The sequence below is a fragment of the Arcicella lustrica genome, assembly GCF_034930985.1.
GTDB lineage: Bacteria > Bacteroidota > Bacteroidia > Cytophagales > Spirosomataceae > Arcicella > Arcicella lustrica.
Genome location: NZ_JAYGIM010000003.1, coordinates 1 through 57,671 on the forward strand (window position 1 = coordinate 1; position 57,671 = coordinate 57,671).

Genomic DNA, 57,671 nt, shown 5'->3' on the forward strand with positions numbered 1-57,671 from the left:
TTTATAATTTTTACGTGTTACAATGAGTCATTGTAACACTACTTTATAATTTTTACATGTTACAATGGGTCATTGTAATACTACTTTATAATTTTTACGTGTTACAATGAGTCATTGTAACACTACTTTATAATTTTTACATGTTACAATGGGTCATTGTAATACTACTTTATAATTTTTACGTGTTACAATGAGTCATTGTAATACGACATAAAAGTTAAAACCGTTTACTAAAAAATAAACGAAACAAACCAAGCTGTTTTTTACGCTATAAAAGACTCAAAAACAGCCTATAACAAGATTTTAAGAGCCTTTTTTACCGCTTAATAAAAATGCAGAAAAATTTTATTGAGGAATTTTGATTGTTTGATGGGAATGGGGAAATTGGGGGAAGGTTTTATCAAAAGTCATTTTACAAAATTCAAATAGACCTTGTTTAAAATACTTTTTAGAGAAAACACATCCATGATAATAAGAAATGAAAAAACTACTTCAAATTCTACAAGTCGGTATTGCTCTATTACTTATTCTTGCTCTATTCTTTTGGGCAGGCTTATATGGAACAGGTCATAAAATTCCTGTAGAAACAGACATTATGGCTTTAAAATATATAAGCGTACTCACCTTGTTATATATCATTTTAAAATATATTCGTCGAAGAATTAATAGATAATTTTGAATTATCTAATGGCTTATGTATTTCCACAGCACGGATTTGTAATCCGTAAAAAAACGTCTGTTAATATATCCTTACTTATCACAGGGTTTAGTGTATAGAGGTTGAAAGATACAACAGACTTGTAGAGAGCGTTTTTAATGGCGGATTTGAACACTTTTTTAGCTTTATTCCAAGACAATCACCAATTCTTATAGAACTGATTAATATTCAGCAGACAAAATTAGATTTTGGGAAATAAAATTAAAAACTATGAAAAGGAATATTTTTTTCATGTCGATAGGTGTATTATTATTATCCCTATCTCAGATTTATAGCCAAACTGCTTCTAAAGGAGTTATTTGGCTCCCTCAGAATTATCTTGATAGCATGAATGTTTGTGAAACGGAAAAAGAAGCGTATAATCGTTTCTTAAACCCAGTTCAAGCATTGTTATTAGAGAAAGGAAAATATAAAATTTTACTTTTCGAGCAAGAATACTTCCCAATTCCTTTAAAACGTGTTAGTAAAAATCAATATTTAATCACGGATACAAATGTTAATGTTGATATGACTTTAGGTTTTGATGAAAAGCTAAAAGATAAAAAGACTGAGCTAATTTTTAACTCAGATACATCAATAGATATACTGTTTTATGACAAAGCCCAAGTTACTCGTAAAGTACACATGGTAAAGTATCATCGTTTAATACATCAGTATGACCCTTTAGCTATATTCTACGAACGGAAACTAAAAGGTAAATACACTTTATTAGATGCCAATCATAAGAAAATTGATAGTTGGGCTATTGGTGACAATTTTACACTTAAATCAACATTGTTTGAAAACCTCAAATTGATTCATTTACCCGGCGGATGTAACAGTTGTATAGCTCTACCCATTTTTCGTTTAATAACCAAGAAGGGCATTGTAGAGGAAGTAAAATTGGCATATTCAAAAGATGCTATCTATTGCTATATGGAAAAAAATAGAAATAGGACTTTACGTTATATACTCACTAAGTTGTTGTAATAAATGTAAGTTGTCCTGCTATTGGCATTGTCTGCTCTGCCGAAATTATTGCTTTAAATATTGTTCCAATAAAATTTATAAATATTATGCGTAAGGATTTAGAGATTACAGAAAAAGGGATTCTGATTAGAATATCAAAAAGGTATAAAGAGAATATGTCGGCAGAGTATCTCTATGAGTCAACAAGAGGAGTTTGGAAGTTAGGGAATGGAAGGTATGAGAACGCTGATTATGCCTTTGCTATTGCCAATGGCTTTATTTTAGAGGTTTACAAAATAGACTCGTGGCATCCAGCAGGAACAACTCAATATGCTACTCGTGATGATGTATATATAGAAGGTCGTAAAGAGTTTTTAGGAACCTTAGCAGAAGAAAGTATAAGAGCAAAATACATAGGAAAAAGTGTTCAAGAGTATTTCAAACAAGGTAACTCAAATCCAATCAATTATATAAATATTTGATGCTTTGCCGAAGTTCGTGTCTCCACGAACTTCTTTTTTGATAAATAATCACAGTCAACAAATAGTCGTCCGTGAAGACACGGACAACGGCTGAGAAAATATGCACATATTTCAACATTTAGTTGGTCAAACTATTAAAGATATAAAGCGAAGAGACAAAGAAGTTGATTATGATTTCTATATGCCTGTTGGGCTTCATTTCATTACTAATAAAGAAGAAAATGAATTAGGGCTTTATATTGGAGTATTAAATGATGGTGCTTCAACTGACATTACAATTATCAATACTGATGACCTTTTGGATAGAAACGGTGCAGATTTTTCAGTAGAAACTTTTTTAAACAAGCTAAAGCCTAATGATGAGTTAATTCCGTTTATTGGTGAAAAAATTTTAAAGATTCGATTAGCTAAATTTATTATCTCAGAAATACGAGGAGAAACATTTAATATTGTAAATGGGACTTATGCAGGTGTTGAACTTATTACAACTAATAATAAATTTACTTTTTACAACAACAATGGAGGATGTTTATCAATAAATGAAGAAGTACAAATACCACTTTCAGAAAGATGGATATGGAATGAATAACCCTAGCGGTTCTAGGTATAGCCGAAGTTCGTATCTCCACGAACTTCTTTTTTGATAAATAATTAAAACACCATCATAATCAACAAATAGTTGTCCGTGAAGACACGGACAACGGCTAAAATCCTTATAGGTTTAATTAAAAATGCTTCATAATACCTAAATAAAGATAATCCTTATGAAAGAAAACAGAAAATTCGAAGAATTGACCTTAGAAGAGCTAAAAGCAAAACAAAAAAAGTTTAAGGCTTTTGTGGGCATTCTCAGTATAATAACGCTCATTACAACATTTGGGCTAATATACTTTGCTATAAAAAGTAACAAGTATAATTTGCTTATACTTTGTGGTAGTTTTTCATTTGCTCTTTTTATCTGTTCTTATATCTTAAAGCAGATTGAAACGGAAATAAAATCACGAGATTTAAAATAGGTTTTTGGGAGAAGGTTGTGTCTTTTAAAAATTGTTTTCACGGATAAATAAAAGGTAACCGCAAGGGTTACCACTACAATTTGCTTTGATTCATTTTTATCTCTGGATTTACCTCATAAAATGTAGCGGCAATCCTTTACGGTTGCCGAAAATGAACACAATATTTTTACACTTAATCCTATGCCAAACAAAAAATCAAGACATTCTATTCGATACAAAAACCACGATTATTCTGCAGGTGGCTCATATTTTATCACGATTTGTTCAATCAATCGTGAAAATATTTTTGGCAAAATTGTAAACCAACAAATGAATCTATCATACTTAGGCTCAATTATTGAAAAGGAATGGTTAAATATTCCAAATCGTTTTTCTTACGTTGCGATAGATACTTTTCAAATTATGCCAAATCATCTTCATGCAATTATTCATATAGAAAGAAATAAGATTAATGAAGATGAAGCTATTCTAAAATTCCCTAAACATACTCTTTTGGGAAATATCATTGGGAGCTTTAAATCTTTAGTCTTCTACAACTTTTATAAATATTTAAAAGACAATCATTTAATACAACAACAGTCTGCAAAAGTTTGGCAAAGAAATTATTGGGAACATATTATTCGTTTTGAAAATGAATTACATAAGTGCCAACAATACATCATCACAAATCCCCAAAGATGGAGTGAAGACGCTGACAACTTAGAAAAGTTATTGTTAAGAATGGAAGAAAAGAAGAGTCCTTAATATTTATTCAAAGTTTATCTTATCTCCACGAACTTCTTTTTTGATAAACAATCAACAAATAGTTGTCCGTGAAGACACGGACAATGAACGGCTGATAATAAAATCAAACGAATGTAAAGTCGTTCTACAAATCATTTAATTTTCAAGAATAGGGTAAAAAAAGGCATTTTTAGCCTTATGTTTACAATACTCTCAAATGAAATGATTTATGAAATATTATCTATTCTTAGCTTGCTCCCTCCTATTTTCTATTCAGGTTACTGCCCAGATAAAACCTGTTGTCAAAAACTTACATTATCAACCTTTTCAGGGAAATGGATTTGTTTGTGTTAATCCAAAACAAAAATTCAATCGAGCTTTGTATGGTGGCAATTCTGCTTTCAGAGTAGAAGCTGGCGATTTCCCAGAGTTTGCTTTGTATTTGCCCGGCATGGGTGGAAACTGTAAAATCGGTTTATTGAATGGCACAAAAAGTAAATGGCTATCGGAAGCACAGAAAATCCAAACAATATATCAAGATGGAGCAATGCACTACAAAATTCAAGATGAATTACTAGGTGATGCCATGTTGATATTGAAAGTAACAGCTACTTACACACACGAAGCCATGCTGATTGAATATCATTATGAAGGAAATGAGCCCAAACAAACCCAAATATTAACTTTGTTTGGTGGCATTACTGCAAAGAAGTTTTCAAGAGATGGCGATATTGGTGCCGACCCAGAAAGCAATTTCTATCTAAAAGCTGAAAATTGTAGCAATAATAAAATCAAGCTCTCGAAAAATACTTTTCAAATTCAATATCAGCCTAAAGATTCTACGCAAGTTGTTTCAGGACTTTTTCCTAGCAATTATACTTTAGCAATTACAGAGGCTAATGCTCAACAATCGCCTTTGTCTGTAAAAAACTTTGCTGATAAAATCACTAATCCATGCTTGATGAGTATCGGCGATTTACAAAAGACGGAGCAATTTATCTTGATTCAAAAAGGAAATAGTACTGATATTACTTATACAGAAATCCCTTCTTTTAAAAAGCAAAATGAAGTATTGCGTCAGAAAATCGTCAATACGATTCAAATTAAAACGCCTGATACTTTATTGAATCCGATGGGACAAGCATTAAGTTTGGCTGCCGATGCCATTTGGGATAGTCCAACTTATATGCACGGAGCTGTTGCTTGGCGAATGCGTTTGCCTGCTTGGCGTGGTCCTTATATTGCTGATGTACTTGGGCAACATGATAGAGCAAAAACACATTTCACTGCTTATTCAAAATCTCAGGTTGGTGATGATTTTCCTTTAATACACTCTTTTCCAGATACTGCGATGCACTTGGCTCGTCAAATTGAGAAAATTGGGAAAGGTATTTTTACAGAAGGATATATCTGTAGAAATCCGAATGGAGATATTCGTGCGCATCATTATGATATGAATTTGGTTTATATCGACCAACTCTTAAATCACTTTAATTGGACTGGCGACACTACTTATCTTCGTGAAATGTGGCCGATAATTGAAAAGCATTTGGCTTGGGAAAAACATAATTTTGATGCTGATAACGACGGACTTTACGATGCTTATTGCTGTATTTGGGCAAGTGATGCTTTGCAATATAGTGGTGGTGGCGTTACGCATTCTACGGCTTATAATTATCGGGCTTTTCGTTCAGCGGCTTTCTTGGCTAAATTATTAGGCAAAAATGCCAAACCTTATGAAAAAGAAGCCAACAAGATTTATAAAGCGTTGCAAGAAAAATTATGGTTGGAAGAAACTGGTTGTTTTGCTGAATATAAAGATGCTTTGGGCTTACAATTAACGCATCCTTCGGCAGGGCTTTGGACAATCTATCATGCTATCGACGCACAAGCGGCTTCGCCCAAGCAACAATATCTGATGACAAAATATGTTGAAAATAACATTCCGCATATTCCTTACAGCATTCCAGCACTCAAACAAGATTTTTATCAGCTTAGTACCACCAATTGGCAACCTTATACTTGGAGTATTAATAATGTAGCTTTGGGCGAAAACTTGCATACTTCTTTAGCTTGTTGGCAAGCAGGCAATAAAAATTTAGCTTATGAAATTTGGCGAAATACCCTCATCGAAAGTCTTTATACTTCTGCTTCTCCGGGTGGATTTGAACAATTATCGAGTTTAGATGCCATCAGAGGAGAATTGTATAGAGATTTTGCCGATGGAATCGGTATGGCTGGAAGAAGTTTGGTAGAAGGTTTATTTGGAATCAGACCACAACTATTAGAAAGTAAAATACTTATCCAACCGGGTTTTCCCAATGAATGGGCTTATGCCAATCTTAAAACAAGCGACATTGAGTTTAATTTCAAGAAAAATACAAAGCTTTATGAGTACGAAATAAAAACCTTTTGGACGAAAAATACTGAAATCATCCTAAGTATTCCAGCAGAGTACACAAAAGTAAAATCGGTTTTGGTGAATGGTAAACCAACAAAATTTACTTGGAAAACTAACGGGAATGATGAACCAATCCTTGAAATTAATACACAAAAAGGAAAAAATTTTTTGGTGAAAGTGTTATTTGAAGGAAATAAAATCAACCCTAAAACAAATAATCTAGTAAAAGAAAAAGTTGAAATTGTCCATCAAAAACAACAAAATCTTACTGAAAATCAAGTATATAAAACCATTGATTTAAGCAGTACTTTCAACGATAAAGTTACCCATATTTTTAAAAACAAGTATTTATCACCACGACCGCAAAGTGCTACTTTACAATTACCGATTCAAGGAATTGGTAATTGGTGTTACCCTTTGGTGGAAGCCAATATTGATGATTCTGGACTTCGTCAAAAAGCAAAGCAACAAAATGGTCTTATTCATTATCAACAAATTCCATTTGCTACTCCTGTTGATAGCAACAACGCAAATATTGCTTTTGCTAGTAAATGGGATAATTTTCCAGATACTTTGTTGATTCTTTCCAAGGAAAAGATACAAGGTAAAAATATGCACCTGTTAATGGCTGGAACAACTAACCCAATGCAAAGCCAAATGGTGAATGGAAAAATTGTGATTCGATATGAAAGTGGTGAGCAAACTACTTTTGAATTGCATAATCCAAACAATTGGTGGCCAATCGAGCAAGATTATTTTTATGATGGAAAAGCATTTCAATACTCTCAGTCAGCACGCCCAACACGATTGTTATTAAAATCAGGAGAATTTGTGAAAGAACCCGCCAAACATACAAGTATCAAAGGCTTTAGCAATATGGCAATTGATGGCGGTGCAGCTAATGTGTATCAATTCCCTATTCTTTCAAAACCAATCAAATCCATTCAAGTAATTTCACTTTGTAATGATGTTATTATTGGTTTGATGGCGGTTACTGTTCAAGAATAATTGAGCTACAGATTGGAGATAATGTTTTTTCATTATCTCCAATCTTTCATTTCTTCCTCAATATCTTCTATCAGAAAATGTTCAATCGGTACTTTTGCTCCTTTTAATAAGTAAATACTTGTTTGATATTCTCTGGCAAAAGGATTTTCAACTTTCCCTCTTAAAGCAACCGATTGAAAGAGCGGTCTTTCTTTTTCACGATTTTTATCGTCATCATCCCAATACTGTATCAAAATAATATTTTTGATTGATGTTTTACCAAGTGGCGGAAACCAATTGATATAGTCAGCGTTTACCGTAACAGCATTAATATGTTTAAAAGCTGAATAATAATTGATAGCGCCCGCTTGTCCGTAATTATCACAAAGCACTAGTGTATGTTCTTTATCGTCAATTTTTGCATAAACGCTATCTACTTTTTGGGCTAATTCTTTCCAACCCAACATATCAGCAAAGTCTTGCGGAATGGTATGGTCTTTTCCATCTTCCCATCTTAACAAATCAAACTTTTTGTATAACTCAGTTCTCTGTTGTATTTCTTTTGGATTATAATTCGGAAAAGCAATTCTCATCATCGGTAAAAAAAGAACGATTATCAATAAAATCGTTACAGGACGAAGGTAAATTGTCCAACTTTCTTTTAATATATTTTCCAGATAAACCGAACCGAAAGCTATTAAAATAGGATACAAACCAATGGCATAATAGCTTTTTGCTTGTAAATACACGAAAATAGAAAGAGAAAACACAAAAGCCCAAAAGAAGAAACGATATTCTTTAAAAGCTTTGTATCTAAAAAATGAAATGAACGAAGCGATTAATACAAAGAAAGACGATAAGAAAAATAGTATTTGTTCTTTCAGAAAATCTGCTCTTTTTACATTCACTAATTGATACTTTTTGAGTAATGCCATGTGATGAATCACAGGAAAATTGTTTTCGTATTGCCAAATTAGATTCGGAAGTATCAATAAAAATGTTCCAAGAATAGTCAAATACAAATGTGGATTTTTAAATACTTTTCGCTGTGGGCTTATCAGCAAAGCTGGTAATAATCCTGCTAATAAAAAGACGATATTATACTTATTCAAAAAGCCAAAAGCGAAAGTAATTCCTGCTATCCACAACCATTTATTTTGTTGTGTTTTGAAGTATTTCAAGATGGTGAAATATAGGAATGTCCAACACAATATATCTAAAGAATTGGGTTGAAAAAGGGTATTAATTCGTAAAATTACAGAAAGCGTAATAGCTGTTGCCCCTAAAATCAACGCAAAAATTCCTCCATTGAGTTCTTCAATAGCTTTCCAAACGATAATCATGGTTAATACCCCAAAAAGTGTTGGGAAAAACTTCACCCAAAATATATCATTCCCTAACAAGAGTATAATATAAGAAAACCAAGAAGTAACGGGCGGAACAGACAAATATCCCCAAGCTAAATGACGAGCTTGGTCGAGATGTAAATATTCGTCTCGATGTAAATCGTAGCCTGAATCTATGAGGGTTGACTGTAAAACAAACTTAAATATGATGAAGCAACAGAGTATCAAAGATTTCTTGAACATAGTCTTTTTAAAAGAGAGGTTATCATTTTTAGAGCAATATATCGAATCTTGTTCATAATGAAAATTGAAGTGGCAATCTTCGTCATAGTTTCTTGAATATTTTATCTATTTTTACAAAAACTGATTTTGAGACTTTAGAAACGTTGTATGAAAAATAAAATGGAAGACTTAATCTGTATCGCTTTTTAAATCCTTTTTTTCCTTTTAACAGGCAAATTAATTCACCTACTAAAAGGAAAATTAAAAAGTTTAAACAGCTTCATAATTACAATTCTTTTAATCATTCACAACTTGCTAAATCACTAATTAAGTAAAAAACATGACCTCAAAAACACAACAAACGACCAACGAAATCAAGAATTTTGTCTTGAGTTCTTACTTCGGTGATGGGCTCAGGATTACTTTTGGTGCTTTGGTACCTAGTTTAATTTTATCTCAGTTTGGTTTATTACAAACAGGCATTACGGTTTCTTTGGGTGCTTTATGTGCAAGTATTGCCGATACACCCGGCCCAATTACGCATCGCCGAAATGCGATGTTGGTTACAACCTTAGTGGTGTCTATCGTTTCTTTGTTAACTGGCTTTGCTAATGCTTCTGTTTATCTTCTTGGTATTTTAATCCTTGCCTTCAGTTTTCTGTTTTCAATGCTTTACGTGTACGGCAACCGTATTGCTTCAATTGGTACGGCAGCTTTACTGGTAATGACCTTGGGAATCGGTGATATTCGCTCTTTTTCTGAAATTTTACTCTATACACTTTATATCATTGCAGGTGGTTTATGGTATTCTGCACTCAGTATTTCTTTGTATAAAATCATGCCTTACCGTTTAGCACAACAGTCTTTGGGCGATTGTGTGATTGAAGTTGCTCATTTCATGAGAATCAAAGCGGGTTTTTATAAAGAAGGAATGGATTACGATGAAAACTATAAAAAACTACTGGAATGCCAAGTATTAGTCAATGAAAAACAAAATGCTGTACGTGATTTACTCTTTAAAAGTAGGGAAATCGTTCGAGAATCAACACAACAAGGACGTTTCTTAGTCATTGTTTTTGTAGATGTGATGGATTTGTTTGAACAAATCATGTCAACTTTTTATAGTTATCAGACTTTACATAAACAATTTGATGAAATAGGCATTTTAAAACAATTTGAAACAGTTTTATTACATCTATCCGACCAACTTGAAGAAGTTGGCTATGCTTTGAAGGCAGATACAAAACCTCAGCTTTCGTTAAGATTACCTCGTGAGATTAGAGATTTAAAACTTGAAATTGAAGCCTTAGAAAGAGGAGAATATGGCAATGAATTCAAAGAAAGTGGCGTACAAGCGTTGAAGAATATTGAAGTAAATGTTGAAAATATCTTTCATAGAATCAAGAAGATTAACGGACATTTTAAAGACAGAAAAGCCAGAAAATTGACCAAAAGTCAGACACAATCTGCTTATTTTATCTCTCACGAAGAATATGAATTCAGTTTATTCAGAGAGAATCTTGCTTTAAAATCAGAGATTTTCCGCCATGCCATCAGAGTATCGGTTGTGATGTTAATTGGGTTTATCATTGCACAATCATATAATTTCTTGCACAGCAACTGGATTTTGTTGACCATCATGGTGATTATGAAGCCAGCTTTCAGTTTAACCAAAGAAAGAAATTATCACCGTTTGATTGGAACAATTATCGGGGCAATCGTCGGCATGAGTATTCTCTCTTGGGTGGAAGACGGCAAAGCTCTTTTTGCTATTTTATTGATTTGTATGTTGGGAGCATACAGTTTCCAACGGAAAAATTATGTAGTCAGTGTATTGTTTATGACGCCCTTTATTTTGATACTCTATGATTTTTTAGGAATGGGAAGTAGAGCCATTTTTATTGAAAGAGTATATGATACCATTATTGGCGGAAGCATTGCTTTTATTGCCAGTCATGTTTTTTTACCAAGTTGGGAACATCAAAAACTCAAAACAGTTTTGGTTGAAATGATAGAAGTAAACTTGGCATACTATCACCAAGTTTCTACTTACTATTTCGGACAACAATATGATAAGATTCCCTATAAAATTATCAGAAAAGAAGTATATGTTCGCAGTGCCAATTTAGCTTCTGCATTTCAAAGAATGTTCTCTGAACCTAAAAGTAAACAACTGAGCATCAAAGAAATCCATAAGTTTTCGGTATTAAATCATTTGATGTCTTCTTATGTAGCAACATTGGCATTGTATGTTATGGAACACAGAGAAGATATTCCTGCGATTGAAGGTTTGAAAGAAATTGCTTCCAACAGCGAAAAGCTTTTGAATGAAGCCATGATGACCTTGATTAAAGATGAGAGTATTGCAGGAAATGATTTAAAAATACTTCCACTCAAACATGTTTTTAAAGAGGATGACGACGCCCTTCTTATCGCTGAACAATTCATCGACCTTCAAAAAGTAGCCTTTGACATCTACAAAATCTCAGAGAAGATTAAGGTTTAATCAATATCTACTGTTGACAAAATGTCTTACTATTTCATGAATTTAGGCATTCAATTTTTCTTTCTTAAAGCCCTTTAACACAAATATTTTCAAGGGTGAAAATATATTTTTCTACCTTACAAAATAGTTTTTCAAGGGTGAAAATATATTTTTCTACCCTACAAAATAGTTTTTCAAGGGTGAAAATATATTTTTCTACCCTACAAAATAGTTTTTCAAGGGTGAAAATGTTTTTTTCTACCTTACAAAATAGTTTTTCAGGGGTGAAAATGTTTTTTTCTACCCTACAAATATTTTTTTCAGGGGTGAAAATGTTTTTTTCTACCCTACAAATATTTTTTTCAGGGGTGAAAATATATTTTTCTACCCTACAAATATTTTTTTCAAGGGTGAAAATATGTTTTTCTACCCTACAAAATAGTTTTTCAGGGATGAAAAATAGTAGAAAACAGGTAAGTAATATTCATTTAAGCTTACAGAGTTTTAATGAAGGTAAATTGCTACTTCAAATCAATTTCAGGGCGAGTTTCATAAGCTGAACCAATTTCGCAGAGCCTATCCATTATTTCAGCAAAAAGCTTGAACAGTATTTTTAATTGTGCTAAATCTTTGATGATACCCACAACTTCTAAATATAATTCATCAACTCCTTCAGGAAAATGTTGTCCAAAATAGCCTTCATCGTCTTTAACTTTTACTTGAAATTGAGATAAACTAGACAATGCCAGAAAATCATTTTTGATGTCTTCATCCTTGAACAAAGCTTTTATTTTATCAGGATTCTTACTTTTTAATACAAAAGTATCGTCAAAGATTTTGTCTTCTATTTCAATATCTTCCATACCAAAGTACTTGCCTATTGTTGCAAAAAAACCTTCTTTGAAAATCTCAAACCTAAAATCATCTTTGTTTACATAAGCACAACGCATTCTGGTATAAGGTATCGTGCTTTTGCCTGTAGAACGATGAAAGACATCCAGTACGATTGTCCAATTTTTATGTTCCAGTACTACTTTAGAATCATCTACCAGAAAACTCTTTTTGATGATCAATTGTGCATTGATTTCTTGTTCTAATTGCACCCAGATTTCTTCCTTACTTGGCCCGAAAATATTTCTTAATAATCCCATTTTATGTTGTATTTGGTGGAAATGAAACATGAATTATTCCAAATTTTCACTTAAAGTAGTAAGCTATTAGACCATTTCAAAGGTTTTATAGTGATTATTGTCTTGTTCTTACTTTTCTTTTCTTGATAAAAGAAAAGTAACAAAAGAAAATCAAGAATTCCTAAACTCGCTCCGCTCAAACAGTAGGAATTCATTGTACATCAATCATAAAAAAACGGTCGAAATTAGTTTTCCGACCGCTTTTCTGTGACATTAAAATTTGAAATATCACCTGATATATAAATATCATAAACCGAATAATTAAGCTTCTTGAGGATATTTTAGTCCAATCTGACTTCTGATTTCGCACATCAATTCCATCAATTCTAAACTAAATTGTAAAGGAAGTCTATCGTTTTCAATTCTTCCTTCTGTTAAACAACGTTGTACATCAATAGCTTCATAGCTGTATCCATAACCATTTCTTTCTGTTTGAAATACCTGAGACTCTTCGCCAGCTAATTTCAAAGTAAAGCTAAAGGTTTCATGGAAACGACCAGTAATAGAAATCTTTCCTTTAGTACCGTAAATAATACAAGTAGTATCTGTTTCAGCTGCTAAAGTTGAAAATAAAGAAGCTGTAGCACCATTCGGGAAAGCCAAAGCCACCGAACAATTCATATCAACACCCGTTGGTGCAAAAGTAGCCACTGCCTTTACTTCAGAAGGTTTGCCCAACAATAATTTACTGATGAATAAAGGATAAATACCAATATCATACAAAGAACCACCCGTAAGTGCTGGATTAAACAGACGAGCATTTTCATCATAATGTGCCAAGAAACCAAAATCTGCCACAATATGCTTGATTTCACCAATTGTACCCGCTTTGATAATTTCTTCAACTTGATTGATGGCAGGATGAAATCTTGACCAGATAGCTTCCATCAAGAAAAGATTTTTCTCTTGAGATTTTGCAATCATCTCTTGAACCATTTGTGTATTGATGGCAAAAGCTTTTTCACACAAAACGGGTACTCCTGCTTCCAAACACATTAAAGTATTTTCATGATGTTGTGCATGAGGTGTGGCGATGTAAACTATATCAATTAAACCACTTTTTAGCATTTCTTCATAACTACCAAAAGCATAAGGAGTATTGAATTTTGCACCAAAAGCTTTGGCTTTGTCTAAATCACGAGAAGCGACAGCATGCAAAGTAGCATTAAGCACATAAGTGACTAAATCATCCGCAAATTTCTCGGCTATTTTTCCGCAACCGATAATTCCCCAACGAAAAGTATAATTTTGAGCAACTGAATCCATTGAATAATAGTATTAAAAGGTTTGATTGATAATGATGTTGATTAGAAAGGTAATTGTTGTTTAACTAACAAAAAATAAAGTCTTTGAATGATTAAATTTCAAAGACTTTAAGGCAATAACTATTTATTTTTTCATGACTTCTATCAAAGCTTCAACTTGTTCAACATTCACTGCTGCAAAGTTGGCAATGCGTAATTGTGAAGCTTTAAAGTCGCCATAACCTGAACCTAAGACTAAATTAGCATCTGCTTGTACTTGTTTGATAATATCTGCCGCCGACCTTCCAACTACATTTACTACCACAACAGTCTGCGAACGATGTTCAGGATTTTTTACGAAAATATCTAAGTAATCAGATTTTTCAGCAAAGCTATAGAGTAATTTAGCTTTCTTTTCAGTCTCTTTTCTGATGGTTTCGATACCGATTTTATTCATGTCTTCGGCGACTTTACCTAACACATAAATCGCCATAACGTTTGGTGTCTCTGGTGTTTCGAATTTCTCGAAATTTTTGAATAAAGAAGGCAAATTATGATAAGTACCGATTTGATTTTCGTGCGTTTTCATACGGTTAGCTTTTTCCAACATTGCTGGATTGGCAATCCAACAGCCTAAACCTGCTGGCATCCCGAATGATTTTTGTACAGAAAAAAAAGCAGTATCAATGGTATTGAAATCTAAATCTGGATATGGCGCTGAAGAAACCATATCTACTGCCAAAAATTTATCTTTATTGGCACGCTTCAATTTATGAATCTCAGCGGGACGCATTTGCACACCCGAAGAAGTTTCGTTAGCAGTAGTACAAATTAATTCTGCATATTCAGGAACGGTGATTTCTGCATAATCAAAGCCTTCACCGAAAGGTTTTTCGTACTTATGAGCGTACTTATTTAATTCTTTCGAGAAATCGAAAAACTTCTTTGAAAACGAACCATTTACCAAGTGAAAGCTTTCGTGTTCAACTGTATTTTGAATAATACGTTCCCAAATTTCAGTAGCAGAACCTGTAAAGAAAATTCCGTTTGATTCAGGAATGTTCATCAAAATACGCAATTGCTCAACAGTATGCTGATAAATACTACGAAACTGAGCAGAACGATGTGAGATTGAGCCTAATTGAAGCTCAAAAGCATCTCTATAATGTTGTTCTACAGTAGGAAATAATTCGGCCGGGCCGGGGGTGAAGTATGTTTTACGCATGTATGGTTAAATCGTTAATCTTGTTCAGTAAATTATTGACATCAGCAAATTGCTTTCTTAACTCATTAATATCAAGTTGCTCTATTAAAAGATATGAATTCTTTAATTTCCCGTATTTGACTTTCTTTATCTTTCCTCCTTTTTCATATTGAAAATATTCTTGTAAGAGTGAATTTAGTACTTTATCTGGTTGGTCAATACTTTGTGGTACTAGTCCTTTTAAAAGTATATTTTCAGAAATAGGCGAATCAATTATTTTATCATAAGAAACAAAGGTTTTTTCTATTGCATCAGGTTGAGACAAAATCCAACTTTCCATTGTTTGAATCATAAAAAACACTAAATTTCTGTATTCTTCCAATCTGTATTGGGCAATTCTTGTATCTCTTTGGCTTTCATCTCCATCTAAATCTAAAAGAGCTAAAGTATCCGAGCTTAATCCATTATTAGCTTTAATTGCTTTTAAAACACTAGTAAAAGAGCCTTTTGTATCAATTTCAATACTTATTTTATCAGTATTGTCTAAACCTGCAGATAATAATTGGTGAAAACTCTCACGAAGTTTTTCACTATTATCAAAAGTATCGGCACTGGCATTACTATGAGGATGAACGCCACCTTCTAATAAAATGCTTACTTCTACCATCGTTTTCCTCCAATTTGCCCTCTTAACCACATTTGTCCAGCTAAAAATTCACCTTCCCAATCTGGAAAATCTTCTTCTGAAACCTTCTTCACAATCGTTTCATTCGCTTCATTTTTCTCAAAAATCATCAAATCTTCTAATTCAAAAGCATTTAATAATAATGGCGAATGTGTAGCAATAATCATTTGTGTGCCGTTTTCTGCGGCATACTTAATGCCTCTGGCAATACCATTAATCATATCAGGATGCAAACCCATTTCTGGTTCATCAATACAAACAACTTTTCCTCTTTTAGGATTATAAAAAATGGATAAATACAATATATATCTTAAAGTACCATCTGAAATATGTTCAATAGTAATGGCTCTATCTAAGTTTCTCTCTTTTAAAGAAAGTAAACTCTTCCCTGCAACAGGAGTAGAAAAACCAAGCTCTCTAAAATTAGGGTTGACATTTTTGAACTCTTCCATAATTTTATCATAGGCTTTCACTGCATTTCCGTTGAGAGAACTTAACAATGAAGTAAGATTTTTCCCATCTGCAAATAACTTATCCTCAGAATAATACGGAGAAAGCCTCCTTATTGTACTGTCAAAAGTTGTATCAAAATAATTGTAAATATCAATTTGTTCTATTGCTTTCTTTAAAGTATAAATCGGGAAATATCTATCTGGATCATTAATTTGTTTAAATACAGATTCATTTGGTTTAAAAAGTTCAATTCTCTGAATTTTCACTTCATTATCTCCTTTTTCAGAAATTACGCCATAAGTTCCTCTATCAACCTTTAAGTATGTGAACGGAGCTAAACCCTTTTTTTTACTTTTATTATAAATCCACTCAGAAAGAGAATATCCAGCTATTCCTTTCTTATGAATTTTTACTTGGTACACTGGATTGGCTGGGAAAAGAAAATATCCATGAAATGACTTTTTTAAAAAATCCTTATCAAATTCATAAGAAATGGTTATCTCTTCTGCATCTGGGTTTATAAAATTCATTACTCCACTAAAACCTCCCCATTTTTCTGAAAATAACTTCTCAAAGTCACCTAATACTATTTCATAAAGCAAACTAATCGCCTTAATGAAATTTGATTTCCCTGTTCCGTTAATTCCTACAAGAACATTAGTATCAGCATTTAATTCGATTGTTTGTTCAGAGCCAAAGCTAAAGAAATTTTGAATCGTTATTTTCTTAATCATGCTTTATTGATGGGTATAAATAGTTTGTGCCACTTTACGTGGCACAAATATAAGCTGTTTTCAGAATCTTAATACAACATTCTAAACTTAATCGTATTATCAATTCCTTTTAATTCTTCAATGATTTCGTCGGCATATTCTTTTGAAATATCTGTAATTACATAACCGATTTCGGTAGTGGTTTTCAAATATTGTCCTTGAATATTGACGTTGTATTTGGCAAAAATGTTATTGATTTTCGCCAAAATTCCCGGTACGTTTTGGTGAATATGCAATAAACGGTGTGCATTTTCTAAAGCTGGCAATTGTAATTCTGGGAAGTTTACAGAACCGTAAGTACTTCCGTTATTCATGAATTGTAATAATTTACTTGGTACAAATTCACCGATATTAGCCTGAGCTTCTTCTGTTGAACCGCCCACATGTGGTGTCAAAATTACTCTTGGTAAACCACGTAATTCATTAATAAATGCTTCGTCGTTCGTTTTTGGCTCATAAGGGAAAACGTCAACTGCTGCTCCCCAAACTTTTCCAGATTTCAAGGCATTCACCAACGCTGGAATTTCAACTACATGTCCACGAGAAAGGTTAATGAAAATTACGTTGTCTTTCATCATTTCAAATTCTTTCTCACCAATAATATTCGCATTTGTTTTACGACCATCTACGTGCATTGAAATAAAATCTGAAATATTTAAAAGCTCTTCTAAAGTCTTACATTTTTTAGCATTTCCTAAAGCTAATTTATCTACTGCATCATAGAAATACACTTGCATACCCATTGCTTCTGCAATCACAGAAAGTTGCGTACCAATACTTCCGTAACCTACCAAACCTAGTTTTTTACCTCTGATTTCGTAAGAGTTTTTAGCTGATTTGTCCCAAACTCCTTCGTGCATTTTATTTGATTTCGTCAACAAATCACGAGTAAGGATAATCATTTCGCCAATTGCCATTTCAACAACTGAACGAGTATTTGAATATGGAGCATTGAAAACGGCGATACCACGGCGCTCGCATTCATCTAAATTGATTTGGTTTGTTCCAATACAGAAAGCCCCAACCGTCATCAAACGACTAGCATTTGGGTGTTCTAATACTCTTTTGGTTAAGTTTGTTTTAGAACGTAAACCTAAAATTGAAACGCCTTTGATTTTCTCGATTAATTCATCTTCATCCAAAGCACCTTTCAATAATTCTACTTGAAAACCTTCTAATTTGAAAGCCTCAACAGCTTTCGGGTGAACGTTTTCTAATAAAAGTACTTTGATTTTAGATTTTGGGTAAGATTGAGAGCGAGTCAAACCATTGATGTATAAAAACTCATCAAAAGAAGCTACTACTTCATCCGCTTTATCAGTTACTTTTTGACGTTCGACGTTTTCTGTAAAAGCGAAAAATTTAGATGCTAAACCAGCTTCACGCATTTCATAATCTGTGTAGCCATCACCAATGGCATAGATTTCACCTTCAAATTTTAATGCTTCAAGCAATTTCACTTTGCCTTTATCTTGCGATAAAAGATTGTTGGTATCATAACCTGTAATGTTTCCATCAGCATCATAAGTGAAAGTATTGGCATATACATTTTCAGCTAAAATACCGATTTGAGAAGCTACTGGAACGATAAAATCTTTGAACCCTGAAGATACAATGTAAATATTAGCAGCATTTTCACGAATGAAAGTTTCGTTTCTAAGGAATGAATTAGAGATTTTTCCTTTTAAAAATTCTATCAAAGTAGCTACATGGTCGCTGTTAGCAGGCAAAAGTTCTACTCTAGCTTTCAAGGACTCTGCAAAACCAATTTCTCCAGCCATGCCTTTATCGGTAATGGCTTTGATTTCTCCTACAATTTTATCTTGGTCTTTATGACCAGTCAAAGCAATTGCAGCTAATTCATCTAATCCTTCAACTTTTGTGAAGGTACTGTCAAAATCAATGACGTAATTTATTTTTTGTTCGACTGTTTTGGTAATCATATTGTCCTTAACTACCGATTTTGGGCAGTTTATCTTGATTGTTTTAAATCTAATTATTACTTATCCACGCTAAAGCTCTTTTTTCAGACCATAAAATTCCTTGGTAATTATCTTGGTAAAATCCACAATGTCCACCATTTTCAGGAGCTTGGAAAAATACTTGTTCTAAAGAATTTACTTTTTCAAAAGGGAAACATGCCTTTGATAAAAAAGGGTCATTCTGAGCATTAATAATTAATGTTGGAATCTGGATTTTGTCCAAGAAGTATAAGGAACTATTACGCTCGTAATAGTCTTCTGCGTCTTGGAAACCATGTAGTTGTGAAGTGTAACAATCATCGAAATCCTTTAAAGTCTTGATTTTCGAGATGTTAGAAGTTTGTATTTGCTCTGGAAAAAGCTTTGCTTTCGCCAGAATTTTCTTTTTCAAGGAATCATTAAATCGTTTGGTGTAAAGCCATCCGATTGTCTGACTACTGCTTGAGAGGTGCAAAGGTACAGAAAATGTAACTGCTTTCTTGATTTTTGAAGACAGATTTTCTGATTGTTCGCCCAAATATTTCAAGGTAAGATTTCCTCCTAAACTAAAACCAACTAAATATATTTGTTGATAATCTTTTGAAATAGCATGTTTTATAACCAAATCAAGGTCGTCTGTAGCGCCACTATGGTAAAATCTAGTAGTTCTATTTAATTCTCCTGAACAACTTCTGAAATTCCAGGCCAAGCAATCAAAACTATTTTTGGTAAAGATTTGGACCATTCCCATCATGTATTGTCTTGAAGAATCGCCTTCTAAACCATGTGATAAAATGACAAGTTTTTTGTTGTCCTTATCAATTTCAGGATTAGCTTTTGCCCAATCCAAATCCAAGAAATCGTTGTCGGGAGTAATAATTCTTTCACGCAGATAGTTTACAGTTTTAATTTTACGAAAAACTGAAGGAAAAATAGTCTGAGAATGACCATTTGGTAGCCAAAAAGGAGCTTGATAATCAGCGTGTTTAATGATTGGCATAAATTTCAAAATTATCCCTTGAAATTACATTGAATCTTTGAAAGGTTTAATAATAATAGCTAAAATAAATATTTATTCATGGAATATTTATAAAATCAACAAAAAATCTCCTTTTCCAAAATTGTTTAAAATCTTGAAAAAGGAGATTCATTGTTATTCTCTATGCAAAAAATTACATCCCAACCTTTGGTAATACTGGCAAACTCTCATTACCATCTTCTCCTACTGCCTGAACAGCAAAAAAGTAATGATCTTTTGAATAAGGTAAATTGATACCATTTTTAGTCGTAAAGATTTTTTTCTGCCAGAACGGCTGATACGTTTCACGAATCAATACATAATAGCCTTTTACTTTGCCAGATTTTGGCGTTTGCCAAAAAAGCGTTGTTGAATTCGTCAAGTTTTTAGTATCAATCGTCAAGTTCTGAACCGTTGCTGGTGCTTTTGCTAAATTAGAAAGTGTTGCTAGATTCATCGCAGTGTTTTTTCTCAAGTATTCAAAATCCATAAATTCTGGAAAATCTCCGTATTGAATTCCTTTTTCTGTACGTAAATCTTGATGCTGATGTTCAAAATTTTCATTCATTTCAGTTACTCTTACCGCCGCAAAACCACGATTCACAAATGGAGTATGGTCGCCTCCACGCAAAAATCTATCATTGCGATAAACCATTACTACTTCTAAATTATCAACATAACGTTCGCCAACTTCTTTGGCATAACGAGCTAATTGTCGAGCTTTTCCATCATTTTCTTGTCCTAAATTGCGGATACTTCCTGCCTTTTTATCCAATTCAAAAGCTGGTAAACCTTCACTAAAAATTCTGACACGAGTATTATCTATAATACGAGTATCATGACTATTATTTGAACCAACAATATCATTATTCATAATGGCTTCGATATTCCACTTTTCATCTAATGCTTTTTGTGCTAAATAATCGGCTCCTAAAAGTCCTTGTTCTTCACCACTTACGACCAAGAAAATAATGGTTGCAGAAAATTTTGCTTTAGCCATTACTCTAGCCAATTCAATCACTGTAGCTGTTCCCGAACCATCATCATTTGCACCAGGCGCATCCGATTCTCTGTTCATCACATTAGAAACTCGGCTATCAATATGTCCAGAAACTAAAAATATCCTATCATCATTTGGGTCAGTACCTTTCAAAATTCCCATGACATTGCCCATATCTTGGTCTTTATCCACACGTTTTCCATCTGGTTTCAAAACCCAAGAATCTATTTTGGCTGTCATTCTACCTTCTGATTGTTTGGCAAATTCTTGAAAACGACTCAATACCCAATTTCTTGCCGCACCAATTCCTCTTTTGGGTTCGGTTGTTGTACTTAGCGTATGACGTGTACCAAAACTTACTAATTTATTGATATGCGATTTTAAACTATCAGCATTTACTTCTGAAACCAATTGTTCGATGATGGGATCACGCTGAATAATTTTCTGTGCAGAGACTTGAAAACCCATTAGCGTGAATAAAATAAAAGTAGCCTTTTTCATATTGATGAAAATTTGATTTTAGTGTTTGATGAAGTTTGAAGTTACAAATTATGCTCGACAAAAATCAATTCCTAGAAAGAGTTTTCGCTGAGAAGATGACTTTTTGGGTGCAAACCTGATACATTAAGTTCATAAAAAAAGCCTCCGCTTGGAGCGAAGGCTTCTGACATCATGAATTAATTGTATTAATACTTGTAAAACGTTTTAATCTTGAACAAGTGTGTATTGCTGGTATAAGTTTTAAAGCTTTTTTCAAACTCTGTCGGATAACCATTGGTATCGTACTTGTATTCAAATTTATATGCAATGTTAGATGGAATACTTCCCGAAAACACTTTGTCTTGCTTAATATTATTGTTTTTTGAGAGATTCGTCAAAAACAAACTGTATAAATTCATTTGTGCATAAGGATTGATATTTGAGTCGTATTCATACTTCCCACTTTCTTCGCCAGAAGTACCCGTTGCGATGTCTTCAATAATATTACCATTTTTATACTTGATGGTATAATTCATTTTATTGCCATTATCGAAAGAATATTCGGCTAGAATATTTTCTACATCATTTATTATTACATACTTAAAAGTAGCGTTAACGCTTTGTCCGTATTTTGTTTCTTTGATAGTTGCTATTTTTCCATCAGCAGTATAAGTAAGTACTGAAGTACCAAAAGATTTATTTTCAGCATCAAAATATGCTACTTTATTCAGCAAACCAGCTTCATAACTATAAACAATTTTGAAAGAAAATTTCAAGTCATTCGTCGAGTTTTCTGCTTGAAAATAGTCTATTTGTTTCACCAAACCGTTTTCGTTATATAAATAATTTACTTTAGAATAAGGTTTTGTTACTCCGCCAGCTTCCATAAAGCTCTCTTCAGCGCTTAATTGTTTTTGATTACTTTTTCCACCGAAACTAATCACATCTCCTTCTTTGATTTGCTCTTTTGTGAAAGTCAATTGTTCGGTAATTCCCCATTTTTGAAATTTAAACAGGAATTTCTGATGAGTTTTCACCAAATACACTTTGTTGTTGTTTGCGCTAATACTTATTTCTTTTTCGTGAGCAATATTGTTTTTATCCCAAGAAATAACCGTGATGTTGGTCGAAGCACTATCGTAAACCATGCTACCTACTTCCATTTTCACGTTGATACTTACCGCAAAAACACTGTCGGATGGAACATTTGTATTCGGATTGGAACTGTCTTCGGGTTTTGAAAGAGCGTCTAGCTCATTTTTTTGACAGGAACTAAAAATCAGGGCAAATGCGAACATTGCCATTAACAGAAATGAAAACTTCTTCATGATAGATTTTGAAAGATTAAGAGGATAAACATTTAAAAGCAATCCATTGGTTAAAAATATTCCTTTCCTGTTCAGTCAAGAACAAGATGATTTCAACTATAGACGATAATCTTTGGGGAAAGGTTGGAAAGGAAGATGTTTTTTTCTCTTGTTAGTCAATCAAAATTGATGAATTATTTTTTGTAAACGTAATAGGCTTCTCGTACAATGTCTTTGATAATAACATCAAGACGATTGGCTTCTGCACCTAATTGTTCGATAAAAGCATTACGCTCTTCTTCTGTAATTTGATAATCTTTATCCAATAAGATTTTGCTAAAGCCTAAAATATTAGCGAGTGGACTTCTTACTAAATGAGATTGTTCCCAAGCAATTTTTTTAAGAATGGATACTTGTTCTTCACTTTTAATTTCAGCTTTTTTCATTTCATCAATATTGGTAGCATTGAAGGTAACACCAATGATTTTTGAATGTGTATCATACACGGGGAAAAATCTAAATTTAAACCAAACCATTTGGTCATTAAGTGCTAGTGCTGTTTCCTTAATTGTGATTTTTCCATTAAGTGCATCATTAAAAGAGATATAAAAATATTCCTGAGTACTTGGCAGAATAAAAGGTTTGAAATCATCCCCCACTTTCAATTTCTTTTTATGAAATGTAGCAATATCTTCCTCTGCCGATTTATTAAAATTGACAATTTTAAGGTCAGGGCTGATGAAAATATTGGTATCAGTAGAACTATCCAAAATGGCTAGCAATTTACTTTCAGAACTTTCCAGTTCGTCAATCGTTTTGAGGAGTTCTTTTTCGATGGGCTGATAAACATAAATTACTTTGGCAGCAATGATAAAAATGGAAAGAATGGCTAACAGGATTTCTATGATAATGACAAACTGTTGTTCTTTCTCCAATTCATTTTCAAGTGTTTTCACGACTTGATTCATTTGATTCAGAAAATCTTCTTGGTTCTGACTGATTGCTCGAAGACTTTTTAAATCAATTTTTAATTTAGTCTTCAGATGTTGATTAATCAAGCCAATTTTTTGAGAAAGCCCCAATAGTACAAGTCTTGCTTGCTCATTTTCGATGGCATGAATCCCTAAAGATTTGTTTCCATTCAATAATGAAAAATGTATTGTTTCCCAATTTTTGTATGTTTTCTCTAGTTGTTTATGAGCTAATTCTTCATTCAGTAATTTTATAAATCCTAAGTTTAACTGCTGGCTTAATACAATTTGTTGAACTGACAGTTTTATAATTTTTATGCTTTCATGCTTTTTATTTAACCAAAATTGAATAAATAGTTGATTAACTGTCAATACCAAAACAGCCAACAATACTCCTACAACGTATTTATTTTTAAGTTTATATTTCATGAATTTTAGTGATGACACTTATGTGTTAGGCTTTTTGGTCGCTAAAAATCATTTATAATTCTTTCTAATTGACAACAAGAATCAAAACTTTGGACAACAAAGTTCTCCAATCAACCTGTTTTTTCAACTATAAATAATACTTAACGCTACAATATCTAAAAAAAATAGCACAAAACTTACTGCCTTGATTCTATTTCTTAAAAGTTTTTATTAAACGGTCATTTAATAAAAAAATCGTTGCAAACATTAAATATTTATTGAGTAAAATCTCTAAAAATTAACATAGGAAAAGATTATATAAAATCGTTATTTGTAAAAGATGGGAAGCAATCTGAGAAGCGAAATAATAGACTGAGCGAAGAAACACAATTTGTAAGATTTACTGCTGATATTACTTAAATTATACCAGCAGTATTACTTTCAAAACTTAAAGGATTTGTTTTAAATGATGGTCGAGATGACGAACATAATCTTTGGCTACGAATTCAAGCGTTACCAAATCTTGCCCCAACATCGGCGTAGTGGCATTACTCCAATTGGTGATGGTTTGGTAATTTTCTTTGGGTAAATTCAACAAAACTCTACAAAAATGCTTATTCAACAATACCCACATTTGTACTAAATCTTTCGTATCATAATGTTGATAATCTGCCGCTTTTACCCATTCGTTTTGTCGGTAAACGATATGGGCATTTTCTTCGTATTGTCCAACTACCATTCTACGAATATTACTTTGTGCAGAATCAATCAAATGCCCCAATACTTCTTTTTTAGACCATTTTTCTGGACTTGCTTTTAATGTTAAATCAATTTCAGAACACTCAGAAAAGTACTTTTCTACAGTAATAATTCTGTTTTGTAATTGTGCAATTACTTCTTCCATTTTATTGATATTCTGGATGTTTGGCAATGAATTTTTTAAGATTCCCCATAGCTCTTTCTCTTACTTGTTTTTTCAAGAATGGCGTCCAACCCAAGAGTTTTCCAATCATTCCTAATGATTGCGATGACCAGCGGTAAAAGCTAAATTTATCTCGATGCGTCAGGATTTTTCCATCTTTAAAAGTAAAAGTAGCGTCGATAATATTATGAACTTTATTACCCGATTGCGAGAAAGTGTACCAAGCTTCCCAGTGTGCTTTACCAGTGGTTTCGTCAGCTTCTACATCTGAATATTCAACGATGGTACTTGCTCCTACACCACAAAGCATTCGCCACATAGCAGGAATTTCTTTGCCTTTCAAGTCAAAAGCTTCGTCTTTAAAAGTAGCTTCTGGATGATAGCATTCTCCCATTGTTTTGAAGTCTTTTACCTTAAAAGCCTCATAAAAAGTATGGATTAATTTTTCGTTTGTGTTCATGGTTTTATACTTGCTTTCGGCTATCGGTCTTGGGGTTTCGGATTTGTGATGTTGGATTTCGGAGAATAGAAATCTTCAAATTTAGAATAAGATGACAGATTGCTGAAATCTTAAATCCGAAATCTGATGACCGAAATCCGACACCCGAAATCCATAAAGCTATACTTTAACTTCCTTCCCAGTTTTAGCCGCTTTAAAGATGGCTTCAATCAATTTCATATCTCTTAAACCTTCTTCACCCGGCGTGATATTTGGTTTGTTTTCAAGAATACTTCCGCAAATACCGTCTAATTCAAGTACTTGATGATAGACGATAGGTAAATCCATCGGCCCTTTTGAAGTTTTGCCTTTCAATGGACCATAGTCATAAGCAGGCGCCATTTCTAAATTGCCATTTTCATAACCCACATACAAGCGTTGCAAACCGCTGTTGTAAGTAGTAGTATGATTAGAAACCGCTCCGCTCGGAAATTTCATTTGCCAGAAAAGCGTTTCTTCAATGCCAGGCAAATAAATATCTGGACGAGTTTTTACCGTTTGTGCCGTTACCGAAATCGGCTCTTCGCCAGTGGCGTAACGAGCGGCATTGAGGGCATAAATTCCAACATCCATCATTGGTCCACCGCCCGAAAGTTTTGGATTTAATCGCCAAGCTTTTAAATCACGCAAAGGAAAACCAAAACTTGCTTCTACAAAAGTAACCTTGCCAAGGTCTTTATCTTTTGCCAAACGCATTACTTCGTTGGTAAATGGTTCATAATGTAAACGATAACCAATGGCTAATTGAACATTGGCAGCTTTGCAAGCGGCAATCATTTCTTCGGCTTCTTTTACCGAAACTGCCATTGGTTTTTCACAAATGACGTGCTTTCCAGCTTTCGCTGCCCGAATCGTAAACTCGTGGTGCATTGAGTTTGGCAAAACCACATAGACTACATCAATGTCAGGATTATCGGCAATTTGGTCAAAATTTTGATAATTATAGATGTTTTTGTCTGGAAGATTGTACTTTTTCTTCCAAGTTTCAGCTTTAGATGGTGTTCCAGTAACGATTCCAACCAAGCGACAATTCGCAGTTTTCTCTAAAGCTGGCGCTAATTGATAAGTAGCATAATAGCCCAAACCAACCAAAGCTACTCCTAATTTTTTCTCAGGAGCAAAAGCCGCATTCGCTTGTAAAGATGAAAGCATAGGAACTGTAAGCGAAGTAGCCGCAAAAGTTTTTAGAAAATCTCTTCTTGTGTTTTTCATAGTTAATCAACAATTAAAAGGGTTTTATTGTAATTTCGATACGATTATGCTTTCAATAATCAGATTTCGGCTGTCAGATTTTAAATTCACAAACAATAAATTCATCCAACAAAAACCATTATGAAAACCTACTTGTTTGCTCTTATTGTACTACTTTTTACTTGTTCATTGTCATCCGACAAGCCAGCTTATTTGTTGTACAACAAGCATTTAAAAGAAACTTCTTATCAAAAAATGCTGAAAGAATTGGCAGAAGCTGATATTGTTTTCTTTGGTGAATTACATGATAATTCTTTAAATCATTGGCTTGAATTACAGGTTACTAAGGATTTATTTAAAGAGAAAAAAGAAAAGCTGGTTTTGGGTGCAGAGATGTTTGAAGCCGATAATCAAACCGTTGTGAATGAGTACTTAAAGGGTTTCATAACTGCCAAACAATTTGAAACCGAAGCAAAAGTATGGCAAAATTATCAAACAGATTATAAGCCTTTATTGGATTTTGCCTTAAAAAATAAATTGAACTTTGTAGCAACCAATATTCCACGTCGTTACGCAAGTATGGTTTCAAAAGGAGGTTTGGACGCACTGAATCAATTATCAGAAGATGCTAAAAAGAACATTGCTCCACTCCCAATTGAAGTTGACTTAGCTTTGCCAGCTTATGCCGAAATGATGAAAATGGGCGGCATGCACGGAGGTGGTGGAACAAGTATTTCTGCGGAGAATATTACCAAAGCCCAAATTATTAAAGATGCCACAATGGCGAATTTTATTTTAAAGAATTGGCAACAAGAACAGTGTTTTTTGCATTATAATGGAAGCTATCACTCAAATAACTTTGAAGGCATCGTTTGGCATTTGAAAAGAAAAAATCCAGCTTTGAAAATTGTAACGATTAACACCATCGAAGCCAGCGATATTGAAAAGCCAAGCGAAAAAGCTAAAAACTCAGCGGATTTCATTTTTGTGATTCCTGATGATATGACGAAAAGCTATTGAATTAATTATGAGTTTTGAATTATGAATTATGAAAAATAGCTTTAATATTTCAGTTAAAAAACAATCACTCATTCACTAATTCACTCAATCACAATTAAAAATAATCGCTAATTCACAACTCACTAACTCACAAATAAAAAAATCAATCACTAAATCACAATTCACTAATTCACAATTAAATATGCAAGACATAGAACCATTTTATAATTGGGAGAATTTGTATGTGGCTTCAAAAGACCCACGTTCGCCTTTTTATGAGCGTCTCTATAATACTTCTTATTACGAACATGATATTTATGGATATTTTATTCATCCATTTTGGGATGAATTTGAGTCGGAGACGTTGTACTGTAAAATACTTTTTTGTGATTACGAACAACGATTTGTGATTATTGAAATGTTTGGCGAATGGAATGATACTTTGCATAACGATATTATGTGGTTTAAGCGAAATGTTATCGACCATCTCGTCAATCAAGGAATTAATCAGTTTATTTTGGTGGGCGAAAATGTGTTGAATTTCCACGGAAGTCACGAAGACGATTATTATGCTGAATGGTTTGAAGAAGTAGAAGATGGCTGGATAGCAGCCTGTAATTTTAGAGATTTTGTACAACAAGAATGGACAAAATTTAGACTGGATTATTACTTAAATTTCGGTGGAACTTTAGACGTTGTGAATTGGCGAGTATTAGCTCCACGACAATTTTATGAAGTAATAAAAGCATTAATGACAAGACGATTAAATTAAATATTCCTTACAATGAGCGTAATTTTCACAACCATCAGCAAAGACGAAGAAATCTGGCAATTATTGGATTTACAACAAAAAAACTTACCTAGAAATATTTCGGAAGAAGTAGCTAACGACCAAGGCTTCGTTACGGTGGTTCATAATTTTGATTTACTTTCTCGCATGAATGCGGCTTATCCACAAATTATTGCCAAAGATGGAGATAAAGTAGTTGGCTACGCTTTAGTAATGCCCGAAAGTTTCAGAAATGATGTGCCAGTACTGACAGCGATGTTTACGATGCTGGACGAATTGGAGTACGAAGGGAAATTAGTGAAAGATTATCGCTATTATGCAATGGGACAAATTTGCGTTGCAGAAGGCTATCGTGGACAAGGACTTTTTGATGGACTTTACGCCAAACACAAAACTGAATTATCAGATAAATTTGACCTTTGTATTACCGAAATCGCTAAAAGGAACACACGTTCTTTGGCAGCCCATAAAAGAGTAGGTTTTGAAATTATCCACGAATATTTCGATACAACTCATCCAGAACTTTGGGAAGTTGTACTTTGGGATTTCAGAAAGTAAAAGCTTTTCTATCATTAGAAATGGATAAAAAATACCAACAAAAAATCTGATAATTCAGCAGTTTCTAAGTCTTTTTTATCAATAGGTTAAGTTCATTCCTATTGATAAAAAAGACTTAGAATTTTATTATTGCATCCTACTTTTTACTAAACAATTGTTTCGCTAATGCTAAATCAGATAATTCATCTTCTGGAATCTCTAAAAAATACTTCAATTGCCATTCCTGTGTTTTTTGAGCTTGCTTGCTATTGGCATCATCCCAAGGCGGATACACTCTGATAGCTCTTTTTCCTTCTTTTGTTTCGTCAGAAATTACTCCTTTTTCATAAAGCACAGCTTTCGGAAAGATGAATTGTCCAAAATGATTGTCTTTTCTGGTACTGATGATAAAAAAATCTATCTCGTCATCCAGTCTAAAAGGTTCAATAATTCCCTGCTTATTTCTTTTCCATAAAGTAACAAACTGTCCTGTTTTTGTAGGTGTGATTTTAGCGACTCGATACTTAATGTTTAAATTATCTAACTTAAAATCACAAGCGCCATATTCAGCACTTTCAAGTTCTAAAACAGGTTCTGTACAATTAAAACCACACGGTTCATAAAGTGATTCTTTTGCAAAGAGAAAATCGTTTTTTGCTAACATCAATTTTACTTTTTCACTTTAATATATTTCTCAATAATAACTCTATCCACTCCTAGTTTTTCTACTTTCTCTACTCCTTTTTGAATCAAAGTATCATTTTGGATTTTTACAGTAAAAGTAAATTTATTATTCTCCCAGTTTTTGTCAACAAAGTACTCCAAATTTTCAGTGTAAATACTGTCCACTAAAGTGTATTCACCACCACCTGCTATAAATGGTGCTGTACTCGCTGAATCTTTCTGAGCACTAATATCATGACTCATAAAAGCAAAATGTGTTGGATTGATAATCTTAATCATTTTCACTTTTGAATTAAAAGTCGAAAATGAAGTGTCCTTTTCAATCGTTTCTGCTGAAACCAATTGCCAAGTACCAATAATCGGAAGGCTTTCTTCTTTACTTTTACAAGCAAACATTGCTGAAAACGACAGCATTAACATAAGTTTAGTTTTAAGTTTCATAGTTTATTGTTTTTTAACAAAGGTGAAATTAATCTTTTAAACCTGTAGCTTGTGCTATACAGATTAATGGAAAAGTAAACATTTTACTCTTTTTGTTTGGAAGAAGTAAGAAGAGAAATACCTGATTTTAGATTTAGAAATTGTAGCTATTTTCCTAAATTCTACGAAAATTTACTCCGTGAGAGCACAGGAGAGTTTCGGGCAGGTCTTACACTTTATTTGTATTATAAATTATAAAAGATAAGATAGACTTATTTTAATACAAATAATTCTTTTTTTATTGGATTTTATATATAATTCAAATTTTATAACTCTCAAAATGAATCATCTCAAAGCATCATTATTTGGTACTGTTATCTCACTGTGTTCATTCCAATCCTTTTCTCAAGCTACAACAGACTTTAAATTTGACTTTGGGTCGGGAAAAGTTGCTAAAGGATATACACAAGTTTTGCCAACATCAGTTTACAGCAAAGAAAAAGGCTTTGGTTTTTTACCGAATGCTCAAATCGTTTCAGAAACAAGGAAAGGTAAAAATGCTTTAACCTCAGATTTCTGTACAAGTACTCAACCTTTCTTTTTTACGGTAGATATTCCCGAAGGAAATTACGATGTAAAATTGCTTTTGGGTGATACAAAAGGTACTTCAACCACCACGGTAAAAGTTGAAAACCGTAGATTGATGTTAGAAAAAGTAATTACTGCTGAAGGAGAAATTGTCACGAAAGAATTTACCGTTAACGTAAGAACTCCCAATATCAACGCTAGCGAAAAAGTAAAATTAAAGCCTAGAGAATTTGCTTACTTGCATTGGGATAATCAACTGACTTTTGAATTTAATGATGCTAGTCCAAAAATTTGTGGATTGGAAATCACCAAAGCAAGCGATAAAACGGTTACTGTTTTTTTAGCAGGAAATTCTACCGTAGTTGATCAAGCCATAGAACCTTTCGCTGCTTGGGGACAAATGATTCCTAGATTTTTTAAAGCAAAAAACGTGGTTTTTGCCAATTATGCCGAATCTGGCGAAACAATTAAAAGCTTTGCTGGAGCAAAACGTTTGGATAAAGTAATGAGTCTCATCAAAGCGGGTGATTATTTCTTTATTGAGTTTGCTCACAACGACCAAAAAGCTGGAACAGGGATTGAAGCCAACACAACTTATAAAGAATACTTGAAATCTTATATTCAGCAAACAAAAGAAAAAGGTGCAATTCCCGTTTTGGTGACGTCGATGCTTAGAAGGCATTTCAACGCTGAAGGTAAAATCAATAATTCTTTAGGCGATTTCCCAGAAGCAATGCGACAAGTAGCCAAAGAAGAAAACGTTGCTTTGATAGATTTGAATGCTATGAGCAAAGTACTTTTTGAAACAATGGGACCGCAAAAATCAATGAAAGCTTTTGTTCATTACGATGCCAATACTTTTCCTGAACAAACAAAAGCCATTCACGACGATACACATTTTAGTAATTACGGTGCTTATGAATTGGCAAAATGTATTGTAGAAGGCATTAAACAAGCAAAATTAGGTATCGCCAATGATTTACTGGATGGTTTGCCAAGTTTCGATCCAGCCAATCCAGACGATGAAGCGAGCTTTAATTTTCCACACAGTCCCCTTGTGAATGTTGTTAAACCAGACGGAAACTAAAATGCTAACTCAGACTAAAATGAAATCAAGTATTTATAAAAGTATCATTATGTTGTGTGTGTTATCGTTTCAGGTTTCAGCACAAAGATTAATGGAAAACCTCAACAGAGGTATCATCGCCATCAACCAAGGCGGAGGAAAAGTATTTGTCAGTTGGCGTTTGTTAGGTACAGAACCAGTCGATACAAAATTTAATTTATACAGAACCACTGGAAAAGCTAATCCTATAAAATTAAATAAAGAAGCCTTAACAAAAGGAACCAACTTTGTGGATGAAAAAGTAGATACCACACAAGTAAATACTTATTTTGTAAAAACGGTTTCAGGAAAAACAGAAGGCAAGGCAAGCGAATCTTTTACCTTAACTGCTAATTCATCCGCTAAAAATTACCTTTCTATTCCTTTACAAACACCAGAAAAATATACACCAAATGATGTTTCTGTAGGTGATTTAGATGGTGATGGCGTGTATGAAATCATTGTTCATCAAACTGGTATCGGAAAAGATAATTCTCAAAAAGGTATTACAGATGAACCAATTTTTGAGGCTTATAAACTCGACGGTACTTTATTGTGGAGAATCAATTTGGGCAAAAATATCCGTGAAGGAGCGCATTACACACAATTTATGGTTTATGACCTTGACGGCGACGGTAAAGCAGAATTTGCTTGCAAAACCGCTGATGGCACGACCGATGGCAAAGGCAAAGTAATTGGCGATGCCAAAGCTGATTATAGAAATGCTGATGGAAAAATTTTAGATGGTCCAGAATTCTTTACCATTTTTGATGGTTTGACGGGTGCAGCTTTAGCAACTACCGATTATATTCCTGCAAGAGGTTACCTTGGTGGCTGGGGCGGAAAAGGTGGAAATGGAGGAAATGATAGATCTGGAAATCGTAGCGACCGTTTCTTAGCTTGTGTGGCTTATTTAGATGGAAAATTACCTAGCGTAATTATGTGTAGAGGTTATTATGGTAGAACTGTTTTAGCCGCTTGGGATTGGCGTGGAGGTAAATTGACTTCTCGTTGGGTTTTTGATTCAAAAGATGGAGAGAATCCATTTTCTGGACAAGGTTATCATAATTTAACGGTTGCCGATGTGGATGCTGATGGCAAAGATGAAATTGTGTATGGCTCGATGGTAGTTGATGATAATGGAAAAGGATTATTTACAACAGGTTTACGTCATGGTGATGCTTTACATGTTACTGATTTAGACCCTTCTCGTCCGGGATTAGAAGTATTTGGTGTTCATGAAATTGAAGAAAAAACCGAAGGGCCAGGAGCTGCTTTGTACGATGCCAAAACTGGAGAAATTATCTGGAGAAAAAATGAAGGACAAGATGCTGGTCGTGGAGTAGCAGAAGATATTGACCCAAGTAATGAAGGAGCAGAAATGTGGTGGTCGGGTTCAGGAGGATTGTTTAATGCAAAAGGTGATAGAATTGGGGAAAACCCTAGTTCAACCAATTTTGTAATCTGGTGGGATGGCGATTTAAGTCGTGAATTATTAGATGGAAATCATATCGACAAGTATAAAGTTGGAAGATTGTTCACCGCTGAGAATTGTTCTTCCAATAATGGCTCAAAATCAACTCCAGCATTGAGTGCAGATTTATTTGGCGATTGGCGAGAAGAAGTAATTTTTAAAACAAATGATAAAAAGGAATTACGTATTTTTTCAACAACAATTCCAACTGAACATCGTTTGCCAACATTAATGCACGATCCTCAGTATCGACTTAGTATCGCTTGGCAAAATGTTGGTTACAACCAGCCTCCGCATACAAGTTACTTTTTAGGAACAGGCATGAAAACTCCACCCAAAGCTAATATAATAGTTAAATAATGTAGTGATTGGTAATTGGTGAATAGTGATATTATTCTATGATTTAAAAATGGTTTATGTATTTATAAACAATTTACTTCTTTCGAAAGACCTTACTTTTCTTGTCTTGATACAAGAAAAGTAACCGCAGCGGCGGCCGCAAAAGAAAATCAAGAAATTCCGAAACTCGCTCCGCTCAAACAGCGGAATTTCATAAAAAGCTGACGCAAGAATGAATGTTAAATAATGAATTGTAAATCTTATATTCCTTAAAAAGATTCTAGAGTGAAAATTCTATTCACCAATCACTAATCTCTAATCACTCAAACAAAATGAAAAAAAACATCACAATGGTATTGCTTATCGCTTTGGTAAGTATTGTACAAATTCACGCTCAGGGACTACCAAAGAAGAAAGAGCTTTTAAAAGGATTAACAGCTGCAAATGATTACTTCATGACAAAATGGGCAGACGTTTCAGCACCCATCGTTCGTCCAGATAAAACTCGTCCAAGTAATATTTGGACACGTGGCGTTTATTATGAAGGATTAATGGCACTTTATAGCGTTGATAAACAAAAACGTTATTATGATTATGCCGTTGCTTGGGGCGAAGCACACAAATGGGGTTTACGTAATGGCATCAAAACCCGTAATGCCGATGACCAATGCTGTGGACAAACTTATTTGGATTTGTATTTGATTGACCCAAAACCAGAAAGAATCCGTGACATCAAAGCCTCCATTGATAGCATGGTGAATAGCACTAAGGAAGACGATTGGTCGTGGGTAGATGCCTTACAAATGGCAATGCCTGTATTCGCTCGTTTGGGTGTTATGTACAAAGATGACCGCTATTACGAAAAAATGTATCAGATGTACATGCACACAAAAACCATTCATGGCGATAAAGGTTTGTATAATACAGCAGAAGGCCTTTGGTGGAGAGATAAAGATTTTGACCCGCCTTATAAAACACCCGCTGGCAAAAACTGTTATTGGTCACGTGGGGATGGTTGGGTTGTCGCTGCTTTGGTGAAAGTATTAGAAATTATGCCGAAAAATGCTCCTCACCGTGAAGAATATGAAAAAACATATCTTGAAATGATGAAAGCCTTGCCTCCATTACAACGTCAGGATGGTTTTTGGAACGTAAGCTTAATGGATGAAACAGAGTTTGGTGGAAAAGAATTAACAGGAACAGCCTTATTTACTTATGGCATGGCTTGGGGAGTAAATCATGGTTTATTAAACAAAAAACAATACTTACCAATTATTTCAAAAGCTACCAATGCGATGTTGAAAGACTGTGTTCAACCAAATGGTTTCTTGGGTTATGTGCAAGGAACTGGCAAAGAACCAAAAGACGGTCAACCATTGAGCGTTGATAAACAACCAGATTTTGAAGATTTCGGCTTAGGCTGTTTCTTATTAGCTGGTGCTGAAGTTTTGAAAATGAAGTAAACTAAGTAGAGCATTTTTAGGAAAAATTTTAAAGTTTGAAAAACTTAATTTTTCAATTATTATTCTAAAAATGGATACGAATAACAATTAACGGATAGCAGATAACAAAGTATGAAACGCATTCTAATTTTATCAAGTATTATTTTTCTTTCCTTTACCTTCTTCAAAAAACAAAAACCTACCCTTTACATCATTGGTGATTCTACCGTGCGAAATGGTTCTGGTAAAGGTTCTGACGGACAATGGGGTTGGGGAAGTGTAATCCAAGATTATTTTGACACGACCAAAGTACATATCGAAAACCATGCAATCGGTGGAAGAAGTAGCCGTACTTTCTTAACAGAAGGTCGTTGGGATAAAATCATGGCTAATCTTAAAAAAGGTGATTATGTAATGATTCAATTCGGACATAATGATGGCGGTGCTTTGAACGACAGTACTCGTGCCAGAGGAAGTATCAAAGGAACGGGTGAAGAAACTCAAGAAATTGATAACATGATGACAAAAAAACATGAAACCGTACATACTTACGGTTGGTACATGCGTAAATACATCAACGAAACCAAAGAAAAAGGTGCTACAGCCATCGTTTTCTCGCCAGTGCCACGCAATGTTTGGAAAGGTGGAAAAATCCCAAGAGATACTTATGGAAAATGGGCGGCTGAAACTGCACAAACCACAGGAGCTTTCTTTGTTGATTTGAACGAATTAGTTGCCGTAAAATATGAGCAATCGGATGAGGCTACTTTGAAGAAAAACTATTTCCCAATAGACCATACACATACCAATTACGAAGGTGCAAAAGTAAATGCCATCACGGTAGTAGAAGGCTTGAAAGGAGTAAAAAAATGTAAACTGAATAAATTCCTGAAAAAGTAAATCGGATTATAAAAGTTAATAGCTGATACCTCATTGTTATGAAAATGACAATGAGGTATTTTTTTGTCTTCCTAAAAAGAATACTGAACTATTGTATCATTCTGATACATTTTTATATTATTTTTAAAATGAAAGCAAAATTTCAATCAAAAACAATCAAACTTAGAAACATCTCTATTAAGCTCCGACTATGAAAAATTCCAGATTATTTACCAAAATCTTGGCGAAATGTCTATTGACGACAAGCCTGATTTTAGCGAATGTACTGTTTCTTTCCGCACAAACAGCCGATAATAAATTACTCTTTGGCGTAGCTTATTACGATGAGTATATGCCTTATGACCGTTTAGAGAAAGACGTTGCCATGATGAAAGAGGCAGGTATTAACGTTGTCAGAATTGCAGAATCTACATGGAGTACCGTTGAACCACAAGATAATGTATATGATTTTTCGCATATCGACCGTGTGCTGAATGCCATGCACAAAGGAGGAATCCATGTTATTATCGGAACGCCTACTTATGCAGTACCCACTTGGTTAGTAAAAAAATATCCTGATGTTTTGGCAGTTACGGCACAAGGGCAAAATCGTTATGGAGTACGTCAGAACATGGATATTACCAATGAACATTTCAGATTTCATGCTGAGAGAGTCATTCGTAAAATTATGGAACACGTAAAAGACCATCCCGCTATTATTGGCTATCAAGTAGATAACGAAACCAAACATTACAATACCGCAGGCGATAATGTACAGAAGGCTTTTGTACAATATATGAAAGCAAAATTCAAAACAGTAGATGCCATTAACAAAGCTTTTGGTTTAGATTATTGGAGTAATAGAATTAATAATTGGGATGATTTTCCATCAATGGTTGGCACTATCAATGCGAGCTTGAGTTCTGAATTTTCTAAGTTTCAAAGACAATTAGTGACTGATTATTTAGCTTGGCAAGTAGCTTTAGTGAAAGAATATAGCAAACCAAGCCAATTTGTTACTCAAAACTTCGATTTTGATTGGCGTGGTTTTTCTTACGGAATCCAAACGGATGTAAATCATTTTGATGCCGCCAAATCAATGGACTATGCAGGTGTTGATATTTATCACCCAACACAAGATTTCCTGACAGGCATCGAAATTTCTTTAGGTGGAGATTTAGGTCGCTCGATGAAGAATGGTAAAAACTACTTGGTTATCGAAACAGAAGCACAGGGTTTTCCACAATGGACTCCCTACCCTAATCAATTGCGTTTGCAAGCATTCAGTCATATAGCATCTGGGGCAAATATGTTGGAATATTGGCATTGGCATTCTATCCACAACTCGGCAGAAACCTATTGGAAAGGTTTATTGAGCCATGATTTCCAACCAAATGCTCCTTATAACGAAGCAAAGGCTATTGGTAAAGATTTTGATAGATTGAGTTCACAATTAATCAATCTTAGAAAACAAAATGAGGTAGCGATTCTTTTCAGTAATGAAGCACAAACTGCCTTTAATGCTTTTAGTTTTGGTTGGGGTGCAAGAGAACGTTATAATGATATACTTCGCCCGATGTACGATGCCCTTTATCGCATGAATATTGGTACTGATTTTATCGACCCAAGTTCTACTAATTTTGAAAAGTACAAGCTTATCGTAGTACCTGCCCTTTATGCGGCTTCTGATGAATTATTAAACCGATTAAATACTTTTACGAAAAATGGTGGTCATGTAATTTATACTTTCAAAAGCGGTTTTTCCAACGAAAACGTGACGGTAAGAAATAGTATTCAGCCCGGAATTATCAACGAAGCTTGTGGAATTTCATATAATCAGTTTACAGTTCCGAATAATGTTGCTTTGAAAGGCGACCCTTTTCAAGTAGGGACAGAAAATAACAAAATCAATACTTGGATGGAGTTAGTTACGCCTACAACTGCTAAAGTTTTGTCATATTATGAGCATCCATCTTGGGGAAAATATGCTGCGGTGACAGAAAACGAATATGGCAAAGGTTTAGCGACTTACATTGCTTGTATGACAAATGCTAAAACAACTGAAAACATCTTGAAAGATGCCTTAAAGAAAGCAAAACTTTGGGGAGTAAATCAAAATTTGACTTTCCCTTTAATCACCAAAGAGGGCACAAACACAGCAGGGAAGAAAATCCATTATTATTTCAACTATTCTGCTGAAAGTAAAAGCCTTACTTATCCACACAAAAGTGGAAAAGAGTTGATTTCAAGCACAAAAGTTCAAAATAACCAAGCGATAGATTTAGAAGCTTGGGGTTTTAAAATCATTGAAGAAGAATAATACCCAACCACTTAATATCCATAGCCTCTTTGCTGAAAAGCAGAGGGGCTTTTTTTGTTTTCAGGATTTGAATATGACTTTATTAAGCTTCAAGGGCTATTTTGTAAATAAACAAAAGTATTTTTCAAGGGTGAAAATATATTTTTCTACCCTACTAAATAATTTTTCAGGGGTGAAAATATATTTTTCTACCTTATTAAATAGTTTTTCAAGGGTGAAAATATATTTTTCTACCCTACTAAATAATTTTTCAGGGGTGAAAATATATTTTTCTACCTTATTAAATAGTTTTTCAGGGGTGAAAATGTTTGTTACTTGTTATTACTACATTCCAAAACGGTAACTCCAAGAGTTACCACTACAATTTATCATGAGATAAAATATCGGATAATAATTTTCGTGAAATGAATTAGGGTTTGTTTTGGGGATTTTGTGGGAAAGTGGTAGGTTGTGTGGGAATTTAGATTTGTTTTTAATAATTAAAATATTGTTCGTTGAAAGATTAGTAGTTTGTGAAGACACAAACTACGGCGAGGGAAAGAATTTTTGAATAAACTCACCGTTGTTCGTGTCTCCACGAACAACTCAACGACAAACAGGCAAGCATATATAATAAACGAAAATCTACAAAACTCAAGGAGCTATGCAATATTCAAGTATGCAAATAGGCGTTCCATATTTTTACACCGCCACCATTTTAAATTGGCAAAAATTATTAAAGTCAGATAAGTATAAGGGCATAATTATCAGTAGCTTACAACATTTAGTAGCCCAACAAAAAATTAAGGTATTTGCATTTGTTATTATGCCAAATCATATCCATCTGATTTGGACAATGTTAGCTAAAAATGGAAAAGAGATGCCAAATGCTAGTTTTATGAAATATACTGGACACAGGTTTTTAGAAGATTTATCATTGAATCATCCGAATGTCTTATCTTATTTTGAAGTAGAATCAGCCAATCGTAAATATCATTTTTGGCAAAGGAATAGTCTTCCAATTGCTTTATATTCTCCAGCCATTTGGCAACAAAAGATTGATTATATCCATAATAACCCAATCGTTGAAAAATGGAATTTAGCCGATTTACCTGAAAACTATAGATATTCCTCTGCTAAATTTTATGAACATGGAATTGACGAATTTGGAATATTGAGCCATTGGCAAGATTAACTAGATTAGTAGCGAAAAAATTGTTCGTGGAGACACGAACAATGGCGAAAGATTAGTAGTTTGTGAAGACACAAACTACGGCGAAGTAAACTTTACCCTTCAATGAAAAAGCATATCCCCCCCTAAACCAAACCAATGAAAGAAGTCGATAATTTTTATTTGAAACAAGAAGAGCCTATTAGAAGCTGTTTGATGGCTTTGAGAGAAATTATTCTTTCGCAAGACAAAGAAATTACACATGTTTTGAAGTACGGAATGCCTTTTTTCTGCTACAGAGGGAAAATGTTTTGCTATTTATGGGTTCATAAAAAATACCAAAAACCATACATTGGGATTGTAGAAGGTAAAAGCATTGACCATCCAGACCTAATCATTGAAAAGCGTTCAAGAATGAAAATTATGCTTTTTGACCCAAACAAAGATTTACCTTTAGAAACTATTGAAATGATTTTAACTGCAATAATGAAATTGTATAAAGTTGTGTGATGAGCATTAAATTCTACTAAACTCTACCACAAATTCTGTTCCTTCTTTTTCTTTACTTTTCACAGCAATGGTGGCATTGTTTAGTTCTACAAATTTTTTCACAAGCATTAAGCCAATGCCAATGCCTTTTTCTTTTTTGGTACCATAAGTTGAAATACTTTTTCCTGATTCTTGAAAAATCAATTTCAATTTATCTTCTGTCATCCCAACACCATCATCTTTGATAGAAACCTTAATAGTACTTTCATTCACAGAATAACTAATCACAATTTTGCCTTTGGGTTTGGTAAATTTAATGGCATTAGCCACTAAATTTTGGAAGAGTATTCGAATTTGATCGGGGTCGCCTTTGATTGATAGAGGTTCTTCAAAATGATGAATAAGCTGAATGTTTTTTTCTCCCGCCACCATCACAAAAACACCAAGTATTTCATTGATAATTCCTGTTAAAGACAAATCTATTGATTGCGTTTTCAAACCTTCTCGCTGACTATTTGCCCAAGCCAATAGGTTTTCTAACATGGCAGAAGTAACAGTCATTTGCTCTAAAATTCTATCAAGCATCATCTGTTTATCTTCTTCTTCCAATTCTCCTGTTTTGAATAATTCTAATGCCCCAAGCATCGTAGCAAATGGCCCTCTTAAATCATGTCCAATGATAGAAAACAATCTATCTTTTGTTTGATTGGAATGATTAAGCTCTTCATTTTTTTGCTCAATCAATTCATTCTGAGAGGCGATGAAATCTGTTTTTTTCTGGAGTGCTTGGTATAATTTTTTATTTCTCTTAGCATTTCTAAAAGTAATCAAGGTAATAATCATCAAGAATAAAGCAACCAGTATAATGATGAGGGTTACCATTTGGCTAGTGGCTTCTTTCTCCTCCGCAATCTGATTTTTCTTAATCAACACTTCGTTTTCAGCTTGTTGTTGCTTTAAGTTGAGTGCATTTATTTCCTTTTCTTTTGATTCATCAAATAAACTATCGCTATAAATTTTATCCATCAAAAGATATTTATAAGCATTTTTTGAGTCGCCAAGTGCGCTATAAGATTCGTGTAATACTCTTAAAGCTTGTTCAATATCCCATTTAGTATTATTTTTTTGGGCTAAAGAAAGCCCTTTTTCACTATTGATACTTGCTTCTTTAAACTTGCCTTGCTTATAATAACATTTTGCCAGACCAGTATAAGCGAAACTATTCTCCCAATCGTTTTGATATTTTTTATTCTTTAGCACAGAAGAATAATAAACAATTGCTTTATGTGTTTGTGATTTTTGTAAAAAGTAATCTCCGAGTCTATTGTTTGCCATCGCAATCAAATGTTCGTCGTGGATTTTTGTACTGATTGATTTAGACAATAAAAAGTAACGAAAAGCACTATCTGATTTAGCTTCTAAATACGTTAAACCAGCATTGAAATAATTGGCAGATAATCTGCTTTGATTGTTGATACTTGAATTGATACTTGCCGCTTTTAGGAATTCAGCTAAGGCTAAATTAGTTTTTTTCTGGGCAAGATAAATCAACCCAATTACATTAGATGCCCCTGCTATTCCTGCTTTATCGTTATTTTGATTACTGAGATTTAGTGAAGTAAGTACATAGTGTAAAGACAAATCGTAATTACCTTTCATGTAGTGCATTTTACCAATATTGACATAAGCTGCGGAACTCCCTTTATCATATTTTAGCGATTTGGATAATGCTAAAGCTTTCTCTGAAAAAATAAAAGCACTGTCGGAAACCGTTTGCATGTACTCGTTTGCAATGGTATTCAATAAATTGATGGTAGTTGTATCTGGTTTCTGTTGGGCAGAAACACTCAACTTCTTCCATTGCGAAAGCAGTTGGTCAAGTTTTTTTTGTTGAGAAAAAACCAAGAAAGGTAATAACAAAGAAAACAATATCAACACAAATACTTTTTGAAACATAAACTAATTTAATGATAATGGGAAGAAGGTTGAATTACTATTAATTTGCTTTTATTACTTCATAAACTAATACAAATACAATATAAAGATATTTTATATATATCTCAATAGTTATTTTGTTTGTCAGAAATTCTAAGTGAAAAGCAATATAAATATTTCAAGATAAGCAAAAAACATAAAAACACATAAATATAGGATGATGAAATATCTCTAATATTTTCAATGAAAATTAATGAAAATTTCATCCATTTTTATTGAGATAATTTGATTGAGAAATCATAACTTAAACAAAAAAGGCTTTGGAAAGTAATTTCTACACTATCCAAATTCGAATAAAAATAACTAAATCCAAATTAATTAATTATGATAACGGGAAATGAACAACAAACTCTTCGCTCTGCTTTTTTTGATAATGCAGAGCTTCATTTTATTCTATTTGACAGTGAACTGAATGTTATAGATGCAAATGAAACCTTACTTAAATTTTATCATCTTGAGCGAGATGCTTTCGTTGGAAAACATATTTTAGAAGTAGCTCCTAACGCTGAAGAAAAAGGATTAGTAAAAAAATACAATGAAGTAATACTTACTGGTAAACCCATTATTATTGAAGAAATTATTGGAAGTCCAATTTATGGAAATCAGTACAATAGAGTAAAAGCCTTCAAAGTTGGTAACGGTGTTGGTGTGGCAATTTCTAATATTACCGAATATAGAAATACGATAGAATCTTTAGAAGTATTTTCGTACAGATTATCGCACGATATTAAAAGCCCAATGACAAGTGTATTGGAATTAACAAAAATGGCACTTCAAGAAGACCCCGTTGATATTGATACCCTAAAAAGCTATTGCGGACTGATTAATGAAAGCGTTAGTAGATTATTAGAAACGGTAGAGCAAGTAAACAAATCTCTCAAAATCCAAAAAGAGATTCCGCATTTTGAATTAATTGATTTCAAGACTATTATTGATGAAGTAAAAAAATCTCTAGCCAGCGTTGAAGGTTATTCTGCTCAACATTTTGAAGAAATAATAGATTTACCTTTTGATTTTCACTTTGATAAATCCATCATTACTTCATTATTTCAGAACATCATTGATAATGCAATCAAATACAGAAATATTGAAAGAGATGATTCATCCTTAAAAATAAATATTTCAGGCGATAAGGAATTTGTAAAAATTATTTTGTCGGACAATGGAATTGGCATCAAAAAAGAATTGCAAAAAAACATTTTCAAGCTATTCTATCGTGCTACTAGTCAAGCACATGGCACAGGAATTGGACTTTATACTTTAAGATATACCATCGAAAAACTTGGAGGGAGAATCTTTTTTGAGAGTATCGAAGGACAAGGAACTACTTTTAAAATCATCATTCCTAATAAAATCGGCTCAATAAATCCTGTAGTATAAAAAATGATTTAGGTATTTTCCTCAGCGTAATAACTGAGGAAAATACCTATTTAAGCCTTCAAAAAATCTGTCCCTAAAATTAAGGTGATAGCAATTCCCGCTACTAAACTTGATAGAATTAAATTCCAATCGTGTTTTTTTACTTTGAAAATATCTAATAGCAGAGAACTCAACAATAAGGAAAGTAACACAATCAGTAATTGTCCGATTTCTAAACCAATATTAAAGGACAAAAGCGGTTGCCAAATACTTTCTTCTTTTCCCAACAAACTTCTAAGGTAATTTGAAAAACCCATTCCATGAATTAACCCAAAAATCATTGCCATCGGATAACGTAAAATGGAAGAATGTTCTGCTTGTGAAGCTCGCTCAGAAGATTTATGAAACAGATTGATAAAACAAGTAAGGACAATAGTGACGGGAATTAAAAATTCTATAAATTCTGAGCTATAAGTAATTATTTGAAGTGTTGCCAAAGCCAAAGTAAGCGAGTGCCCAATGGTAAATGCTGTAACCAAAATAGCTACCTTTTTTAAATCCTTGAGTCGAAAAATAGCACATAGCGCAACAACAAACAAAATATGGTCATAACCATTGATATCTGTAATGTGTTGAAAGCCAAGCTTGAAGAATGTTTGAAAGTCTGACATGATGTTGATGATTAATTTTTGTGGTTAGTAATCCACAAAAGTAAATATTTTAAATTGATTTTTATTTAAAATAACATCAGGGTACAACTTATTGATTCTGGTAGTAAATTGCGTGAAATTTTAAAATCCATGAAAACCAAAAACTACATAGCATTACTGCTTTTGGTGCTGATTAGCGTAAAAACGCTACTCGTACCTGTGGTGTATTTGGATTTTGAATTAAGAAAGGAGTACATCATTCAAAACCTTTGTGAAAACCGTTTCAAACCACAAATGAATTGTAATGGTCATTGTTATTTAGCTAAAAAACTACAAAAAGTAGCTGAAGACAATGCCACCAAAGAAACACAAAAACAAGGGCAATCTCTCAAGAAAATCTTGGAAGAAGTGTTTGATGCCGAGCCAACTTTCTCTTTAGAATGGGCTTTTTTACCTCTTTCTTCAAAATCTATCTACACATTTCTTACTGAAAATTCAGTAAGTGTTAGTTCTTCTCTTTTTCATCCTCCGACTGTCTAATCACAGAAATTTTCTGGTTTTGTTTTTTATTTTTTGAAGAAGTATCTGGCTTTCTTCCAAGTTAATCTTTTGCTTCAAAATATATAAACGAACAAATCCCCCATTTTCTTTCAAGTATTAACACAGTCATTCTTTAAAATGCTGCTGTTTGGTTTTTGTATGTCTGCTTGATTCAGCCATGTATGCTTTGTATTATTTCAATACGAGAAAGCTTTCTGAATAATTTAAGCTCATAAAAACAAGAATTCCAAAGCTCAGTAGCCTATTGCTATTCATAAAAAAGATGAAAAACATAGTCAATTTTATCCTCGTCATGTTTTTGACGATAAGTACTTCCTTTGCCCAAAATCTAATAAAAGGTAAAATTTTTGATAGCTCCACCAAAGAACCCGTAGTAGGTGCATCCGTAAGAGCTTTAAGCACAAATGTTGGAACTACTACCAATATCAACGGTGAATTTGCCTTGAAAACTAACGAGAAAATCAATAAAATTTCGATTTCAAGCATTGGTTTTCAGACTTTAGAAATGGATTACAAAACCGAGCAAGTACTCAATATTTCTTTAGAGCCTTCGGTAGAAAACCTTCAACAAGTAGTAGTAACTGCCAATCGTGAAGCAGGTTTACGCACTGAAGCTCCTGTGGCGATTTCAAAATTATCATCCACTTTGATTAACGATGCCAAGCCAACGAGTATGTACGAAATCATCAACAAAACGCCCGGTGTAGTGATGATGAATTACAATAATGAACAACACGGGATGGGGATTCGTCAACCAATGGGAACGGCTGCTTACTTTTTGTATTTAGAAGATGGTGTGCCGATTCGTCCGATGGGCGTTTTCAACCACAATGCCATTATTGAAATGAATGTATTTTCGGTTTCATCGGTAGAAGTAGTAAAAGGACCAGCTTCCTCATTATACGGCCCAGAAGCCGTTGGTGGTGCGATTAACTTTATTACGCAACGCCCAACTGCTGTTCCTACGGCAAGAGTAGGTATTCAATTTGATAATTATGGTTATAAAAGAATTCAATACGGAGCAGGTGCAAGAGTTGGCAAATTTGGTTTGTACTTAGGCGGTTATGTGGCGAAACAAATAGATTCTTGGCAAGCAAGAAGTGATTTCGATAAAACATCTTTCAATGCCAGAGCCGAATACAAAATTTCTGATAAAACTCGCTTGGTAAGTACTTTGGCTTATAACGATTACTACTCACAAACAGGCGGAAGCGTTGACTCTATCGCATTTTACAAAAGAGAATATTCATCAACTTCAGATTTTACTTACAGAAAAGTATTAGCGACTCGTGCCAAAATTTCTTTAGAACATACTTGGAATGCCAATGCTGAAACGACCGTTACGCCATATTATCGTGATAATACTGTCGGACAAAACCCAAGTTATTCAATTCGTTGGACGACTGGAGCGACTACAGCTAAAGGAGAAATCAATGATAATTCATTTACTTCTTATGGCGTATTGGCACAACATTCACAAAGATTTAATTTCCTGAAAGCCCGTTTGTTAGTCGGTGGTACTTATGATTATTCAACGAATCCGTATCGTTCTTATACAATCGACCTTACGGCAAAACTGCGTGCAGATGGAAAATCGGTTGAAAAATATACTTTGGTAAAAGAAAATCCAGATGTTTTTGTAGCCAAGTATGATGCTAAAATCTACAACACAGGTTTATTCTCGCAATTTGATTTTGAGCCAATCCAAAAACTAAGACTTTCATTAGGGCTTCGTTGCGACCGTATGGCTTTTGATTATTTAAACTATTTGGATAACAACGCCGAAGGTTCAAAAGAGTACAGCCAAGTAACGCCAAAAATCGGAGCAACTTATGATTTAGGCAATGGAAAAGGAATTTATGCTAATTATTCACAAGGTTTTTCGCCTCCGGGCTTAACGGCTGTTTTCCGTAAAACACCTACGGGAAGTGCAAATCCATTTTACTACAATTTAACACCTGCCTATTTCGACAACAAAGAAGTAGGCGGTTGGGCTTCCTTTTTAGATAACAAGATTTATATCGACGTTGCCTATTATGAAATGAATGGTAAAAACGAATTATTAAGTATTCGTCAGCCCGACAACTCTACTGACTATCAATCTGCTGGAAAAACTTTGCACAGAGGTATCGAATACGGCATTACTTATAAACCCAACTCAGAATGGTTTATTCGTTTTGGCGGAACAAATGCCGTTCACCGTTTTATCGAATTTACTTTGAGTACAAGAGCTTCGGACGTGGTGAAAAATGTGAACGGAAAAGATATGCCTTCAGCTCCTTCGTTTATTGCCAATTCTGAAATCACTTACAAACCAAAATGGGCGAAAGGTTTGCGTGCTGCTATCGAATGGCAACGCCTGTCGTCGTACTACCAAAACCAAATCAATACGGTGATGTACAACGACAAAACCGCTTTCGGACTTTCGGGAGTGAGCGTATTGAACTTCCGTGCAGGCTATAATTTCAAAGGCATTGAAGTATTTACCAACATCATGAACTTGACGGACGAATTATACGCTAATCAGGCTTCAAGAGGTAATAATGCTACTGACAGAACAACTTACACGCCAGCCGCTCCACGTACTGTGGTGATTGGCTTGCAGTACAATTTTACGGGTAAATAATTGTGAATGAGTGAGTTGTGAGTTAGTGAATTGTGAATTAGTGATTGAGTGATTATACAATCTCTAATGATTAATATTCACTAATTCACAATTCACTCAATCACTAAATAAAAAAAAACATGGCAAATAACATCATTGATATAGCCGACGAACAGGTTCAGAAAGAATCGTACTTCGGAGGAATGAAGAAAAAAATTAAACGAAATATTTATCGTTGGCACAGAATCATCGGTTTGATTACGATGATTCCTGTAATCTTTTGGTGTATTTCAGGAATGATGCACCCTTTTATGTCGCATTGGTTTAAAGTAAAATTGGCACATGAATTTGTAAAGCCAGAGGCGTTAAACCAAGCACAAATCAAATTGTCTTTACAAGAAGTATTGAACAAAAATGAAATTACAGAATTTAAAAATTTCAGAATTGTCAGCTTCAATAATCAAACTTACTATCAAGTAAAAAGAGTAAGTAATCGTTTGGTGTACTTTAATGCTACCGATGCTAAAATGCTTGAAAATGGCGATAAAAAGTACGCTGAATTTTTGGCTCGTTATTTTACAGAAGACCAAAATTCAGCCATTAAAAGTATTGAAGAAATCACAGATTTTGATGAGGAATACGCTTATGTGAATCGCCTGTTGCCCGTTTGGAAAGTATCATTCGACCGAGCCGACGGAATGGATATTTATGTAGAAACCGAACAAACACGTTTGGCAAATTTCAACGAAAACCGTAGAAAAGCATTTTTGTGGGTTTTCAGAACGTTTCATAACTGGGATTTCTTGACAAAAATTTCCAATAATACGCTCAGAATTTCAATCATGATTGGCTTTCTTGCTATCATCATTATTTCAATGTTGAGCGGTTTGGTGATTTATGGGTTTATGTGGGGGAAATTCAAAAAACCATGCAATGCCAACGATAAAGTAGGTATTTTACGAAAATATCACCGCCAAATTGGGCTTTGGGTTGCTTTTGTCACTTTTACTTTCGCTTTTTCGGGAGCTTATCACGCTACAAAAAAACTTACCCCCGACGAACGCATCAAGTATTTCTATCAACCAAGCATCAAAACGGTAGATTTACAAACGGCTAATTTGGCTTTGCCTTTAGACTGGACTAAGGTTGCAAATCTTTCATTAGCTACAATCGACGATAAATTGTATTACCAAGTATTTGCAAAGTCGAAAGAAAAAGGAGCTTGGGAAAAAGAACAACAAGACAAAGCCGAACGTTTTAATGAAACTAAAAAGACGGTTGTAAAAGCTAATATTCAATATTATGATGTTCAAACAGCAAGTCTTTTAGAAAACGGAATCAATGAACATGCTAAAGAATTGGTCGGACATTTTATTGAGCAAGGAAAAACAGGTGGCGACCCAGCTTGTTGCGAGTTAGGAGAAAGTGCAGAAACAAGTGAAGACGAAAGTACTTTGCCAGCCATTGCTTCAACAGGCTATTTAACAAAGTTCGACAAAGAGTATGGTTTTGTAAACAAACGCTTGCCGGTAGTGAAATTAGCTTTGGCAACCGACAACCATTTAACTTATTATGTAGAACCAGCCACCAGTCGTTTATCCGCACAAATCGTTGATTCAGACCGACGTGAAGGACTTTCTTTTGGCGTATTACATAAATTCTTGTTCATGGATTGGGCAGGAAAAGACATTCGAGACATCGTTACGATTCTTTCAGCTTTAGGTATTTTGGTTGTGAGTTTATTTGGATTTGCTTTGTTTTTGAAGGTAAAGTAGGAAAGAAAATAGTCGTAGAATATCTAAGAATGTTCTACGACTATTAGCAGTTCACTAAACCTAATAAATTAAATATCTAACTTTTAGTATCCCATCAATTTTTCCAAAACTTTCAAAATCTGCATTTATTTTGTAAGTTATCCAAAATGCTTTGTCAAACATTTCTGGAACGATTTTTCGTTGGGGTACTTCTTTTATTTCTAAAATTTCAATGGTTTTCTTTTTAGAGCTTACCAGAGGAAGAATATATAAACTCAATCCCCAATCATCACTATTTTGAATACCAAGCTTAAATTTTGATTTAATTTGTTCATACTTCATTTCATTAGTCTTCATACTATCCGATTTAACTTTAAGAGTTACTAATTCAATAGAATATAAGGAATCATATGCAATTATTTTATGTGTAACAAACGTTTTGTTTCAACAATATCATCAACTGTTAAGCGATAATAATATACGTTGATAGATGAGAGGGATAGTTCCTTGATATCAAAAGGGTAACTGTATTTTCCAGCAGCATGATTTCCATTAGCCAATGTTTTAATAACGGTGCCTTTGCTATCTATAATATCTAATCTTAAATTATTAGCATCCGAAGGTAATTCAAAGGCAATTGTCGTTTCAAAGTTTTCATAAGTTGGGTTTGGATAAACGGAGCTTTTAATAATACTTTCATTTTCTAAAAAAACATCTTTATCACTTGCAATGCGTGCATTTGTTAAAGTTACAGGTAAATATACTTTCCTAGTAAGCATAAAATTGCCATTGCTAGCTTTTATGTAACAACGCCAATTACCTGAATTAGATGCTAAAGTAATTGAATTGCTACATGGACTTGGGGATGAAGAACAATCGACATCTTTATAGTTACCATCATATTGAACCCATCTATATTCAGAATAACCACTTGGAACAGATAGAGTAGCACCACCTGATGAATTTGGTGTTACAGAGATAGAAGGAATTGATGATGATTGAATTGGAGTTTTTGCTTTTAAACTACCAAAATTCGAGAAGTATTGGTTAGCTAAATCAAATAATCCATCTTTTGCAAAATGTGTTCTATCTAATTGCCTTTTTGTTCCTTCAGATCCAATAGGGTCAAAAATGTCATCAGAATTTCCAGCACCAATTACTCCACCTTTATTTGTTCTACTTGTATTTTGACCTGCTAAAACATTAGAAGAAGTTTTGTCTATTCCTTCATGATTAATACGAGAAACATTAGAAATTGCCCAAGCTAAATTTCCATTAAAATGATCTCTACTTTTTTGAATTACGTTGTCTAAAAGAGAGGCGTAGGTAGCAGATGAACTATTTGTAACCGTATTAGATTCTCCCTGATGCCATAAAATGCCTCTAATACCAAACATAGAAGCATAATAGTGGAGCGTGTTCCTTAAAGCTATATATGGTTGTCCTTGTCCATTATTCTCTGATGTGGGAACTCCAGCTGAATTACAATGAATATTATTATCCCACAAAGGATTTTGTACATACGCATTTTGGTCATCAGCTGTAGCCGACCAATTATCAACTGAAGTACCACTTGCACCAACATTGAAGAATAATACAGGTATTATTTTACCATCTTCAAAATCAACAATACGATTTCCTAATCTTTGGTATGCCCAAACTCCTACACCATTTGGGCCAACTCTTGAAGAGTTTTCCATTTTTCCAAAAATTGGAAATGGCGCAATAGATCTTTTACAAAAAAGTTGTTCATTGTTACTTATTACGCAGTCATAAGGGGAGTTTGAAGTATTTGCTTCTGGAGGTGGGATGGGGCCGACTCCCTGAGCATTAGATTGTCCTGCTATTACGATTACTTCTCCAACCCCAAATTTTATTGAAGAAGTACCACCAATTTGGTTGTTATTTTGTGATGCTCTAATGTACATACGATACCACCCTGTACTGATAGGTAAATTAAACTGGAAAGTTCTACCACCACCAAAATCATTTATATTAACCCAAGACTGAGAATTATAGTTTGTATTATTTCCATCTCTATCTAAGGTTACTAATTTATATTGAATTTGATATGTGCTTGTACTAACCATAGCTTGTCCACCAAATGTTACTGTAGTTTGTCCAGTGTTATCCCTTTGGAATACTGAACGTTCTAAGGGAAGAGATAATGAAACTTGACCCTTTGCAACTATGTTTGTTAGCAGTATAAACAAAATTATATATGATTTCATAAGTTTTTTAGGTTTATTTATTACTTTTCAATAAATTTTATAGTTTGAATCAAAGGTATTTTGGCATTGAAATGTGAGTTCATAACTTTTATAAACTCATTAGCAATTACTGCTTGTCCTAAAGCGGTGGGGGTAATGCCATCAGATGAAAAAAAGTTACCACTAGGATAGTCTGGATTAATTAAGACACCATCATCAGTTATATAATTACCTTTAAAAATACTTTTGTATAAGGAATATAGGTCTACAACTGGTAATTGATATTTTTGTGAAAGAGGTTCAATAATTGCCTTATTATAACCTCTTACCGAAATAGTTTCAATTTCGTCTATACTTAAAACATCACTATCATTTAGGGGAGAATCTGGTTTTAATCCTAATTTTTGATTATCAGGAATGGTATTGTCCATTAAATCTGATATATTTTGTGTAGGCAAGAATATATCTAAACTTTTTGCAATTCTTACACCGCTTTTTGCTAGGTATGAAATAAAAATTTCATTTGTAGAATTAGCTTTTTGGATCTTTTTAAGGGTATTATATCGAAAAATTGGAAAATCCAAGACATCGGGTATGTTTGCCATAGCCCCCTTTGCGTTCTTTGAAGTAAGGATATTGAGTAGTTCTATCTCCCCATAATTTTCTCTTGCACCCATGTAAATAATACTAGTACCTAAGCCTCCAGATTTAACATATTGTATATAGTCATGAAATCCTAATTCATAAGTGAAAAAATCTATTTTTTTTACTCTACTTAAATACTTTAAATATGAGATTTTTTCTTCCTCTTCTGTAGAAATTAACCGGTCTAAATATTTGAAAGATTTTTTATCGACAAATTGATTATTATCGCTTCTAGGTTCATAGATATCTAATATCTTTAGATAAGGTAGGGCTAAGTTATCTATTTCATCTATTATTTTTGATAGCTTTTTACTATCATCAAGTCCTGCATTTTTTTGAAATTTTAAGTTATTATTTTTATCAACAATAACACTTTCATAACCACTCCCATTACCTTCTAGAAGTGCTTGTCTAAAATTAAATATGCCCATTTGTTGAGCAACTAAATTAGGAAATGATGTTTGTTGAGCTGCTGAGTATACTCCTCCATTTCTTACACCCGCAGACAAAGACGAGCCAATTGAAATGTATCTTAAATTATTTCCATTTTCAGGTTTTAATTTACCAAGGTCTGGTGTTTGGGACAATAATTTATAATGACAAATAAGTAATAGAATTATAATTTTTTTCATTTGTATAAAAAATAGTGCTATCAACTTTAAAATTAGGTGTGAGTAGCTTTAACCTGAATCAATTGTGAATTTGAAACAATTATTGAAATATAGTAAAGAATTATAACTAATTAATCTAGTTTCATTCTGCTACTACAGATAGTTTTATACTATTAATTTTAAATGTAAAATATAATACGAATCAAGATGTACTTGTCTTTACTAATACATTTTTTATTGAAACAAATATAGGAAAATAGCTAACAAATAGGAAAACACCCTAGGTTTATCTTTTATTGTTTATCAAGCGGTAGTTTACTGGGAAATATAGAAGCTATGATTCTTATACGTTATATTTGTATTATAATTCAAAAATTATCAATTTTTGAAAATTGTTTAATCAATGTTTACTTTCAACATAGACATACAAAAGCTAACAAAGCAACAAATAGCCAAGCTTAAAAGCTGGTTGGCTTTGTCTATTGTAGCGGTATTGTTGGGGCAAAGTGTTGTTGGATATTTATTGGTTTTTTCCTTAAAAGATGAAACTACTTTTAGTCAAGAAATGTCCAAGACTGAATCTAAAGTAAAGCAGTTACATCAAGAAACGAAACAAAAATTACTGGCTTTAATCGATTTCGATCAATCGTCCGACAAACAAAACAGGGGAACAAACAGTGTCCATAATATTACACCATTCAACTTATTCTGTGAAGATTCATCCATTAAATTACCCATTCATTATTCTTTTTCGTTTCCACAAAAAATAAATTATACTTATCTAAACCTGTACTACTTTAATCTTTACCTCAAGATTCCTCATCCTCCACAAAATATCTCTTTTTCTGCTGTTTTTATGGGCTAGCATTCTTTATTTAGAATGTAATTGATACGCTTTACCTAAGATTTTTCTTAGGATGAAATCACATGCCCAAATAATTTTAAAGTTTAACAAAAAGCAATATGTATTAGGCTATTCTTTCAAAAGAGTAGCCCCAATACGCATTGCCATAAAAAATATTAAAATGGATTTTCCAATTTTTCACCTCGATTTCATGGGTGACAGACTGCTTATTGCCATCATAGCAGTAATCCATGTACTTATCAATCACGGTTTAGCCGTGGGCTTTATTCCTTTGGTCACTTTACTGGAATACTTCGGTTTCAGAAAAGCCAAACAAAACGAAGTTGTTGATTTAGCATGGGATAATTTAGCCCGTAGATTAATGACGATTGCCTTTATCATTACCACTACACTCGGAGCGATGACGGGCGTAGGTATTTGGCTTTCAGCCTCCTTAGTAAATCCAGCTTCCATCGGTAGTTTGATTCGTGTATTTTATGGCGCTTGGTTTGTAGAATGGATGGTTTTTGTAACCGAAGTTGTCCTGATTATGATTTATTACCTTTCTTGGAAAAAATCAAACATCAGTGTAGAAGCCAAATCTAAACACATCATGTTTGGCGTAAAATTATCAATTGCCTCATGGGTAACGATGGCAATTATTGTATCAATCTTGGGCTTTATGATGGATACAGGCAGTTGGGTAGAAAACAAAACCTTTGTTTCGGGTTTCACCAACCCCATTTATTTACCACAATTAATGTTCCGTACTCCTTTGGCGGCTTTAATGGCAGGTTCATTGGCACTTTTCCTAACGATGTTCCTTACACCAAATGGTTCTGATATTCGCCGAAAAGCTTCAAGAGTTATCGCCCTTTGGATGTTGCTGGCAACGCCTTTTTGTGCTATTGCTGCCTTTTTGTATCATCACAAAATCCCGACATTGATGATTGGGAACTTACCTGTGGCAATAGGCACGATGGACTTTCAATCTTGGTACGACTTACTGGTGTATTTTATTTTCGGAGCTTTATTTTCTGTTTTGGTAGTGGCAGGACTTACTTTCTTCAAACCGAAAATCAAGATTCCGAAACTATTGTACATCATTCCAGTACTCGGTATGTTAGGCTTTGCGGGAATCTTTGAACGCATCCGTGAATTTATCCGAAAACCTTATGTGATCGGAAATTACATGTATTCAAATACCCTCAGAAAAGACGAATATCCTTTATTCAAAAGAGATGGTTTACTCAAGTACGCAACCTACTCGCCTGTACATGAAGTAACTGAAGAAAACCAATTAGTAGCTGGCGAACAAATATTCTTGTTGGCTTGTAGTCGTTGCCATACTACTAACGGAATCAATTCGGTTACCGAGAAATTTGAAACGATGTACAGTTTGAAAGAAGGCGAAAAGTTAAAGCCCGAAATGATGAAATCCTACATTTCGCACATCGAAAATGCTCGCTACTTCATGCCTCCTTTTCCGGGAAATGAAAAAGAATTGGATGCTTTGATTGTGTATATCAAGAGTATTCAAGAAAACAGAGTACCTGTAGAAGGCGTACAGGAAAAAGGACTTCAACTGAGTAAAAACTAATTTTCATTGTTAGGAAATCCTTAAAAGGTTCGTAATGAATTCCTTTGAAGGATTTCCTATTGCCCATTTTTTCAATGGGCTTAAATTTTGATACCATGATATTACAACATATTTTCTTACAAATCTTATTGCAAACGCCAGTACCACACGATTTACCTCTGCCTTTGCCTTTACCACATGGCGTACTGGTTTTTGCCTTAGTTTTTTCATTTTTGTTACATATAATTTTTATTAATCTAATGTTAGGTGGCTCACTCCTAACGCTTTGGAGTGAGATAAAAGGCTTGAAAAATCCTGAGTACGATAAATTGGCTTATGAAATCGCCCAGACAATTACTGTTAATAAAAGTATGGCAGTAGTATTGGGCGTTGCACCTTTGCTGACCATCAATACACTTTACACGCTGTATTTTTATTCGGCAAATGCCCTTACAGGTTTGTTTTGGATAGCCATTATTCCACTCACTACTTTGGCTTTTTTGCTTACTTATGCCCATAAATATTCTTGGAATGTACTGAAAGACAATAAAGCACTTCATATTTCTATGATTGCGGCATCTGTGGCTATTTTTTTATTTATTCCTTTTATCTTTTTGACGAATATCAATTTGATGCTTTTCCCAGAAAAATGGAATACTATTTCTGGTTTCTTTGAAGCTTTGGCTTTACCGAATGTTTTTCCAAGATACTTACACTTCATTTTTGCTTCGTTGGGTGTAACTGGACTTTTCATTTTCTGGTATTTCGGTAGAAAAAGTTTTGCCTTTGAAGAAAAATTCCAAAGTTTGAGTCTTTATGAAATTCGCAAAAAAGCCTATTCACTAACTTTTTCAGCTTCGGTAGCTCAGTTTCTGATTGGACCAATTGTACTCCTGACGCTTCCTACCAAAGGAATTAGTTGGCAATTGATTCTGACGATTCTGACGGGTGCAGCTTTTGCTATTCCAGCTTTATGCTGGATTTGGAAAGCCATTACTGGACAAGCCGAAAAAATCGCTGATAATTTCTGGAAAGTAACATTACTGTTGACCACTACAGTAATTTTTATGGGTTCGGGAAGACATTTATACCGAGCTACGGCTTTAGAGCCCCATCAAAAATTGGTAGCCAAAGAAACTGCCAAGTATCAAAAAGAAGTACAGCAAGCTATCAAAGATGCCAACAACCCCAACAAAAAACCCGTAGTTGCTGATGCTGGCGAAGCCGTTTTTACCGCAAAATGTAGTGCTTGCCATGCTTTAGATACCAAAATTGTAGGCCCACCTGTGACAGAAATGGTAAGTATTTACGAAAAAGACGAAAAAGGACTACATGACTGGATTCGTAAACCGGGGAAAAAACGTACTGATTATCCACAAATGCCTGCTTTGGGTTTATCAGAACAAGAAATCAAAGACGTAGCAACTTATATTCTAAAACAAAAATAACCATGAAGATTTTATTAATCAGTATCGGAATAGCTGCAATTGGCTTAGTGTGCATTGCCGTTGCGGCTAATATTTTGTTGCAATTAACAATTCTCCATAAAAATGGCGTGAGATTTTTACCAATTATCAGAAGAAATAAAAATGAGTAAAAAGAGAAAAATCCTCCCCGACTGGAAAAGAACAGTCGGGGCAATTATTCTGTTGCTAATGCTAATAATATCAATGATATTGGTGTTATTTTTCAATAACTAACAAATATCAGTCTGATATTTTCGTTTTAGAATTAGGATTGAAAAAAATGCTAGCCTAACATTTGCAGAATGTTGACACGTGTTACCATATACTTTCTACTTTTAGTACTGAATTTACCTTTATTCAGTCGCATGGGCGTTGTCGTGTACTTCCAAGCCAATAAAGCTTATATTGCGAAAGTACTTTGTGTAAACAAAAATCGTCCTTCTTTGCACTGTGATGGTAAATGTTATTTAGCTAAAAAACTAAAAGCTGCTGAAGAAAGAGAACATAAGCAAACAGCAGAAAGGTTAGAGAAAATGCCTGAAATTCAGCTATTTTGTCCTTTCGGAAATCTTAATTTTAGCAAAATCTCTTTCATTGAACTTCTCAGAAAAACATCAAATTTTGCTTTTTTAGTCAATCCAGTTGCTGGCATGCTAAAAGGTATTTTTCGTCCTCCGCAATTCTAATTCCTTTCTTTTTACTGGTTTTTGGTTCAAAGCTCTAAAGATTTAATCTTTTTTGCGATGAATATGCCCAAAGCATTGATTTAGGTTGTACATAACCTATTATTCACTTGCATTGGATTCAATCTATTTTTTACTAATCAAAAATTAGTTAGGCAATACAATACTGTCTATCTATTTCAAAATACCTTGTATGAAAACGAATAAATTACTGTTACTACTTTTTTTCTTAGGTTTTATCGTTCTATCTGTTTCTTGTAAAGAAGATGAAATCAATTCAAACGATAAAAACTCAATCACACTTTCTTTCGATAATAAAGTGGGCGACAAGGCTTTAGTACTTGGAACGGGAGCTTATACAAACAGTTCTGGCGAAGATTTTACGGTTACTACTTTGAATTACTTTATTTCTAATGTTTCGTTCAAAAAAGAAGATGGTACTGTTGTTAAATTTCCGAATAATTATTTCTTGATAAAACAGTCAGATGCTGGTAGTCTTGAAGCTGAATTAAAAGATATTCCTACTGGAAATTACAAAGAAGTATCTTTCATGGTTGGTGTAGATAGTACTAGAAGTACTTCTGACCTTAGCCAAAGAATAGGAGTACTTGACCCAGCCTCTTATGGTGATGATGGCATGTACTGGGCATGGAATTCGGGTTATATTTTCTTTAAATTTGAAGGAACATCTTCTGTTATTCCAACAAATGCTACAGGAAAAAGACCATTTCAACTGCACGTAGGAGGTTTTGGAGGAATGACGACAAAAACTGCCAATAATCTTCGCACGATAACATTACCACTCTCAAATGCAGCTACAGTTCGTAGCAATATTGCGCCAAAAGTACATTTGTTTGTA

49 protein-coding genes (1 of these 49 running past the window's edge) are annotated in these 57,671 nt (G+C 33.8%); 28 read left to right on the plus strand and 21 right to left on the minus strand.

Annotated elements, in window-relative coordinates; translation table 11 throughout:
• Positions 1 to 478 precede the first annotated feature (478 nt).
• The 7 genes from VB798_RS03425 to VB798_RS03455 all read left to right on the plus strand — a co-directional run bounded on the left by VB798_RS03425 (position 479) and on the right by VB798_RS03455 (position 7,296).
• Positions 479 to 673, plus strand: a complete 195-nt coding sequence (locus tag VB798_RS03425; RefSeq protein ID WP_323255998.1) for a hypothetical protein — start codon at positions 479 to 481, stop codon at positions 671 to 673.
• A 255-nt stretch (positions 674 to 928) separates the two neighbouring features.
• Positions 929 to 1,687 (plus strand): hypothetical protein, encoded by a 759-nt coding sequence (locus tag VB798_RS03430; RefSeq protein WP_323256000.1) that lies wholly within the window; start codon positions 929 to 931, stop codon positions 1,685 to 1,687.
• A gap of 86 nt (positions 1,688 to 1,773) precedes the next feature.
• Positions 1,774 to 2,148 (plus strand): hypothetical protein, encoded by a 375-nt coding sequence (locus tag VB798_RS03435; protein WP_323256002.1) that lies wholly within the window; start codon positions 1,774 to 1,776, stop codon positions 2,146 to 2,148.
• Positions 2,149 to 2,248: 100 nt separating this feature from the next.
• A complete protein-coding gene (locus VB798_RS03440; RefSeq protein ID WP_323256004.1) occupies positions 2,249 to 2,737 on the plus strand; it encodes a hypothetical protein in 489 nt (162 codons plus the stop codon).
• Between the two features lie 175 nt (positions 2,738 to 2,912).
• Positions 2,913 to 3,164 (plus strand): hypothetical protein, encoded by a 252-nt coding sequence (locus VB798_RS03445; protein WP_323256006.1) that lies wholly within the window; start codon positions 2,913 to 2,915, stop codon positions 3,162 to 3,164.
• Between the two features lie 180 nt (positions 3,165 to 3,344).
• Complete coding sequence (locus VB798_RS03450) at positions 3,345 to 3,908, plus strand: hypothetical protein (RefSeq protein WP_323256008.1); 564 nt, start codon at positions 3,345 to 3,347, stop codon at positions 3,906 to 3,908.
• A gap of 208 nt (positions 3,909 to 4,116) precedes the next feature.
• Positions 4,117 to 7,296 carry a DUF4450 domain-containing protein gene (locus VB798_RS03455; protein ID WP_323256010.1) on the plus strand — a complete coding sequence of 1,060 codons (3,180 nt, stop codon included), beginning with the start codon at positions 4,117 to 4,119 and terminating at the stop codon, positions 7,294 to 7,296.
• A gap of 32 nt (positions 7,297 to 7,328) precedes the next feature.
• Here the strand turns inward: VB798_RS03455 and VB798_RS03460 are convergent, their stop codons facing one another.
• Entirely contained in the window at positions 7,329 to 8,864 is a 1,536-nt protein-coding gene (locus tag VB798_RS03460; protein ID WP_323256012.1) for a glycosyltransferase family 39 protein, read from the minus strand.
• A gap of 319 nt (positions 8,865 to 9,183) precedes the next feature.
• On the opposite strand from VB798_RS03460, the gene VB798_RS03465 reads away from it, so the two are divergent.
• Positions 9,184 to 11,349 carry an FUSC family protein gene (locus VB798_RS03465; protein WP_323256014.1) on the plus strand — a complete coding sequence of 722 codons (2,166 nt, stop codon included), beginning with the start codon at positions 9,184 to 9,186 and terminating at the stop codon, positions 11,347 to 11,349.
• A gap of 500 nt (positions 11,350 to 11,849) precedes the next feature.
• On the opposite strand, the gene VB798_RS03470 is transcribed toward VB798_RS03465, so the two are convergent.
• From VB798_RS03470 to VB798_RS03530, 13 genes are all read right to left on the minus strand, one after another.
• Positions 11,850 to 12,479, minus strand: coding sequence for a DUF3137 domain-containing protein (locus VB798_RS03470; protein WP_323256016.1), 630 nt, complete (start codon positions 12,477 to 12,479; stop codon positions 11,850 to 11,852).
• A 300-nt stretch (positions 12,480 to 12,779) separates the two neighbouring features.
• Positions 12,780 to 13,784 (minus strand): Gfo/Idh/MocA family protein, encoded by a 1,005-nt coding sequence (locus VB798_RS03475; RefSeq protein ID WP_323256018.1) that lies wholly within the window; start codon positions 13,782 to 13,784, stop codon positions 12,780 to 12,782.
• Positions 13,785 to 13,907: 123 nt separating this feature from the next.
• Positions 13,908 to 14,987: an aminotransferase class V-fold PLP-dependent enzyme gene (locus tag VB798_RS03480; RefSeq protein ID WP_323256020.1), complete on the minus strand. Its 1,080-nt coding sequence runs from the start codon at positions 14,985 to 14,987 to the stop codon at positions 13,908 to 13,910.
• The gene (locus tag VB798_RS03485; RefSeq protein ID WP_323256022.1) at positions 14,980 to 15,633 is read right to left on the minus strand and encodes a DUF4276 family protein; all 654 of its coding nucleotides are present in this window, start codon (positions 15,631 to 15,633) and stop codon (positions 14,980 to 14,982) included. Before VB798_RS03485 ends, VB798_RS03480 begins: the two co-directional genes overlap by 8 nt.
• Positions 15,627 to 16,838, minus strand: a complete 1,212-nt coding sequence (locus VB798_RS03490; RefSeq protein WP_323256024.1) for an AAA family ATPase — start codon at positions 16,836 to 16,838, stop codon at positions 15,627 to 15,629. The genes VB798_RS03485 and VB798_RS03490 overlap by 7 nt, the downstream gene beginning before the upstream one ends.
• Before the next feature lie 68 nt (positions 16,839 to 16,906).
• Positions 16,907 to 18,820, minus strand: coding sequence for a phosphoglycerate dehydrogenase (gene serA / locus VB798_RS03495; RefSeq protein WP_323256026.1), 1,914 nt, complete (start codon positions 18,818 to 18,820; stop codon positions 16,907 to 16,909).
• A gap of 49 nt (positions 18,821 to 18,869) precedes the next feature.
• Complete coding sequence (locus tag VB798_RS03500; protein ID WP_323256028.1) at positions 18,870 to 19,838, minus strand: YheT family hydrolase; 969 nt, start codon at positions 19,836 to 19,838, stop codon at positions 18,870 to 18,872.
• 172 nt (positions 19,839 to 20,010) lie between these two features.
• The gene (locus VB798_RS03505; RefSeq protein WP_323256030.1) at positions 20,011 to 21,357 is read right to left on the minus strand and encodes a M20/M25/M40 family metallo-hydrolase; all 1,347 of its coding nucleotides are present in this window, start codon (positions 21,355 to 21,357) and stop codon (positions 20,011 to 20,013) included.
• Between the two features lie 185 nt (positions 21,358 to 21,542).
• Positions 21,543 to 22,664 (minus strand): hypothetical protein, encoded by a 1,122-nt coding sequence (locus tag VB798_RS03510; RefSeq protein WP_323256032.1) that lies wholly within the window; start codon positions 22,662 to 22,664, stop codon positions 21,543 to 21,545.
• Positions 22,665 to 22,837: 173 nt separating this feature from the next.
• Positions 22,838 to 24,043, minus strand: coding sequence for a nitrogen regulation protein NR(II) (locus tag VB798_RS03515; RefSeq protein ID WP_323256034.1), 1,206 nt, complete (start codon positions 24,041 to 24,043; stop codon positions 22,838 to 22,840).
• A gap of 427 nt (positions 24,044 to 24,470) precedes the next feature.
• Complete coding sequence (locus tag VB798_RS03520; protein ID WP_323256036.1) at positions 24,471 to 24,926, minus strand: DinB family protein; 456 nt, start codon at positions 24,924 to 24,926, stop codon at positions 24,471 to 24,473.
• A 1-nt stretch (position 24,927) separates the two neighbouring features.
• Complete coding sequence (locus VB798_RS03525; protein ID WP_323256037.1) at positions 24,928 to 25,404, minus strand: nuclear transport factor 2 family protein; 477 nt, start codon at positions 25,402 to 25,404, stop codon at positions 24,928 to 24,930.
• Positions 25,405 to 25,563: 159 nt separating this feature from the next.
• Positions 25,564 to 26,655, minus strand: coding sequence for a Gfo/Idh/MocA family protein (locus VB798_RS03530; RefSeq protein ID WP_323256039.1), 1,092 nt, complete (start codon positions 26,653 to 26,655; stop codon positions 25,564 to 25,566).
• Positions 26,656 to 26,775: 120 nt separating this feature from the next.
• Here VB798_RS03530 and VB798_RS03535 point away from each other — a divergent pair, with 120 nt between their 5' ends.
• From VB798_RS03535 to VB798_RS03545, 3 genes are all read left to right on the plus strand, one after another.
• Entirely contained in the window at positions 26,776 to 27,654 is an 879-nt protein-coding gene (locus tag VB798_RS03535; RefSeq protein WP_323256041.1) for a ChaN family lipoprotein, read from the plus strand.
• A gap of 181 nt (positions 27,655 to 27,835) precedes the next feature.
• Positions 27,836 to 28,405 carry a hypothetical protein gene (locus tag VB798_RS03540; protein ID WP_184130500.1) on the plus strand — a complete coding sequence of 190 codons (570 nt, stop codon included), beginning with the start codon at positions 27,836 to 27,838 and terminating at the stop codon, positions 28,403 to 28,405.
• 12 nt (positions 28,406 to 28,417) lie between these two features.
• Positions 28,418 to 28,981, plus strand: a complete 564-nt coding sequence (locus tag VB798_RS03545) for a GNAT family N-acetyltransferase (protein WP_323256044.1) — start codon at positions 28,418 to 28,420, stop codon at positions 28,979 to 28,981.
• 136 nt (positions 28,982 to 29,117) lie between these two features.
• Here VB798_RS03545 and VB798_RS03550 read toward each other — a convergent pair whose 3' ends face one another.
• Together VB798_RS03550 and VB798_RS03555 are read right to left on the minus strand one after the other, a co-directional pair.
• Positions 29,118 to 29,624 (minus strand): MepB family protein, encoded by a 507-nt coding sequence (locus tag VB798_RS03550; RefSeq protein ID WP_323256046.1) that lies wholly within the window; start codon positions 29,622 to 29,624, stop codon positions 29,118 to 29,120.
• Between the two features lie 5 nt (positions 29,625 to 29,629).
• On the minus strand, positions 29,630 to 30,085 hold the full coding sequence (locus VB798_RS03555; protein ID WP_323256048.1) for a hypothetical protein: 456 nt from the start codon (positions 30,083 to 30,085) through the stop codon (positions 29,630 to 29,632).
• A 319-nt stretch (positions 30,086 to 30,404) separates the two neighbouring features.
• Here VB798_RS03555 and VB798_RS03560 point away from each other — a divergent pair, with 319 nt between their 5' ends.
• The 7 genes from VB798_RS03560 to VB798_RS03590 all read left to right on the plus strand — a co-directional run bounded on the left by VB798_RS03560 (position 30,405) and on the right by VB798_RS03590 (position 39,871).
• Positions 30,405 to 31,739, plus strand: coding sequence for a rhamnogalacturonan acetylesterase (locus VB798_RS03560; RefSeq protein WP_323256050.1), 1,335 nt, complete (start codon positions 30,405 to 30,407; stop codon positions 31,737 to 31,739).
• Positions 31,740 to 31,758: 19 nt separating this feature from the next.
• Complete coding sequence (locus VB798_RS03565) at positions 31,759 to 33,591, plus strand: rhamnogalacturonan lyase (RefSeq protein ID WP_323256052.1); 1,833 nt, start codon at positions 31,759 to 31,761, stop codon at positions 33,589 to 33,591.
• A 311-nt stretch (positions 33,592 to 33,902) separates the two neighbouring features.
• Positions 33,903 to 35,033 (plus strand): glycoside hydrolase family 88/105 protein, encoded by a 1,131-nt coding sequence (locus VB798_RS03570; RefSeq protein ID WP_323256055.1) that lies wholly within the window; start codon positions 33,903 to 33,905, stop codon positions 35,031 to 35,033.
• A 111-nt stretch (positions 35,034 to 35,144) separates the two neighbouring features.
• Positions 35,145 to 35,912: a rhamnogalacturonan acetylesterase gene (locus VB798_RS03575; RefSeq protein ID WP_184130485.1), complete on the plus strand. Its 768-nt coding sequence runs from the start codon at positions 35,145 to 35,147 to the stop codon at positions 35,910 to 35,912.
• Between the two features lie 190 nt (positions 35,913 to 36,102).
• Entirely contained in the window at positions 36,103 to 38,211 is a 2,109-nt protein-coding gene (locus tag VB798_RS03580) for a beta-galactosidase (RefSeq protein WP_323256057.1), read from the plus strand.
• Positions 38,212 to 38,854: 643 nt separating this feature from the next.
• Positions 38,855 to 39,385 (plus strand): transposase, encoded by a 531-nt coding sequence (locus tag VB798_RS03585; protein ID WP_323256059.1) that lies wholly within the window; start codon positions 38,855 to 38,857, stop codon positions 39,383 to 39,385.
• Between the two features lie 135 nt (positions 39,386 to 39,520).
• Complete coding sequence (locus VB798_RS03590; protein WP_323256061.1) at positions 39,521 to 39,871, plus strand: DUF1801 domain-containing protein; 351 nt, start codon at positions 39,521 to 39,523, stop codon at positions 39,869 to 39,871.
• A gap of 6 nt (positions 39,872 to 39,877) precedes the next feature.
• Here VB798_RS03590 and VB798_RS03595 read toward each other — a convergent pair whose 3' ends face one another.
• On the minus strand, positions 39,878 to 41,806 hold the full coding sequence (locus tag VB798_RS03595) for a tetratricopeptide repeat-containing sensor histidine kinase (protein WP_323256063.1): 1,929 nt from the start codon (positions 41,804 to 41,806) through the stop codon (positions 39,878 to 39,880).
• 363 nt (positions 41,807 to 42,169) lie between these two features.
• Here VB798_RS03595 and VB798_RS03600 point away from each other — a divergent pair, with 363 nt between their 5' ends.
• Positions 42,170 to 43,225: a sensor histidine kinase gene (locus VB798_RS03600; RefSeq protein WP_323256065.1), complete on the plus strand. Its 1,056-nt coding sequence runs from the start codon at positions 42,170 to 42,172 to the stop codon at positions 43,223 to 43,225.
• A gap of 50 nt (positions 43,226 to 43,275) precedes the next feature.
• Here VB798_RS03600 and VB798_RS03605 read toward each other — a convergent pair whose 3' ends face one another.
• On the minus strand, positions 43,276 to 43,875 hold the full coding sequence (locus tag VB798_RS03605) for a HupE/UreJ family protein (RefSeq protein WP_323256067.1): 600 nt from the start codon (positions 43,873 to 43,875) through the stop codon (positions 43,276 to 43,278).
• A 129-nt stretch (positions 43,876 to 44,004) separates the two neighbouring features.
• On the opposite strand from VB798_RS03605, the gene VB798_RS03610 reads away from it, so the two are divergent.
• The 3 genes from VB798_RS03610 (at position 44,005) to VB798_RS03620 (ending at position 48,795) form a co-directional block, all read left to right on the plus strand.
• The gene (locus VB798_RS03610) at positions 44,005 to 44,394 is read left to right on the plus strand and encodes a hypothetical protein (protein ID WP_323256068.1); all 390 of its coding nucleotides are present in this window, start codon (positions 44,005 to 44,007) and stop codon (positions 44,392 to 44,394) included.
• A gap of 283 nt (positions 44,395 to 44,677) precedes the next feature.
• A complete protein-coding gene (locus tag VB798_RS03615) occupies positions 44,678 to 47,041 on the plus strand; it encodes a TonB-dependent receptor (protein ID WP_323256070.1) in 2,364 nt (787 codons plus the stop codon).
• Positions 47,042 to 47,160: 119 nt separating this feature from the next.
• Positions 47,161 to 48,795 carry a PepSY-associated TM helix domain-containing protein gene (locus tag VB798_RS03620; protein ID WP_323256072.1) on the plus strand — a complete coding sequence of 545 codons (1,635 nt, stop codon included), beginning with the start codon at positions 47,161 to 47,163 and terminating at the stop codon, positions 48,793 to 48,795.
• Between the two features lie 60 nt (positions 48,796 to 48,855).
• Here the strand turns inward: VB798_RS03620 and VB798_RS03625 are convergent, their stop codons facing one another.
• From VB798_RS03625 to VB798_RS03635, 3 genes are read right to left on the minus strand one after another with little or no spacing between them, the layout of a single operon-like run.
• Positions 48,856 to 49,131 (minus strand): hypothetical protein, encoded by a 276-nt coding sequence (locus VB798_RS03625; protein WP_323256074.1) that lies wholly within the window; start codon positions 49,129 to 49,131, stop codon positions 48,856 to 48,858.
• 59 nt (positions 49,132 to 49,190) lie between these two features.
• The gene (locus VB798_RS03630; protein ID WP_323256076.1) at positions 49,191 to 51,005 is read right to left on the minus strand and encodes a sialate O-acetylesterase; all 1,815 of its coding nucleotides are present in this window, start codon (positions 51,003 to 51,005) and stop codon (positions 49,191 to 49,193) included.
• 20 nt (positions 51,006 to 51,025) lie between these two features.
• A complete protein-coding gene (locus tag VB798_RS03635; RefSeq protein ID WP_323256078.1) occupies positions 51,026 to 52,261 on the minus strand; it encodes a hypothetical protein in 1,236 nt (411 codons plus the stop codon).
• Positions 52,262 to 52,643: 382 nt separating this feature from the next.
• Between VB798_RS03635 and VB798_RS03640 the strand changes: the two genes are divergently transcribed.
• From VB798_RS03640 to VB798_RS03665, 6 genes are all read left to right on the plus strand, one after another.
• Positions 52,644 to 53,105, plus strand: coding sequence for a hypothetical protein (locus VB798_RS03640; protein ID WP_323256080.1), 462 nt, complete (start codon positions 52,644 to 52,646; stop codon positions 53,103 to 53,105).
• A 52-nt stretch (positions 53,106 to 53,157) separates the two neighbouring features.
• The gene (locus VB798_RS03645; RefSeq protein ID WP_323256083.1) at positions 53,158 to 54,684 is read left to right on the plus strand and encodes a c-type cytochrome; all 1,527 of its coding nucleotides are present in this window, start codon (positions 53,158 to 53,160) and stop codon (positions 54,682 to 54,684) included.
• A 95-nt stretch (positions 54,685 to 54,779) separates the two neighbouring features.
• On the plus strand, positions 54,780 to 56,111 hold the full coding sequence (locus tag VB798_RS03650) for a c-type cytochrome (protein WP_323256085.1): 1,332 nt from the start codon (positions 54,780 to 54,782) through the stop codon (positions 56,109 to 56,111).
• 2 nt (positions 56,112 to 56,113) lie between these two features.
• A complete protein-coding gene (locus tag VB798_RS03655) occupies positions 56,114 to 56,260 on the plus strand; it encodes a hypothetical protein (RefSeq protein WP_323256087.1) in 147 nt (48 codons plus the stop codon).
• Positions 56,261 to 56,431: 171 nt separating this feature from the next.
• Positions 56,432 to 56,815 carry a hypothetical protein gene (locus VB798_RS03660; protein ID WP_323256089.1) on the plus strand — a complete coding sequence of 128 codons (384 nt, stop codon included), beginning with the start codon at positions 56,432 to 56,434 and terminating at the stop codon, positions 56,813 to 56,815.
• Positions 56,816 to 57,005: 190 nt separating this feature from the next.
• On the plus strand, positions 57,006 to 57,671 hold the 5' portion of the coding sequence (locus tag VB798_RS03665) for an MbnP family protein (protein ID WP_323256091.1). It continues 144 nt past the right edge of the window; only the first 666 of its 810 coding nucleotides appear in the window; it begins with the start codon at positions 57,006 to 57,008; its stop codon lies beyond the right edge, outside the window.

Coding starts and splice junctions, on each gene's coding strand:
- VB798_RS03425 (WP_323255998.1), top strand. CDS start 479: ATGAAAAAACTACTTCAAATTCTACAAGTCGGTATTGCTCTATTACTT.
- VB798_RS03430 (WP_323256000.1), top strand. CDS start 929: ATGAAAAGGAATATTTTTTTCATGTCGATAGGTGTATTATTATTATCC.
- VB798_RS03435 (WP_323256002.1), top strand. CDS start 1,774: ATGCGTAAGGATTTAGAGATTACAGAAAAAGGGATTCTGATTAGAATA.
- VB798_RS03440 (WP_323256004.1), top strand. CDS start 2,249: ATGCACATATTTCAACATTTAGTTGGTCAAACTATTAAAGATATAAAG.
- VB798_RS03445 (WP_323256006.1), top strand. CDS start 2,913: ATGAAAGAAAACAGAAAATTCGAAGAATTGACCTTAGAAGAGCTAAAA.
- VB798_RS03450 (WP_323256008.1), top strand. CDS start 3,345: ATGCCAAACAAAAAATCAAGACATTCTATTCGATACAAAAACCACGAT.
- VB798_RS03455 (WP_323256010.1), top strand. CDS start 4,117: ATGAAATATTATCTATTCTTAGCTTGCTCCCTCCTATTTTCTATTCAG.
- VB798_RS03460 (WP_323256012.1), bottom strand. CDS start 8,864: ATGTTCAAGAAATCTTTGATACTCTGTTGCTTCATCATATTTAAGTTT.
- VB798_RS03465 (WP_323256014.1), top strand. CDS start 9,184: ATGACCTCAAAAACACAACAAACGACCAACGAAATCAAGAATTTTGTC.
- VB798_RS03470 (WP_323256016.1), bottom strand. CDS start 12,479: ATGGGATTATTAAGAAATATTTTCGGGCCAAGTAAGGAAGAAATCTGG.
- VB798_RS03475 (WP_323256018.1), bottom strand. CDS start 13,784: ATGGATTCAGTTGCTCAAAATTATACTTTTCGTTGGGGAATTATCGGT.
- VB798_RS03480 (WP_323256020.1), bottom strand. CDS start 14,987: ATGCGTAAAACATACTTCACCCCCGGCCCGGCCGAATTATTTCCTACT.
- VB798_RS03485 (WP_323256022.1), bottom strand. CDS start 15,633: ATGGTAGAAGTAAGCATTTTATTAGAAGGTGGCGTTCATCCTCATAGT.
- VB798_RS03490 (WP_323256024.1), bottom strand. CDS start 16,838: ATGATTAAGAAAATAACGATTCAAAATTTCTTTAGCTTTGGCTCTGAA.
- serA (WP_323256026.1), bottom strand. CDS start 18,820: ATGATTACCAAAACAGTCGAACAAAAAATAAATTACGTCATTGATTTT.
- VB798_RS03500 (WP_323256028.1), bottom strand. CDS start 19,838: ATGCCAATCATTAAACACGCTGATTATCAAGCTCCTTTTTGGCTACCA.
- VB798_RS03505 (WP_323256030.1), bottom strand. CDS start 21,357: ATGAAAAAGGCTACTTTTATTTTATTCACGCTAATGGGTTTTCAAGTC.
- VB798_RS03510 (WP_323256032.1), bottom strand. CDS start 22,664: ATGAAGAAGTTTTCATTTCTGTTAATGGCAATGTTCGCATTTGCCCTG.
- VB798_RS03515 (WP_323256034.1), bottom strand. CDS start 24,043: ATGAAATATAAACTTAAAAATAAATACGTTGTAGGAGTATTGTTGGCT.
- VB798_RS03520 (WP_323256036.1), bottom strand. CDS start 24,926: ATGGAAGAAGTAATTGCACAATTACAAAACAGAATTATTACTGTAGAA.
- VB798_RS03525 (WP_323256037.1), bottom strand. CDS start 25,404: ATGAACACAAACGAAAAATTAATCCATACTTTTTATGAGGCTTTTAAG.
- VB798_RS03530 (WP_323256039.1), bottom strand. CDS start 26,655: ATGAAAAACACAAGAAGAGATTTTCTAAAAACTTTTGCGGCTACTTCG.
- VB798_RS03535 (WP_323256041.1), top strand. CDS start 26,776: ATGAAAACCTACTTGTTTGCTCTTATTGTACTACTTTTTACTTGTTCA.
- VB798_RS03540 (WP_184130500.1), top strand. CDS start 27,836: ATGCAAGACATAGAACCATTTTATAATTGGGAGAATTTGTATGTGGCT.
- VB798_RS03545 (WP_323256044.1), top strand. CDS start 28,418: ATGAGCGTAATTTTCACAACCATCAGCAAAGACGAAGAAATCTGGCAA.
- VB798_RS03550 (WP_323256046.1), bottom strand. CDS start 29,624: ATGTTAGCAAAAAACGATTTTCTCTTTGCAAAAGAATCACTTTATGAA.
- VB798_RS03555 (WP_323256048.1), bottom strand. CDS start 30,085: ATGAAACTTAAAACTAAACTTATGTTAATGCTGTCGTTTTCAGCAATG.
- VB798_RS03560 (WP_323256050.1), top strand. CDS start 30,405: ATGAATCATCTCAAAGCATCATTATTTGGTACTGTTATCTCACTGTGT.
- VB798_RS03565 (WP_323256052.1), top strand. CDS start 31,759: ATGAAATCAAGTATTTATAAAAGTATCATTATGTTGTGTGTGTTATCG.
- VB798_RS03570 (WP_323256055.1), top strand. CDS start 33,903: ATGAAAAAAAACATCACAATGGTATTGCTTATCGCTTTGGTAAGTATT.
- VB798_RS03575 (WP_184130485.1), top strand. CDS start 35,145: ATGAAACGCATTCTAATTTTATCAAGTATTATTTTTCTTTCCTTTACC.
- VB798_RS03580 (WP_323256057.1), top strand. CDS start 36,103: ATGAAAAATTCCAGATTATTTACCAAAATCTTGGCGAAATGTCTATTG.
- VB798_RS03585 (WP_323256059.1), top strand. CDS start 38,855: ATGCAATATTCAAGTATGCAAATAGGCGTTCCATATTTTTACACCGCC.
- VB798_RS03590 (WP_323256061.1), top strand. CDS start 39,521: ATGAAAGAAGTCGATAATTTTTATTTGAAACAAGAAGAGCCTATTAGA.
- VB798_RS03595 (WP_323256063.1), bottom strand. CDS start 41,806: ATGTTTCAAAAAGTATTTGTGTTGATATTGTTTTCTTTGTTATTACCT.
- VB798_RS03600 (WP_323256065.1), top strand. CDS start 42,170: ATGATAACGGGAAATGAACAACAAACTCTTCGCTCTGCTTTTTTTGAT.
- VB798_RS03605 (WP_323256067.1), bottom strand. CDS start 43,875: ATGTCAGACTTTCAAACATTCTTCAAGCTTGGCTTTCAACACATTACA.
- VB798_RS03610 (WP_323256068.1), top strand. CDS start 44,005: ATGAAAACCAAAAACTACATAGCATTACTGCTTTTGGTGCTGATTAGC.
- VB798_RS03615 (WP_323256070.1), top strand. CDS start 44,678: ATGAAAAACATAGTCAATTTTATCCTCGTCATGTTTTTGACGATAAGT.
- VB798_RS03620 (WP_323256072.1), top strand. CDS start 47,161: ATGGCAAATAACATCATTGATATAGCCGACGAACAGGTTCAGAAAGAA.
- VB798_RS03625 (WP_323256074.1), bottom strand. CDS start 49,131: ATGAAGACTAATGAAATGAAGTATGAACAAATTAAATCAAAATTTAAG.
- VB798_RS03630 (WP_323256076.1), bottom strand. CDS start 51,005: ATGAAATCATATATAATTTTGTTTATACTGCTAACAAACATAGTTGCA.
- VB798_RS03635 (WP_323256078.1), bottom strand. CDS start 52,261: ATGAAAAAAATTATAATTCTATTACTTATTTGTCATTATAAATTATTG.
- VB798_RS03640 (WP_323256080.1), top strand. CDS start 52,644: ATGTTTACTTTCAACATAGACATACAAAAGCTAACAAAGCAACAAATA.
- VB798_RS03645 (WP_323256083.1), top strand. CDS start 53,158: ATGAAATCACATGCCCAAATAATTTTAAAGTTTAACAAAAAGCAATAT.
- VB798_RS03650 (WP_323256085.1), top strand. CDS start 54,780: ATGATATTACAACATATTTTCTTACAAATCTTATTGCAAACGCCAGTA.
- VB798_RS03655 (WP_323256087.1), top strand. CDS start 56,114: ATGAAGATTTTATTAATCAGTATCGGAATAGCTGCAATTGGCTTAGTG.
- VB798_RS03660 (WP_323256089.1), top strand. CDS start 56,432: ATGTTGACACGTGTTACCATATACTTTCTACTTTTAGTACTGAATTTA.